Annotated in this window: 49 protein-coding genes and 1 tRNA gene (2 of these 50 only partly in view); 12 read left to right on the top strand and 38 right to left on the bottom strand. The window is 72.1% G+C overall.

Going from position 1 to position 56,930, the window contains the following annotated elements:
* Positions 1-166, top strand: the final stretch of a protein-coding gene (gene panB, locus CEQ11_RS08810) for a 3-methyl-2-oxobutanoate hydroxymethyltransferase (RefSeq protein WP_088478365.1). It extends 731 nt beyond the left edge of the window; 166 of the gene's 897 nt are visible here — the last part of the coding sequence; its start codon lies beyond the left edge, outside the window; the stop codon is at positions 164-166.
* A 64-nt stretch (positions 167-230) separates the two neighbouring features.
* Here the strand turns inward: panB and CEQ11_RS08815 are convergent, their stop codons facing one another.
* A complete protein-coding gene (locus tag CEQ11_RS08815) occupies positions 231-440 on the bottom strand; it encodes a hypothetical protein (protein WP_067188654.1) in 210 nt (69 codons plus the stop codon).
* Between the two features lie 35 nt (positions 441-475).
* On the opposite strand from CEQ11_RS08815, the gene map reads away from it, so the two are divergent.
* From map to CEQ11_RS08830, 3 genes are all read left to right on the top strand, one after another.
* On the top strand, positions 476-1,417 hold the full coding sequence (gene map, locus CEQ11_RS08820) for a type I methionyl aminopeptidase (protein ID WP_088478366.1): 942 nt from the start codon (positions 476-478) through the stop codon (positions 1,415-1,417).
* Positions 1,418-1,485: 68 nt separating this feature from the next.
* Positions 1,486-2,295: a polyphosphate--glucose phosphotransferase gene (gene ppgK, locus CEQ11_RS08825; protein ID WP_087134059.1), complete on the top strand. Its 810-nt coding sequence runs from the start codon at positions 1,486-1,488 to the stop codon at positions 2,293-2,295.
* Between the two features lie 18 nt (positions 2,296-2,313).
* Positions 2,314-3,567, top strand: coding sequence for an ATP-grasp fold amidoligase family protein (locus CEQ11_RS08830; RefSeq protein WP_088478367.1), 1,254 nt, complete (start codon positions 2,314-2,316; stop codon positions 3,565-3,567).
* A 180-nt stretch (positions 3,568-3,747) separates the two neighbouring features.
* Here CEQ11_RS08830 and nrdR read toward each other — a convergent pair whose 3' ends face one another.
* From nrdR to dinB, 23 genes are all read right to left on the bottom strand, one after another.
* Complete coding sequence (gene nrdR, locus CEQ11_RS08835; protein WP_067188660.1) at positions 3,748-4,239, bottom strand: transcriptional regulator NrdR; 492 nt, start codon at positions 4,237-4,239, stop codon at positions 3,748-3,750.
* 51 nt (positions 4,240-4,290) lie between these two features.
* Positions 4,291-7,887: a DNA polymerase III subunit alpha gene (gene dnaE / locus CEQ11_RS08840; RefSeq protein ID WP_088478368.1), complete on the bottom strand. Its 3,597-nt coding sequence runs from the start codon at positions 7,885-7,887 to the stop codon at positions 4,291-4,293.
* A 129-nt stretch (positions 7,888-8,016) separates the two neighbouring features.
* On the bottom strand, positions 8,017-8,976 hold the full coding sequence (locus tag CEQ11_RS08845; RefSeq protein ID WP_088478369.1) for an RluA family pseudouridine synthase: 960 nt from the start codon (positions 8,974-8,976) through the stop codon (positions 8,017-8,019).
* Positions 8,977-8,978: 2 nt separating this feature from the next.
* A complete protein-coding gene (gene lspA, locus CEQ11_RS08850; RefSeq protein WP_067188665.1) occupies positions 8,979-9,497 on the bottom strand; it encodes a signal peptidase II in 519 nt (172 codons plus the stop codon).
* 235 nt (positions 9,498-9,732) lie between these two features.
* Positions 9,733-10,020: a YggT family protein gene (locus CEQ11_RS08855; protein WP_067188667.1), complete on the bottom strand. Its 288-nt coding sequence runs from the start codon at positions 10,018-10,020 to the stop codon at positions 9,733-9,735.
* 9 nt (positions 10,021-10,029) lie between these two features.
* Positions 10,030-10,665, bottom strand: a complete 636-nt coding sequence (locus CEQ11_RS08860; protein ID WP_088478370.1) for a cell division protein SepF — start codon at positions 10,663-10,665, stop codon at positions 10,030-10,032.
* Between the two features lie 132 nt (positions 10,666-10,797).
* Positions 10,798-11,592 (bottom strand): YggS family pyridoxal phosphate-dependent enzyme, encoded by a 795-nt coding sequence (locus CEQ11_RS08865; protein WP_088478371.1) that lies wholly within the window; start codon positions 11,590-11,592, stop codon positions 10,798-10,800.
* Positions 11,589-12,392 (bottom strand): polyphenol oxidase family protein, encoded by an 804-nt coding sequence (locus CEQ11_RS08870; protein WP_088478372.1) that lies wholly within the window; start codon positions 12,390-12,392, stop codon positions 11,589-11,591. The genes CEQ11_RS08865 and CEQ11_RS08870 overlap by 4 nt, the downstream gene beginning before the upstream one ends.
* An 8-nt stretch (positions 12,393-12,400) precedes the next feature.
* Positions 12,401-13,708 (bottom strand): cell division protein FtsZ, encoded by a 1,308-nt coding sequence (ftsZ, locus tag CEQ11_RS08875; protein ID WP_088478373.1) that lies wholly within the window; start codon positions 13,706-13,708, stop codon positions 12,401-12,403.
* Between the two features lie 374 nt (positions 13,709-14,082).
* Positions 14,083-14,817 carry a cell division protein FtsQ/DivIB gene (locus CEQ11_RS08880; protein ID WP_135103264.1) on the bottom strand — a complete coding sequence of 245 codons (735 nt, stop codon included), beginning with the start codon at positions 14,815-14,817 and terminating at the stop codon, positions 14,083-14,085.
* 68 nt (positions 14,818-14,885) lie between these two features.
* Positions 14,886-16,352, bottom strand: coding sequence for a UDP-N-acetylmuramate--L-alanine ligase (gene murC, locus CEQ11_RS08885; RefSeq protein WP_088478374.1), 1,467 nt, complete (start codon positions 16,350-16,352; stop codon positions 14,886-14,888).
* Positions 16,349-17,497, bottom strand: coding sequence for an undecaprenyldiphospho-muramoylpentapeptide beta-N-acetylglucosaminyltransferase (murG, locus tag CEQ11_RS08890; protein ID WP_088478375.1), 1,149 nt, complete (start codon positions 17,495-17,497; stop codon positions 16,349-16,351). Before murG ends, murC begins: the two co-directional genes overlap by 4 nt.
* Before the next feature lie 2 nt (positions 17,498-17,499).
* Positions 17,500-18,765 carry an FtsW/RodA/SpoVE family cell cycle protein gene (locus CEQ11_RS08895; RefSeq protein ID WP_227718821.1) on the bottom strand — a complete coding sequence of 422 codons (1,266 nt, stop codon included), beginning with the start codon at positions 18,763-18,765 and terminating at the stop codon, positions 17,500-17,502.
* Positions 18,766-18,816: 51 nt separating this feature from the next.
* Positions 18,817-20,397: a UDP-N-acetylmuramoyl-L-alanine--D-glutamate ligase gene (gene murD / locus CEQ11_RS08900; RefSeq protein ID WP_088478376.1), complete on the bottom strand. Its 1,581-nt coding sequence runs from the start codon at positions 20,395-20,397 to the stop codon at positions 18,817-18,819.
* Positions 20,394-21,521 (bottom strand): phospho-N-acetylmuramoyl-pentapeptide-transferase, encoded by a 1,128-nt coding sequence (gene mraY, locus CEQ11_RS08905; RefSeq protein ID WP_067188683.1) that lies wholly within the window; start codon positions 21,519-21,521, stop codon positions 20,394-20,396. Before mraY ends, murD begins: the two co-directional genes overlap by 4 nt.
* A complete protein-coding gene (gene murF / locus CEQ11_RS08910; protein ID WP_070639225.1) occupies positions 21,518-23,035 on the bottom strand; it encodes a UDP-N-acetylmuramoyl-tripeptide--D-alanyl-D-alanine ligase in 1,518 nt (505 codons plus the stop codon). The genes mraY and murF overlap by 4 nt, the downstream gene beginning before the upstream one ends.
* Before the next feature lie 12 nt (positions 23,036-23,047).
* Complete coding sequence (locus tag CEQ11_RS08915) at positions 23,048-24,769, bottom strand: Mur ligase family protein (RefSeq protein WP_088478377.1); 1,722 nt, start codon at positions 24,767-24,769, stop codon at positions 23,048-23,050.
* Positions 24,770-24,830: 61 nt separating this feature from the next.
* Complete coding sequence (locus CEQ11_RS08920; RefSeq protein ID WP_088478378.1) at positions 24,831-26,633, bottom strand: penicillin-binding protein 2; 1,803 nt, start codon at positions 26,631-26,633, stop codon at positions 24,831-24,833.
* Entirely contained in the window at positions 26,633-27,307 is a 675-nt protein-coding gene (locus CEQ11_RS08925) for a hypothetical protein (protein WP_127913482.1), read from the bottom strand. The genes CEQ11_RS08920 and CEQ11_RS08925 overlap by 1 nt, the downstream gene beginning before the upstream one ends.
* Positions 27,308-27,327: 20 nt before the next feature.
* The gene (gene rsmH / locus CEQ11_RS08930; RefSeq protein WP_227718822.1) at positions 27,328-28,338 is read right to left on the bottom strand and encodes a 16S rRNA (cytosine(1402)-N(4))-methyltransferase RsmH; all 1,011 of its coding nucleotides are present in this window, start codon (positions 28,336-28,338) and stop codon (positions 27,328-27,330) included.
* A 246-nt stretch (positions 28,339-28,584) separates the two neighbouring features.
* Entirely contained in the window at positions 28,585-29,016 is a 432-nt protein-coding gene (mraZ, locus tag CEQ11_RS08935; RefSeq protein ID WP_067188692.1) for a division/cell wall cluster transcriptional repressor MraZ, read from the bottom strand.
* A gap of 432 nt (positions 29,017-29,448) precedes the next feature.
* Entirely contained in the window at positions 29,449-29,838 is a 390-nt protein-coding gene (locus CEQ11_RS08940; RefSeq protein WP_067188694.1) for a DUF3040 domain-containing protein, read from the bottom strand.
* A 222-nt stretch (positions 29,839-30,060) separates the two neighbouring features.
* Positions 30,061-31,302: a DNA polymerase IV gene (dinB, locus tag CEQ11_RS08945; protein WP_088478380.1), complete on the bottom strand. Its 1,242-nt coding sequence runs from the start codon at positions 31,300-31,302 to the stop codon at positions 30,061-30,063.
* 43 nt (positions 31,303-31,345) lie between these two features.
* On the opposite strand from dinB, the gene CEQ11_RS08950 reads away from it, so the two are divergent.
* Complete coding sequence (locus CEQ11_RS08950) at positions 31,346-32,452, top strand: polyprenyl synthetase family protein (protein WP_088478381.1); 1,107 nt, start codon at positions 31,346-31,348, stop codon at positions 32,450-32,452.
* A 158-nt stretch (positions 32,453-32,610) separates the two neighbouring features.
* Here CEQ11_RS08950 and CEQ11_RS08955 read toward each other — a convergent pair whose 3' ends face one another.
* Complete coding sequence (locus tag CEQ11_RS08955; protein ID WP_088478382.1) at positions 32,611-32,994, bottom strand: Rv2175c family DNA-binding protein; 384 nt, start codon at positions 32,992-32,994, stop codon at positions 32,611-32,613.
* A gap of 330 nt (positions 32,995-33,324) precedes the next feature.
* Between CEQ11_RS08955 and CEQ11_RS08960 the strand changes: the two genes are divergently transcribed.
* Together CEQ11_RS08960 and CEQ11_RS08965 are read left to right on the top strand one after the other, a co-directional pair.
* Positions 33,325-34,647, top strand: a complete 1,323-nt coding sequence (locus CEQ11_RS08960) for a LysM peptidoglycan-binding domain-containing protein (RefSeq protein ID WP_088478383.1) — start codon at positions 33,325-33,327, stop codon at positions 34,645-34,647.
* Between the two features lie 46 nt (positions 34,648-34,693).
* The gene (locus tag CEQ11_RS08965; RefSeq protein ID WP_088478384.1) at positions 34,694-36,712 is read left to right on the top strand and encodes a PASTA domain-containing protein; all 2,019 of its coding nucleotides are present in this window, start codon (positions 34,694-34,696) and stop codon (positions 36,710-36,712) included.
* Between the two features lie 66 nt (positions 36,713-36,778).
* Here CEQ11_RS08965 and CEQ11_RS08970 read toward each other — a convergent pair whose 3' ends face one another.
* Together CEQ11_RS08970 and CEQ11_RS08975 are read right to left on the bottom strand one after the other, a co-directional pair.
* On the bottom strand, positions 36,779-38,182 hold the full coding sequence (locus tag CEQ11_RS08970) for a class II 3-deoxy-7-phosphoheptulonate synthase (protein ID WP_088478385.1): 1,404 nt from the start codon (positions 38,180-38,182) through the stop codon (positions 36,779-36,781).
* Between the two features lie 204 nt (positions 38,183-38,386).
* Complete coding sequence (locus tag CEQ11_RS08975) at positions 38,387-39,097, bottom strand: 1-acyl-sn-glycerol-3-phosphate acyltransferase (RefSeq protein WP_088478386.1); 711 nt, start codon at positions 39,095-39,097, stop codon at positions 38,387-38,389.
* Between the two features lie 74 nt (positions 39,098-39,171).
* Between CEQ11_RS08975 and CEQ11_RS08980 the strand changes: the two genes are divergently transcribed.
* The 3 genes from CEQ11_RS08980 to CEQ11_RS08990 all read left to right on the top strand — a co-directional run bounded on the left by CEQ11_RS08980 (position 39,172) and on the right by CEQ11_RS08990 (position 42,491).
* On the top strand, positions 39,172-39,987 hold the full coding sequence (locus CEQ11_RS08980; RefSeq protein WP_088478994.1) for a carboxylesterase: 816 nt from the start codon (positions 39,172-39,174) through the stop codon (positions 39,985-39,987).
* Positions 39,984-40,487 (top strand): hypothetical protein, encoded by a 504-nt coding sequence (locus CEQ11_RS08985; RefSeq protein WP_127913483.1) that lies wholly within the window; start codon positions 39,984-39,986, stop codon positions 40,485-40,487. The genes CEQ11_RS08980 and CEQ11_RS08985 overlap by 4 nt, the downstream gene beginning before the upstream one ends.
* A gap of 162 nt (positions 40,488-40,649) precedes the next feature.
* Entirely contained in the window at positions 40,650-42,491 is a 1,842-nt protein-coding gene (locus tag CEQ11_RS08990; RefSeq protein ID WP_088478388.1) for a long-chain fatty acid--CoA ligase, read from the top strand.
* Positions 42,492-42,666: 175 nt separating this feature from the next.
* Here CEQ11_RS08990 and CEQ11_RS08995 read toward each other — a convergent pair whose 3' ends face one another.
* From CEQ11_RS08995 to CEQ11_RS09030, 8 genes are all read right to left on the bottom strand, one after another.
* Entirely contained in the window at positions 42,667-44,199 is a 1,533-nt protein-coding gene (locus tag CEQ11_RS08995) for a mycothione reductase (RefSeq protein ID WP_088478995.1), read from the bottom strand.
* Between the two features lie 91 nt (positions 44,200-44,290).
* Positions 44,291-47,818: a pyruvate carboxylase gene (locus CEQ11_RS09000; RefSeq protein WP_088478389.1), complete on the bottom strand. Its 3,528-nt coding sequence runs from the start codon at positions 47,816-47,818 to the stop codon at positions 44,291-44,293.
* 133 nt (positions 47,819-47,951) lie between these two features.
* The gene (locus tag CEQ11_RS09005; RefSeq protein WP_304442137.1) at positions 47,952-48,533 is read right to left on the bottom strand and encodes a MerR family transcriptional regulator; all 582 of its coding nucleotides are present in this window, start codon (positions 48,531-48,533) and stop codon (positions 47,952-47,954) included.
* A gap of 265 nt (positions 48,534-48,798) precedes the next feature.
* Entirely contained in the window at positions 48,799-49,278 is a 480-nt protein-coding gene (locus CEQ11_RS09010) for a bifunctional nuclease family protein (protein WP_088478391.1), read from the bottom strand.
* Entirely contained in the window at positions 49,278-50,033 is a 756-nt protein-coding gene (locus CEQ11_RS09015; RefSeq protein ID WP_088478392.1) for a MerR family transcriptional regulator, read from the bottom strand. The genes CEQ11_RS09010 and CEQ11_RS09015 overlap by 1 nt, the downstream gene beginning before the upstream one ends.
* 13 nt (positions 50,034-50,046) lie before the next feature.
* Positions 50,047-50,490, bottom strand: coding sequence for an FHA domain-containing protein (locus CEQ11_RS09020; RefSeq protein WP_088478393.1), 444 nt, complete (start codon positions 50,488-50,490; stop codon positions 50,047-50,049).
* A gap of 86 nt (positions 50,491-50,576) precedes the next feature.
* Complete coding sequence (gene gcvH / locus CEQ11_RS09025) at positions 50,577-50,963, bottom strand: glycine cleavage system protein GcvH (protein ID WP_088478394.1); 387 nt, start codon at positions 50,961-50,963, stop codon at positions 50,577-50,579.
* A gap of 239 nt (positions 50,964-51,202) precedes the next feature.
* Positions 51,203-52,711 (bottom strand): peptide MFS transporter, encoded by a 1,509-nt coding sequence (locus CEQ11_RS09030; RefSeq protein ID WP_088478395.1) that lies wholly within the window; start codon positions 52,709-52,711, stop codon positions 51,203-51,205.
* A 124-nt stretch (positions 52,712-52,835) separates the two neighbouring features.
* Between CEQ11_RS09030 and CEQ11_RS09035 the strand changes: the two genes are divergently transcribed.
* Complete coding sequence (locus tag CEQ11_RS09035) at positions 52,836-53,357, top strand: adenine phosphoribosyltransferase (protein ID WP_088478396.1); 522 nt, start codon at positions 52,836-52,838, stop codon at positions 53,355-53,357.
* A gap of 163 nt (positions 53,358-53,520) precedes the next feature.
* Here CEQ11_RS09035 and CEQ11_RS09040 read toward each other — a convergent pair whose 3' ends face one another.
* Positions 53,521-54,963 carry a M28 family peptidase gene (locus tag CEQ11_RS09040; protein ID WP_088478397.1) on the bottom strand — a complete coding sequence of 481 codons (1,443 nt, stop codon included), beginning with the start codon at positions 54,961-54,963 and terminating at the stop codon, positions 53,521-53,523.
* A gap of 271 nt (positions 54,964-55,234) precedes the next feature.
* Between CEQ11_RS09040 and CEQ11_RS09045 the strand changes: the two genes are divergently transcribed.
* Positions 55,235-56,404, top strand: coding sequence for an IS1249 family transposase (locus tag CEQ11_RS09045; RefSeq protein ID WP_082740172.1), 1,170 nt, complete (start codon positions 55,235-55,237; stop codon positions 56,402-56,404).
* Positions 56,405-56,549: 145 nt separating this feature from the next.
* Here the strand turns inward: CEQ11_RS09045 and CEQ11_RS09050 are convergent.
* Both CEQ11_RS09050 and CEQ11_RS09055 read right to left on the bottom strand, forming a co-directional pair.
* A tRNA-Pro gene (locus tag CEQ11_RS09050) sits at positions 56,550-56,623 on the bottom strand.
* A gap of 89 nt (positions 56,624-56,712) precedes the next feature.
* On the bottom strand, positions 56,713-56,930 hold the 3' end of the coding sequence (locus CEQ11_RS09055; RefSeq protein WP_088478398.1) for a hypothetical protein. It continues 277 nt past the right edge of the window; 218 of the gene's 495 nt are visible here — the last part of the coding sequence; its start codon lies beyond the right edge, outside the window — the gene reads right to left on this strand; its stop codon occupies positions 56,713-56,715.

Raw genomic sequence — 56,930 nt, forward strand, 5'->3', positions numbered from 1 at the left:
GGTCCTCGTCTGGCAGGACATGCTCGGCCTCTCCGACGGCAGGAAGCCCCGCTTCGTGAAGCAGTACGCGGACCTGCACTCCGTGATCACCGACGCCGTGGCCGCCTACCGCCGGGACGTGATCACCGGCGCCTTCCCGGCCCCGGAACACCAGTTCGAGTCCTGACGGCCTCCCGCTGCCGCGCGCCCGTCGCCGCCGGCGGCCGGGAGCGAGACGGCGGGGCCCGAGGTCAGTCGGCGTCGTTGCCGGGACGGTTGTCCCACTTGCTGTCCTCGTCGTCCGCGGCGTCCGCGGCCTCGTTGTTGGCCGCGACCTTCGCCATCGCCCCCTCGGCCTCCTCGCGGGAGCCGTAGGGGCCCAGCAGCTGCGACCAGTCCGACTGGGCGCCCTGCTCGACCTGGCCGGTGCGGGTGTTGTACCAGAACTCTTTCTCGCTCATGGGGGCGAGCGTAGCCCCCGAGTAGGCTGGACACCATGCCCGAATCGCGTCCTGCAGCACCGTCCAGCCACAACGGCCCCCGTCCGGAGGGCCCGCCCGCGCCCCAGGAGGGCTCGCGTGCCCCGATCGGCACCCTGACCCCGGGCGTCCTCTCCCCCGCGCCGCCCGTGCCCGCCTCGATCCCGCGCCCCGAGTACGTGGGCAAGAAGACCGCGGACGAGGGCAACGCCTCGGACGTCTACGACGCCGCCGGCATCGCCCGGATCCGCGAGGCCGGCCGCCTCGCTGCCGAGGCCATGGAGCACACCGCCGCCCACATCCGTCCCGGCGTCACCACGGATGAGCTCGACCGGATCGCCCACCAGTACCTCGTCGAGCGCGGCGCCTACCCGTCCTGCCTCGGCTACCGCGAGTTCCCGCGCTCGATCTGCACCTCCCTGAACGAGGTCATCTGCCACGGCATCCCGGACTCGACCGTCCTCGAGGACGGGGACATCCTCAACCTGGACATCACCGCCTACTACGACGGCGTCCACGGGGACCACAACCGCACCTTCCTGGTCGGCGACGTGGACGAGGAGTCCCGCCTGCTCGTCGAGCGCACCCACGAGGCCATGATGCGGGGCATCCGTGCCGTCAAGCCCGGCCGCCAGGTCAACATCATCGGCCGCGCCATCGAGTCCTACGCCAAGCGCTTCGGCTACGGCGTGGTCCGCGACTTCATCGGCCACGGCGTCGGCGTGGAGTTCCACTCCGGCCTCGTGATCCCCCACTACGACACGGCCCCGCTGCACGACACCCTGCTCGTTCCCGGCATGGTCTTCACCATCGAGCCGATGATCACCCTCGGCACCCACGAGTGGGACATGTGGGACGACGGCTGGACCGTGGTCACCCGGGACCGGAAGCGCACGGCTCAGTTCGAGCACACGATCGTGGTCACCGAGGACGGCGCGGAGATCCTCACCGCCGTCTGACACGTGTGAGTCGCGCCACGGGCGCCGGTGCGCGGACAGCCCTCGGGCCTGTCCGTAGACTGGCGCCCGTGAGCACTTCGAGCACCTCCAAGTACCCCACGGCCGTCGGCATCGATGTGGGCGGCACCGGCATCAAGGGCGGTCAGGTCCGCCTCGGCACCGGCAAGAAGGCCGGCACTCTGCGCGGCGACCGCTTCCGCATCCCGACCCCGCAGCCCGCCGTCCCGGACTCCGTCGCCCAGACCCTCGCGGCGATCGCCGAGGAGCTCGACGCCCGCCCGAAGGCCGCCCCGGCCGACGCGACCCTGGGCGTCTGCTTCCCCTCGATCGTCCGCGACGGCGTCTGCCTGTCCGCGAACAACATCGACACCTCCTGGATCGGCACCGACATCGCCGGTCTCTTCTCCGAGACCCTCAAGCGTCCGGTGCGTGTGCTCAACGACGCCGACGCCGCCGGCCTCGCCGAGGCCCGCTACGGCGCCGGCCGCGGTGCCCAGGGGCTGGTCATGGTCATCACCCTCGGCACCGGCATCGGCGGCGCCATGATCCACGACGGCCGCCTCGTCCCGAACTTCGAGGTCGGCACCATGGAGCTGGACGGCGTCATGGCCGAGCAGCGCGCCTCCGCCAAGGCCCGCGAACGTGAGAACCTGTCCTGGCCCGAGTACGCCGAGCGGCTGCAGCGCTTCTTCGGCCACCTCGAGCGGATCTTCTCCCCCGACCTGTTCATCGTCGGAGGCGGCATCTCCAAGCGCCCGGACGACTACCTGCCGCTGCTGCGGCTGAACGCCCCCATCGTCCCCGCCCAGCTGGTGAACAACGCGGGCATCGTCGGCGCCGCCCTGGCCGCTCACGACGACCCGGCCGACGCGAACTGACGTCACAGGAGAGTCGACATGACACCCCGTCCCCGCACGGCCCTGTCCCGGCTCCTGCGCCGAACCGTGCCGACGCCCGTGACGTCGGCGCTCCGGCGCTACCGGGGCACGTCCGCTGCGAACGCCCCGGCCTCCGCCGTCCCTGACTCCGGCCCGTCGGCCGACGAACGTCTGCGCCGTTCCGAGGCCCGCACGAAGGAGCTGCTGGAACTGCTGACCGATGCACAGGCCCGTGCCGCGCAGCACGAGGGCACGCTGACGGCGGCACAGGCGCAGCTGGCCGACGCCGTCGCGGAGCGCGACGCGGCCCGCAAGGAGGTGAGGCGACTGCGCAACCACGTGGCGATCTGGCAGAGGCGCATCAAGTCCCCTTCGTTCCTGCGCCACCACCACGCCTGGGTCGACCTCGGCAAGCACTACCGTCAGGATCCCAGCCCTGCGAAGGAGCGCATCGGCGAGCTCAACCGCAAGCTGTGGGTCCATGCCTACGCGGCCAGCCACGGCGTCGCCCTGCCCACGATCTATGCACTGGCCGAGCGTCCCGAGGACGTCGACCTGTCTCGACTGCCGGACGAATTCGTCGTGAAGTCCGACGGCGGCACGGCCAGCAAGGCGGTCCTGCCGCTGCGCCGAGTGGGCGAGGACCGCTACGAGTGGATCAGCCACGACCCGCCCCGTACGCTCTCCACGACCGAGGTCGTCGAGCACTTCCAGGCCGCACGTGCCGCCGGTGCCTCCTACGGCCCCGTCTTCGCCGAGCAGCTGCTCCGTCCGCTGCACGGCGAGGGCCTGCCCGACGACGTGAAGATCTACGTCGCCTACGGAAAGGTCCTGCACGTCCTCCTGCGCCGACCGCAGATCATCGACGGCCGCCCGGTCACCACCACACGCTATGTGGACGACAAGGGCGTCAGCCTCGGCAAGGTGGCGCTGTGGGGCCAGCACTCCGAGGACATCCCGGTCCCCGAGCAGCTCGACCATATGCTGGCCGTCGCCGTGCGGCTCTCCCTGTCCCTGCCGATGCCGCTGTGCCGCGTCGACATGTACGAGACGCCCGACGGACCGGTGCTCGGCGAGATCACCCGGACTCCCGGCGCACCGCACTTCTACCGTGAAGACCACGACCTGTTCCTCGGCAACGAATGGACCAAGGCGGAGGCGCGCCTGTTCGAGGACATGCACCAGGGGCGCTCGGGTCGTCCCCTGTGGGGACCGCACGCGGACCTGTCGATGATCGACGACATCCCCGGGTTCGACGCACCACAGGTCTGACCCGACCCCCAGACGAGGCGAGGTCCCGACGGACGGCGAGCGGCCGTCGTCGGGACCTCGTTGCCTCTGCACGCCCGGGGCCCGACGACCCCGGAATGCACCGAGGGCGGTTCCGGCTTCCCCTCCGGAACCGCCCTCGGCAGACTCGTGGTCCCGGCACTGCCGGAACCGGGCACCACTCTACCGGGTGAACAGCCGTGGTTGTAAAGCCGGAGAACGACGTTCGTCCCCCATCTCCCGCAGGTCCGCGATCGCGGTCTCGAAGTCCTGCAGCGACTCGAAGTCCTGGTAGACGGACGCGAACCGCAGATACGCCACCTTGTCCAGCCGGCGCAGCGGGTCCAGGATCGCCAGGCCGACGTCATGCGCGTCCACCTCCGCATGGCCGGTGGCGCGGATCGACTCCTCGACCTCCTGTGCCAGCATCGCCAGGTCGTCCGCGCTCACGGGGCGACCCTGGCAGGCCTTGCGCACGCCGTTGATCACCTTGGAGCGGTCGAAGGGCTCGGCCACGCCGGAGCGCTTCACCACGGTCAGCGACGTGGTCTCCATGGTGGTGAACCGCTTGCCGCAGTCCTGGCACTGGCGGCGCCGGCGGATCGCCGAGCCGTCGTCCAACGAGCGCGAGTCCACCACACGGGAGGCCTCATGCCGGCAGTACGGACAGTGCACGTCTGCTCCTTCCGATCACGCGGGGGCGTCTGTGGTGAGCGTACCGCGCGCTCAGCCCAGGCAGTGGGAGCCGAGCAGCACCTTGAGGTCGCCGAACAGCGCCGGATTCGGGTTCACCCGGAACTGCGGGCCCAGCTGGTAGACCTCCGTGGACCGCTGGCCGGACAAGTGCAGGCGCACCTCGGTGGAGCCGTCGTGGTTGCGGAGGGTGTCCGCGAGCTGGCCCATCAGGTCCTCCGTGGCACGGAACGCCGGGATGGTGATGGTCACCGGCCCGCCGTCCGTGTCCTTCAGCTCCGGGATGGTCAGCTCCTGGGCGGAGAGGACCACGGAGCCGTCGTCGCGGCGCTGCACGCGGCCCTTGACCGCCACCACCAGGTCCTCCGCCAGCATCATCGCGATCGGGGCGTAGACCTGGCCGAAGAACATCACGTCCATCGAGCCGCCGAGGTCCTCGATCTCGCACCGGGCATAGGCGTTGCCGGAGGACTTCGCGATGCGCCGCTCGAGCGTCGTGATCAGGCCCGCGATCGTCACGGACTGGCCGTCGGCCGGACCGTCGTCGTCCAGCACGCGGGTGATCTGCGTGTCCGCGAACTGGTTGAGGACGCCGTCCAGCCCCTGCAGCGGATGGTCCGAGACGTAGAGGCCGAGCATCTCGCGTTCGAAGGTGAGCTTGTCCTTCTTCGGCCACTCCGGCAGGTCCGGGACCACCACGGAGTCGGACTTCTCCTCCTCCGTGTCCTGCCCGCCGCCGAGCGCGAAGATGTCGAACGTGAACTCGCCGTGGTCCTCCTTGCGCTTCTGCTGCACGGTGGCGTCCACGGCCTCTTCGTGGACGGCGAGCAGCGCGCGGCGGGCGTAGCCGAGGGAGTCGAAGGCGCCGGCCTTGATCATGGACTCGATGGTCCGCTTGTTGCAGACCACCAGCGGCACCTTCGCCAGGAAGTCGCCGAAGGACGTGTAGTTGCCCTTCTCCTCACGGCTCTGGACCATGCCGCGCACGACGTTCGCACCGACGTTGCGGACCGCGCCCATGCCGAAGCGGATGTCGTTGCCGACCGGGGTGAAGTTCTGGAAGGACTCGTTGACGTCCGGCGGCAGCACCGTGATGCCCATGTGGCGGCACTCGTTGAGGTACATCGCCAGCTTGTCCTTGTCATCCCCCACCGAGGTGAGCAGCGCGGCCATGTACTCCGCCGGATAGTGGGCCTTCAGGTACGCGGTCCAGTAGGACACCAGCCCGTACGCGGCCGAATGCGCCTTGTTGAACGCGTAGTCCGAGAACGGCAGCAGGATGTCCCACAGCGCCTTGACGGCGGCCTCCGAGAAGCCGCGGTCGATCATGCCGCCGTGGAAGGCCTCGTACTGCTTGTCCAGCTCGGCCTTCTTCTTCTTGCCCATCGCACGGCGGAGGATGTCCGCCTGTCCGAGCGAGTAGCCGGCGACCTTCTGCGCGATCGCCATGACCTGCTCCTGGTAGACGATCAGGCCGTAGGTCGTGTCCAGGATGTCCTTGAGCGGCTCCTCCAGCTCCGGGTGGATCGGGGTGATCTCCTGGAGCCCGTTCTTGCGCAGCGCGTAGTTGGTGTGAGAATTCGCTCCCATCGGGCCCGGACGGTACAGCGCGATGGTCGCCGAGATGTCCTCGAAGTTGTCCGGCCGCATCATCTTCAGCAGCGAGCGCATGGGCCCGCCGTCGAGCTGGAACACGCCGAGGGTGTCGCCGCGGGCGAGCAGCTCGTAGGACGCCCGGTCGTCCACGTCGAGGGTCTCCAGGTCCAGGTCCACGCCCTGGTTGGCCTTCACGTTCTCGATCGCGTCCGAGATGATCGTGAGGTTGCGCAGGCCCAGGAAGTCCATCTTGATCAGTCCGAGCCCCTCCGCGGTGGGGTAGTCGAACTGGGTGATGACCTGGCCGTCCTGCAGCCGGCGCATGATCGGGATGACGTCGATCACCGGGTGCGAGGACATGATGACGCCCGCGGCGTGCACGCCCCACTGCCGCTTCAGGCCCTCCAGGCCCTTCGCCGTCTCGAAGACCTCCTTGGCCACCGGGTCCGTGGCGATCAGCTCGCGGAAGTCACCGGCCTCCGCGTAGCGCTTGGCCTCCGGGTCCTCGATGTCCTTCAGCGGGATGTCCTTGGCCATCACCGCCGGCGGCAGCGCCTTGGTGAGGGCCTCGCCCATGGAGAACGGCTGGTCCATCACGCGGGCGGAGTCCTTGAGCGCCTGCTTCGTCTTGATGGTGCCGTAGGTGACGATCATGGTGACGCGCTCGTCCCCGTACTTGCGGGTGACGTAGTCGATCACCTCGGAGCGGCGGCGATCGTCGAAGTCGACGTCGAAGTCCGGCATGGACACACGGTCCGGGTTGAGGAAGCGCTCGAAGATCAGGCCGTGCTTGAGCGGGTCCAGGTCCGTGATGCGCAGCGCGTACGCGACCATCGAGCCCGCGCCGGAGCCGCGGCCGGGGCCCACGCGGATGCCGTGGTCCTTGGCCCAGTTGATGAAGTCCGCCACCACCAGGAAGTAGCCGGGGAAGCCCATCGAGATGATGACGTCCAGCTCGTAGTCCGCCTGCTTGCGGACGTGGTCCGGCACGCCGTCCGGGTAGCGGTAGTCGAGGCCGGCGGCGACCTCCTTGATCAGCCAGCTGGTCTCGTCCTCCCCGTCCGGGGTGGGGAACAGCGGCATGTAGTTCGCGTCCGTGTCGAAGGAGACCTCGCACCGCTCGGCGATCACCAGGGTGTTGTCGCAGGCCTCCGGAAGCTCCTTGAACAGGTCCCGCATCTGCCGCGGGGACTTCAGGTAGTACTCGGTGCCGGAGAACGCGAAGCGGGAGCCGCCCTGGTCATAGGTCGGCTCGTTGAGCTTGGAGCCGGACTGGATGGCCAGCAGCGCCTCATGGGCCTTCGAATCGTGCTCGTGGGTGTAGTGCAGGTCGTTCGTGGCCACGAACGGAAGGTCCAGCTCCTTGGCGAGCCGGCGCAGGTCCGTCATGACGCGGCGCTCGATGTCGAGGCCGTGGTGCATGACCTCGCAGTAGAAGTTGTCCTTGCCGAAGATGTCCCGGAAGTCCGAGGCTGCCTGCAGCGCCTCACGGTACTGCCCCAGGCGCAGGCGGGTCTGCACCTCGCCCGAGGGGCAGCCGGTGGTGGCGATGATGCCCTTGGAGTACTGGCTGAGCAGCTCCCGGTCGATGCGCGGCCACTTCGCGTACACGGAGTCCAGCGAGGCGATCGAGCCCATCTTGAACAGGTTGTGCATGCCCGTGTTGTCCTCGGACAGCAGGGTCATGTGCGTGTACGCGCCGCCGCCGGAGACGTCGTCCCCGCGCTGGTGGGGCTCGCCCCAGCGGGTCTTCTCCTTGTCCGTGCGGTGCTGGTTCCCCGGTGTCAGGTAGGCCTCGAGGCCGATGATCGGCTTCACACCGGCCTGCTTGGCCTTGTTCCAGAAGTCGAAGGCGCCGAAGTGGTACCCGTGGTCCGTGATCGCCAGTGAGTCCATGCCCAGGCGGTTGGCCTCGGCGAAGAGCTCGTCGAGCTTCGCGGCGCCGTCCAGCATCGAGTACTCGGTGTGGGTGTGCAGGTGGACGAAGCCACCGTCCTTCGTGGCCTCTGCGGCGGTCTCGGCGGTCGCGGACATCGGTGCGCACTTCCTCCTGGGCACGGGGCGCACCGGAGGGGACCGGGGCGCCGGGGTGGTTCGGCCGACGGGTCGGACGGTGTCCGGGCGACGGCGGGGGCTGGGCGGCGAGGCTCCAGCCTACTGCGCTCAGGCCTCCCCGCGCAGGGCGGCCAGGGCGTGGTCGAGGTCGTCCGGGTACGGCGAGACGATCGTCACGGACTCCCCCGTGACCGGATGCGGCAGCTCGAGCCGATGGGCGTGCAGCCACTGCCGCGTCAGCCCCAGCTCGGCGGCGAGCTTCGGGTTCGCCCCGTAGGTCAGGTCGCCCACGCACGGATGGCGCAGCGCGGAGAAGTGCACGCGGATCTGGTGGGTGCGTCCGGTCTCCAGGTGCACCTGGACGAGGGTGGCCGGACCGAACGCCTCGAGCGTCTCGTAGTGGGTCACCGAGGCCCGGCCGCCGTCGATCACGGTGAACTTCCACTCGTGGCCGGGGTGCCGGCCGATCGGCGCGTCGATCGTCCCGGACAGCGGCTCCGGCAGGCCCTGCACGACGGCGTGGTACACCTTGGTCGGCACCCGGTCGCGGAACTGGTCCTTGAGCGCCGTGTACGCCTGCTCCGTCTTCGCCACCACCATCACGCCGGTGGTGCCGACGTCGAGCCGGTGCACGATGCCCTGGCGTTCCGGGGCTCCCGAGGTCGAGATCCGGTAACCCAGCGCGGCCAGGCCGCCGACCACCGTGGGCCCGACCCAGCCGGGCGAGGGGTGGGCGGCCACGCCCGTGGGCTTGTCCACCGCCACCATGTGCTCGTCCTCGAACAGGATGCGCATCTCGTCCACGGGTTCGATCCTCACTTCCAGCGGGTCGCCGTCGTCCGGCACGTCCACCACGAGCCGTTCCCCCGGCACGGCCTTCGCGGACTTGCTCAGGGTGCGGTCGCGTCGGCCGTTGCGGGTCTCGGCGCGGACCAGCCCGCGGGAGAACCAGTCGGCCAGCTGTGAGCGGGAGACCCCGAAGGCCTCCGAGAGCACGACGTCGGCCCGTCGCCCCGCGTGCTCGTCCGTCACCTCGAGCGTCTCCGTGCGTCCGGGGTGCATGCCCATGCTCAGCTCCGCCGCCCGTCGTCGTGGGCACCGTCCACCCGGCGGCCCAGGAAGACCAGGAGGCACACGGCGACCATGGCGCAGCAGATGAACGAGTCTGCGACGTTGAAGACGGCGAAGTTCGGCACCCAGATCATGTCCACCACGTGGCCCTGACCGAACGACGGCGGCCGGAACAGGCGGTCGGTGAGGTTCCCGAGGACTCCGCCGGCCAGGCCGCCGAGCGCCAGGGCCCAGGGCAGGGAGCGCACGCGCAGGATCAGCACCAGCGCGACCACGGCGACGACCGACTGGATCACGGTGAAGACCCAGGTCATGTCCTCGCCGATCGAGAAGGCGGCGCCCGGGTTCAGGATGTAGTGCCAGTGCAGCAGGCCCGGGATCACGTCGATGGTCTGGCCGAGCGTCATGGACTGCTCGACCCAGTACTTGGTGCCCTGGTCCAGCAGGTAGGCGACAACGAGCACCGCCGCCGCGAGGAGCGTGCGGCGGCGGGGGCGGACGACGGCCGTGGAGGTCACCGCTCAGCCTGCTCGACGGCGCAGCCCTGCGTGAGTGGGGTCCGACGGAACCGCTCGGTGACGAGGTCCTCCCTCAACAGCGACATCGGGGCACTCCTCCAGGGTCGGGGGCAGACCCCGGCGCTGGGGTCCGCAGGCGGCGGGCGTGGCGGTCCGGTGCGGTCCGCAGCCGCGGTCCGGAGGCCTCCGTCAGGCTATCACCGGGGCTGACACGGACGCCGCCGGAGACGGCGGGTCAGACCAGGGCGCGGACGAGAAGCTTCAGGATCACCACGGCGATGAACAGGACGAGGAACGCCAAGTCCAGCTGGACGCCGCCGAGGTTCAGCGGCGGCAGCTTCTGCCGGATCGCGCGCAGCGGGCGGTCGGTGACACCGTAGATCGCGCTCGCCACCACCAGCACGATCCCCGAGGGACGCCAGTGCGGGACGAACGACGTCACGACGTCGAAGACGATCCGGACGATCAGCACGGCCTGGAAGACCGTGAGCAGGATGTACAGGCAGGCGAGCAGCAGCGCCATCGCGAGCGATCAGTCCTCGGTGAACAGGGCGGCGTGCTCGCCGCCGTCCTGGTTCTCGTCCCCCATGACCTCGACGGTCGACGGGGTCAGCAGGAAGACCTTGTTGGTGATGCGGGAGATCGAGCCGTGCAGGCCGAAGACGAGGCCGGCGGAGAAGTCCACGAGGCGCTTGGCCTCGTTGTCCCCCAGCTCCGTCACGTTCATGATCACCGGCATGCCGGAGCGGAACGCCTCGCCGATCGACTTGGCGTCGTTGTAGGACCGCGGGTGCACGGTGGTCAGGGTTCGCACGGGGGCTCCTTCGCTGGCCGACGCGGCGGCACGCTTGATCGGGGTGACGGGGGCACGGTACTCCTGCTCGGAGCTCTCCGCGCGGGACGGGCGCGAGGTCTGGTCCGAGGCGGCCGGACGGGAGCCCTCGGCACGGGCGGGGCGCTGCTCGCGCTCGGCCGGGGCCGCAGCGGCGGAGGCCGGCTCTGCGGCGGCACGCTGCTCGTGCTCGGCCGGGCTGGAGGCCGCCGTGGCCGGACGGTCCTCGGCGGCGGCCGGCCGGCGCTCACGGGATTCCTGGCGCGGGATCTCGTCGTAGTCCTCACCGTCGGCCAGGCCGAGGTAGATCATCGTCTTCTTCAGGGCACCGGACATGCGTCAGTTCCTTCGGGGAGGGGCGGCTCGCAGCGGAGAGGGGCCGCGCCGCCGTGGCCATTCGGTCGGTGACGTCGAGGTCCGACACCCGGGATCCGGGGTCGGCGCGGTCGACGCGCTGTCACAGCAACGCTATCCCAGGTGCGCACGGCGTCCGAGGATGTCCGAGCCGATGCGCAGGTGTGTCGCCCCGGCGGCGACCGCCTCCTCGAGGTCGGCGGTCATGCCCATGGAGAGCCGGTCCGCCTCGGGGTGCCCGTCGCGCAGCCGTGCGGACAGGTCTGCCGCGCGTGCGAACGACTCCGCCGGGTCGATCCCGCGCGGGGCGACGCACATCAGGCCGCGCAGGCGCAGCCGCGGCGCGGCGGCGATGCGGGCCGCCAGCGCGGGGACGTCCTCGGGTGCCGCCCCGCCGCGGCCGCCGATGCCGTCGGTCGGACGGTCCTCGGGCTCACGCGGGTCCACGTCCACCTGGATGAGGCAGTCGAGGTCCTCGCGGGCAGGCACCTCGCCCGACGCCGCACGCTCGGCGCGCACCTGCATCGCCCGGGCGAGGGCGTCGACGAGGGACTCGCGGTCCACCGAGTGCACGGCAGCGGCGTAGCGGATGACGAGTTTGGCCTTGTTGGACTGGAGCTGACCGATGAAGTGCCAGGCCGGCGCGGTGACCGAGGCCTCCGCGCAGAGCCCGGCGGTCGCCTCGGCCTTGGGGCGGGCCTCCTGGTCCCGGTTCTCCCCCACGTCCGTGACGCCCAGGCGGGCGAGGGAGAGGACGTCCTCGGCCGGATGCGTCTTGGTCACCACGATCAGACGGGGCCGGTCCGTACGGCCTGCGGCGGCGCATGCCGCCTCGATCCGACCATGGACGTGCTCCAGGCCGGCCGCGATCTCTGCGGAGCGGTCGGCGGCGGGGTGCTGCTCGGTCACGGGGTCCTCCAGACGAGTCCGGCGAAACGGCCGCGCCCGGGGGCGCGACGATGGGAGAAGAGGCGTTCGTCCTCCACGGTGCACAGCTGCACGCGGTGCACGTCCACGCCGCGGGCGGCCAGCACGGCCTCAGCACCGGCGGGCAGGTCCAGGGAGGGCGTTCCCCAGGATGTGGTGGCGGAGGCCACCGGGAGCACCGTCGCGGACTCCGCCCGCATCTGCTCCGGCACCTCATAGCAGGCGCCGCAGACGCCCGGGCCGATCCAGGCGCGCACCGGCTCGCCCGCACCCGCGTCGGCCGGGCGCAGCGCCGCCAGCCGGTCGAGGGTGTTCTGCAGGACGCCGTCCAGAAGACCTCGCCGTCCTGCGTGGGCGACGGCCGTGGCCCCGGTGACGGGGTCGACGAACACCACGGGGAGGCAGTCGGCCACCATGATCGCCAGGGCCTGGGAGCCGCCGGCGGAGACGATGGCGTCGCCGACCCGGACGGGGCCGTCGCCCCAGCCTGCGCCGTCGGCGTCCACGACGTCGGCCGAGTGGATCTGGTCCACGAAGGCCGTCGACCCGGCGTCCACGCCCATCCGCTCTTCGAGTCGGGTGCGGGCCGCCGCGACGCCCTGGCGGGCCCGCTCGCGCTGGTGGCCGGAGCCGTCCGGAAGGACGTGGAAGGCCAGGTTGCCGGCCTGCACCGAGGTGAAGGCCACGTGGACCGCGCGTCCGTCGGCGTCGGTCACCTCATGGAACACGAACGGGTCGGAGGACGCGGCGGCGTCCCCCGACCCGGGCGAGTGGTCGAGCACGTGTCAGATCACTTCAGGAAGTCCGGCACGTCCAGGTCCGAGCCGCCGGAGCCGAGGTCCGGCTCCACGACGGTCGGCAGGTCCTCCTGCGCACGGCGCGGGGCCTGCTGCTGCGACTGCCGGCCGCCGTCCTGCTGACCGTGGGACGGGGCCTGGCCGCCGAACTGCGACGCACCCGCGACGCCGCCCTGCGAGCCCTGGTTCAGGGGCATGGTGCCCGGCACGGACGGGCGGGCCTGGTGCTCGGACTGCTGGCCGCCCTGGCCACCCTGCTGGCCTCCGGACTGCGCGGAGCCCTGCTGGCCGGCAGCGGACTGGCCCGGAACGGGCTGCTGACCGGAGCCGTAGGAGGTGGGGGCGGAGGTGACGTCCACCTTGTCGAAGCCCGCGGCGATGACGGTGACGCGCACCTCGTCGCCCAGGGCGTCGTCGATGACGGTGCCGAAGATGATCTTGGCCTCCGGGTGCGCGACCTCCTGGACGAGGCGGGCGGCCTCGTTGATCTCGAACAGGCCCAGGTCCGAACCGCCCTGGATGGAGAGCAGCACGCCGTGGGCACCGTCGATGGAGGCCTCCAGCAGCGGGGAGGCGATGGCCAGCTCGGCGGCCTTGACGGCGCGGTCCTCGCCCTGGGCGTGGCCGATGCCCATGAGCGCGGACCCGGCACCCTGCATCACGGACTTCACGTCGGCGAAGTCCAGGTTGATCAGGCCCGGGGTGGTGATCAGGTCGGTGATGCCCTGCACGCCGGACAGGAGCACCTGGTCGGCCTGGCGGAAGGCGTCCATGACGGAGACGTTGCGGTCCGAGATGGAGAGCAGGCGGTCGTTCGGGATGACGATGAGGGTGTCGACCTCGTCACGCAGGGCGTCGATGCCGTTCTCGGCGGAGTCGGCGCGGCGACGGCCCTCGAAGGTGAACGGGCGGGTGACGACGCCGATGGTCAGGGCGCCCAGGGAACGGGCGATGCGGGCCACGACCGGGGCGCCGCCGGTGCCGGTGCCGCCGCCCTCGCCGGCGGTCACGAAGACCATGTCCGCACCGCGGAGGACCTCCTCGATCTCCTCGGCGTGGTCCTCGGCGGCCTGACGGCCGACCTCGGGGTTCGCGCCGGCGCCGAGGCCGCGCGTGAGCTCGCGGCCCACGTCGAGCTTGACGTCGGCGTCCGACATCAGCAGAGCCTGCGCGTCAGTGTTGATCGCGATGAATTCGACGCCGCGCAGGCCGACCTCGATCATGCGGTTGACGGCGTTCACGCCGCCGCCGCCGATGCCGACGACCTTGATGACGGCCAGGTAGTTCTGGGGTGCAGCCACGGTGTTCAGTTCCCTTGTCTTCAGTCTCGATGTGAGCCGGTGCCGACGCGGGGCCATGGGCGACCGAGTCGGGCGGATGCCGCCGCGCCGCCCTCCCATCCCCGGACCCTCAACACGGGGTTGAAGGCTGCCCGGAGGCGCGGAGGAGAACGCGGCGACACCCAACGTTCAGGGCAACGGTAGCGTCACGGCGGACCGCCGCGCAAAGCGCCCAGGCCCGCATGGACGCTGATTTCTCGCCATAGATCTCAACCTTCACGCGATGCTTGAAGCACACGCGCTCTCCGCGCGACACCCGAGGGGCGCGATCTGGCCGCACCCATCGCCTTCACCTTCACCTTCGAGTTGAATGCTGTGAGGTTGCGGCGACCTCGTCACCGGGTGACCGGGCGGTCCGGGACGGAGACGTCGAGCTCCTCGACACCCGCCCGGGACTCCTCGCCCTGCCCGAGAAGCGATTCCACCACGGCGGCCTTGACTCGGGGCTGGTCCGTGCCACCCCACTGGACGGACGGGCCGTCCTCCAGGCGCAGCTCGACGGAGTCCGGACCGGCGGCGCGGACCTCCTCCACCCGCTCGCGCAGGGCGGACGGCAGCGCGTCGACGACGGCCGCCACGGCGGCACGGGTGCGCTCGTCGGCGTGCAGCACCCCCGGGGCGACCGGCACGGGCGTCTGGCCCTCGAACACCCGTGGATCGACACCCGACAGCACGGCCCCGTCGTCCATCAGCACACGGGCGGTGCCGTCGGAGACGTGGGCCGCCACCGGACGGCGCTCGTGCACGGTCACCTGGAGGCCCGTGGGCGGGGCTGCGATCATGTCCAACGACTCGACCCCGGGCAGGTCGCCGGCGAGGTCCTGGACGCGTCCTCGGCCGACCTGCGGCAGCGGAACGCCGTGAAGGGGCCGGAGACGCTCTTCGACGTCGGCGCGGTCCACGAGACGGGTGCCGTCGACCTCCACGCGGTCCACGGCCAGCACCGGCGAGAAGTAGAGCACCAGGGCGCCGGCCACCAGCGCGACCAGGGCGAACGCGGCCATCGTCCACCGCAGCCAGCGGCGGGGCCTGCGTGCAGGCTCCGGGAACGCGACGACGTTCTGGCCCACAGGCTGGGACGAGGAGTCCCGGCGCCGTGTCGCCGCGGTGTCGCCGCGGCGTCGCAGCCGTGGCATCCTCACTGCGCGGCCGTGGCGTCGTCCGACAGCGCGGCGACGATGGTCGGCCCCAGCGCAGTCACGTCTCCGGCGCCCATGGTGATCACGACGTCGCCCGGCTCGGCCCCCGCCACGAGGTCGGCGACAGCCCGCTCAGGGTCGGCGGCGACCGCACGGTCGGTCTCGTCCGGCGTGGTGAGGCGGGAGGAGATCAGGCTGGAGTCCACCCCCTCCATCGGCTCCTCGCGCGCGGCGTAGACCTCGAGCACACGCACGCGGTCGGCCGTCGAGAGCGCCTGGGCGAACTCTGCGGCGAAGTCATGGGTGCGGGAGAACAGGTGCGGCTGGAACAGCACGTGTACCCGGCCCGTGCCGGCCACCGCCCGACCGGCGGAGACGGCAGCCGCCACCTCGGTCGGATGGTGGGCGTAGTCGTCGAAGACGCGTACGCCACGGCCTGCGCCGCGGAATTCGAAGCGGCGCGCCGTGCCGCGGAAGGCCTCCAGGCCCGCGGCCGCGGCCTCCGGCTCCATGCCCGCCTGCACGGCGGCCAGGAGGACGGCCGCGGCGTTGAGCGCGTTGTGGGTGCCCGGCACCTGCAGGCGCACGGACACCGCAGTGCCGTCGGCGAGCTCGTAGCGCACGCGCTGGCCCACGCCCGACTCCCGTGCGTCCACGAGGGTCTCGGCGACGAGCAGGTCGGGACGGACGCCGTCGCGCTCGGCGGTGCCGTAGGTCACCACCCGGCAGCGGGCCTCGTCCCGGGCCCAGGCGGCCAGGGCGGCGGCGCCGTCGTCGTCGAGACAGGCCACCAGTGCACCGCCGTCCGCGGCGGCCGGGAGCTGTCCGGCGAAGGTGCGGAACACCTCATGGACGGCGTCCTCCGTGCCGTAGTGGTCCAGGTGGTCGGCCTCCACCGTGGTCACGATCGCGACGGTGGACGGGTAGTTCACCAGCGTGCCGTCGGATTCGTCGGCCTCGGCCACGAACCAGTCGCCCTCGCCGTGGGCGGCGTTCGTGCCGAGCCCTGCGACGGCGGCCCCCACCGCGAAGGTGGGCTTCCAGCCGGCCTCGGTGAAGGCCATGGCAGCCATGGACGAGGTGGTGGTCTTGCCATGGGTGCCGGCGACGGCCAGGACGCGGTGGCCGCGCATGGCCATGGCCAGGCCCTCCGACCGGTGCATCATGGGCAGCCCGCGGGCGGCCGCCGCGTCGTACTCGGGATTGCCCGGTCCGGCGATCGAGGAGGCGATGACGCAGACGACGTCGTCGCCGACGTTCTCCGGGGCGTAGCCGACCGTGATCCGGGCACCGCCCTGGGCCAGCTGGTGCATCACCGGCAGGTCTTTGGCGTCGGTGCCGGACACGGGCACGCCCTGGTCCTGGAGGATGCGGGCGACGCCGGAGACGCCGACTCCGCCGATGCCCAGGAAGTGGACGCGGCCCTCGGCCGGGAAGTCCTCGGGGTGTGCGGTGGCGGCGGTCATCGACGTGCTCCTTCGGCGGCGGCGGCCCGGGTCAGTCGGGCCATCTTCTGGTCGGCGTCCCGCACACCGTGGGCGGCGGAGGCGGCGGCCATGGCGGACAGGCGCTCGGGCGAGGTCGCCAGCGGGATGAGCTCGCGGCGGACCCACTCGGGGCTGAAGGCGTCGTCACGGACGAGCAGGGCTCCCCCGTCGGCGACGACCTGCTCGGCGTTGAGGGCCTGTTCGCCGTTGCCGATCGGCAGCGGGACGAAGACGGCGGGCAGCCCCACGGCGCAGACCTCGCAGACGGTGCCGGCACCGGACCGGGCGACGATGAGGTCGGCCACGGCATAGGCCTGCTCCATGCGGTCGAGGTACTCGCGCTGGTGGTAGCCGTCACGGACCACGCGCTGCCCGGCGGAGTCGGTGACCTCCTTGCCGCGTCCGGTCAGGTGCAGCACCTGCACACCGGCGCCCAGCAGGTCGTCCAGGGCGCCCTGGACGGTGCGGTTCACGGACAGCGCGCCGGAGCTGCCGCCGGTGACGACGACGGTGGTGCGCTCGGGGTCCAGGCCGAGCTCGAAGGCGGCTGCGCCCCGGGCCTCGGCCCGGTCCAGGGACGACACCTCCTGACGCATCGGCATTCCGACCCACTCGGAGCCCTTCAGCGGGGTCCCCTTGAGCGCCACGGCGACCCGGGCGGCGGAACGGGCGCCCCAGCGATTGGCCATTCCCGGCCGCGCGTTCGCCTCGTGCACCACCGTGGGGATGCCGAGGGACTTCGCCGCCCGGTACATGGGAGTCGACACATAGCCGCCCACGCCGACCACGACGTCGGCCTCCCGGCGGCGCAGGATGGCCTTCGCCTGGTCGATCGCGGCACGGAACCGGCCGGGGAACCGCAGCACGTCCATCGAGGGACGGCGCGGGAAGGGGACGCGCCCGATCGTGTCGAGCTCGAAGCCGGCGTCGGGGACCAGACGGGTCTCCATGCCGGACTCCGTGCCGACCATGGTGCAGACCGCCGGCACCGGGACGGTGCCGTCCGGGCCCGGCTGCGGCTCCTGGAGGGCGCGGGCGATCGACAGCATCGGGGAGATGTGCCCGGCGGTGCCGCCGCCGGCCAGGACCACGCGCAGAGGTCGTTCGGTGGAGGGGACGGTCATGATCAGGCCTCCTGGGTCTGGGGAGCGGGCGTCGGATCGATCGGTCTGAACGAGGCGGCGTGGGCCTGTTGGGCCGCCAGGTGTGCCAGGCGACGCTCATGGCGTGCGAAGGACAGCACGACGCCCACAGCCGTCATGGCCAGGGTCAGCGCGGAGCCGCCGTACGAGATGAACGGCAGCGGGACACCCACCACCGGCAGCAGGCCGGACACCATGCCGGCGTTGAGGAAGGTCTGGCCCACGAACCAGGTGATGATGCCCCACGTGGCCACGCGGATGAAGGTCGAGCGCGTCTGGGCGGCCACCCGGTACATGCCCAGGGCGAGGATCGCGAACAGGCCGATCACGAGCAGGGTGCCGAGCAGCCCGAGCTCCTCGCCGAGGATGGTGAAGATGAAGTCGTTCTCCGCCTCCGGGATGTAGCTCCACTTCTGGCGGGACTGGCCCAGGCCGACGCCCCACCAGCCGCCGGAGGCCAGCGCATAGAGGCCGTGGGCGGGCTGGAAGCAGGGGTCCGAGGGGTCATCGCACGCGGCCTCGACGCCGAGCCAGGCCTGGACGCGGAGCATGCGGTGGGAGGCGAACAGCGTCAGGCCGATCGTCAGGAGGGCGGCCAGCCCCGCGGTGACCATGAACACGATGCGGTGGGCCCCGCCGACCCAGAGCACGGCGGCGAGCACGAGCGCGACGATGATCGCGGTGCCCAGGTCCCTGCCCCACATGATCAGGCCGAGGACGAGCACGCCGCCGGGGAACACCACGGGCACGAGGGCATGCTTGATCTGGTTCACCAGGCGCCCCTTGCGCGCGATCACGGCGCCGCCCCACAGGGCGAGGGAGAGCTTCGCGAGCTCGGACGGCTGCGCCGTGAACGAGCCGATGCGCAGCCAGTTCGTGTTGCCGCCGACGTTCACGCCCAGCGGCGTGAACGCGACCAGGCCGAGCAGGACCACGGACACGGCCAGCGCAGGCCAGGCCATCCGCCGGATCCAGGGCACCGGGGTGAAGGTCGCGGCGGTCAGCATCACCATGCCCACGCACGCCCAGAGCGCCTGGCGCAGGAACAGGGAGTACGAGCCCCCGGAGCCGATCGCCTCGACCGAGGACGAGGACAGCACCATCACCAGGCCCAGCACGGTCAGCACCGCGGTGCTGCCCGCGATCATCAGGACCGTCATGTCGAGCATGCGACGGCCCTCGAGGGCGGCCCACATGCGGTCCAGCCCGCGCTTGACGGGGCTCAGGCCGCCGGAGGTCTTCGTCGGCATGGTGCTCCTTCAGCGGACGGGGACGGTGGGGTCAGGGGGAACGGCGGGCCTTCAGCCGGAGACGGGGCCGTCGTCGTCGACGTTCCAGCCGTGCTGCCGCATGACGGCGGTGACGGCCTCGATGAACGCCTCGCCGCGGTCCGCATAGGACCGGAACTGGTCCATGGAGGCGGCGGCCGGGGCCATGAGGACCACGTCGCCGGCCTCGGCCAGCTCGTCGGCACGCTGCACGGCGGCGGTCATGGCGGCGTGGCCGTCCTCGGTGCCCCGGCCGGACGGATCGGTGAGCGGGCTCTCGACCGGGACGTCCGGGGCGTGCTCGGCAAGGGCCGTGCGCAGCGCGGAGGAGTCGGCGCCGATCAGCAGGACGGCGCGGAGCCGGTGTCCGTGCGCCCTGACGAGCTCGTCGTAGGTGACGCCCTTCGGCAGGCCTCCGGCGATCCACACGATCGAGGAGAACGCCGCCAGGGAGGCGTCCGCGGCATGCGGGTTGGTCGCCTTGGAGTCGTTGATCCACATGACGTCCCGCGAGGTCGCCACCAGCTGGATGCGGTGCTCTCCGCGGTCGTAGCCGCGCAGGCCGTCCCGGACCGCAGTGGACGAGACGCCCACAGCACGGGTCAGCGCCGCGGCCGCGGCCGCGTTGGACACGGTGTGCTGCGGAGCCACGGCGCCCAGGTCCGAGCGCTCGGCGAGGGCCACGGCCTCATGGGCCCGGTTCTCGGTGAACGCGCGGTCCACGAGGATGCCGTCCACGAGGCCGACGGTGGACAGGCCCGGGGTGTCCGTGGAGAAGGACACCGCACGGCATCCCTCCTGCACGTCGGCCTGCTCCACGAGGCGGCGGGTGATCGGGGCCGCCTCGTTGAACACGCACGCGATGCGGGTGTTCTCGTACACGGAGCCCTTGTCCCGGACATACCCGCCCATGGAGCCGTGCCAGTCCACGTGGTCCTCGGCGATGTTCAGCACCGCCGAGGAGGCCGGCTCGATGTGGTGGGTCCAGTGCAGCTGGAAGCTGGAGAGCTCCAGCGCCAGGACGTCGAAGCCCTCCGGATCGCGGACGGCGTCCAGCACCGGGGTGCCGACGTTGCCGCAGGCGATCGCCCGGCGGCCGTCTGCGCGCAGGATGGCCTCGACCATGGTCACGGTGGTGGTCTTGCCGTTGGTGCCGGTCAGGCAGATCCAGTCGGCGACCTTGCGGCCCGCACGCTCACGGACCCGCCAGGCCAGCTCGATGTCCGACCAGATCGGCAGGCCCGCGGCGTGGGCCTGCATCAGCAGCGGCTGGTCCGGACGCCAGCCCGGGGAGGTCACGACGACGTCCGGCGGCTGTGCGTCGAAGCGCGGCAGTGCGGTGGTCGCCTCCTTCTCCAGCACCACGTCGCGCACACCCACGATCCTGAGGGTCTCGGCACGCCGGACGTTCTCCTCGGACGCGTTCCCGTCCACGACGAGCACGTCGGCACCGAGCTCCACCAGCGTGTCCGCCACGGAGAAGCCGGTGACGCCCAGGCCGGCGACAACCACGCGCAGCCCCTGCCACTGGGGGGCGTCCCAGGATGTGAGCGGGTCGGTGCGGGGAGTCGAGGCGATCGGCTCGAGGACGGGGGTCACCATGGCCTCGCTCATGGGGTCACCGCCGCGGTGCCGCCGCCGGCGAGGAGCCACTCGCCGTAGAACACGAACAGGCCGACGGTCACGCAGACCAGGCTGATGAGCCAGAAGCGGACCACGACGGTCACCTCGGCCCAGCCCTTGAGCTCGAAGTGGTGCTGCAGCGGGGCCATGAGGAACACCCGCTTGCCGCCGGAGAGCTTGAAGTAGCCCACCTGGATGATCACGGACAGGGTGATGGCGACCATGAGCCCGGCCAGGATGACCACGAGGATCTCGGTGCGGGTGAAGATGGCGAAGCCGGCGAGGGCCCCGCCGAGGGCCAGGGAGCCCGTGTCTCCCATGAAGATCTTCGCCGGGGAGGTGTTCCACCAGAGGAAGCCCAGCAGCGAGCCGGTGAGGATCGCGGCGAGCAGGGCCAGGTCCATGGGGTCGCGGACCTCGTAGCAGCCCGGGCCGGTGATGGTGCCGCAGGCCTGGCTCGCCTGGAAGATCGACATCAGGACGTAGGCGCCGGTGATCATGGCGGTGGCGCCGGTGGCCAGACCGTCCAGGCCGTCGGTGAGGTTCACGGCGTTGGTCGTGGCCGTGGTGATGAGGTTGGACCAGATCACGAACAGCACGTAGGCGAGCACGGGACCGGCGAAGGCCATCTCGAGCCACGGGATGTCACGGACGAAGGAGATGGCCGTCGAGGCCGGGGTCAGGCCGTCGCTGTTCGGGAAGTTCAGCGCCAGCACCGCGAAGACGGTGCCGATGAGGCCCTGCAGGACGATCTTCCCCATGGGGGTCAGGCCGAGGGACTGCTTCTTCGTGATCTTGGTGAAGTCGTCGACGAAGCCGACGAACGCCATGCCGACCGTGAGGAAGAGCAGCAGCACACCGGACGCCGTCGGCCCGGCGAGCTCGGAGTCGAGCATCGCCAGGATGGCGTGGGTCAGGAAGTAGACCACCACGAGCACGACCACGAAGACGAGGCCGCCCATGGTCGGGGTGCCGCGTTTGGTCTTGTGGCTCGTGGGGCCGTCGTCGCGGACGAACTGGCCGTACCCCTTCTTCACCAGGAACCGGATGAACAGGGGCGTGCCCGCGGCCGCGAAGACGAGGCCGAGGACACCGCCGATGAGCAGGCCGATCACGGACGCTCCTCCTTGGGGGTGGACGACGCGGAGTCCTCGGCGCCGACGGCGGCGAGACGCTCGCCGAGCTGGGCGAGCCGCGAGCCGTTGGAGGACTTCACCAGGACGATGTCTCCGGGGGCGAGAAGCTTCGAGAGAAGGTCGAAGGCCTCGTCGAGGTCGGCGGCGAAGTGCGCCTCCTCTCCCCAGCTGCCCTCATTGAGGGCGCCGATGTACAGGGGGCGGGCACCGGCTCCGACGACGAGCAGCTGTGCGATGTTCAGGCGCACGACGGTCTCGCCGACGAGCGTGTGCTCCCTGATGTGTTCGTCGCCGAGCTCCAGCATCTCGCCGAGCACCGCCCAGGTGCGGCGGCCGGTGGCGCGGCCGAGCTGAGCGAGGGTCTTCAGCGCGGCGCGCATGGACTCCGGATTCGCGTTGTAGGCGTCGTTGATGACGGTGACGCCGTCGGGACGCTCCGTACGCTCCATGCGGAACCGGCTGGTCGGGCCGAGACCGTCCAGCACGCCGGCGATGTCCGCCGGGCGGACGCCGGCCGCCGCGGCGGCACCGGCCGCGGCGACGACGTTGTGGGCGTGGTGGACGCCGATGAGCCCGGAGGTGACAGGCACGGTCGGAGCCTCGGTGTCGGCGCCGAGCTGCAGGTCGAACACCGGCCGACCCTCGACGTCGGTGGTCAGGTTCCTAGCGAGGGCCACGCCGGCGGCGCGGCCCGCGGCCACGTCCTCGGCGATCAGCGGCACGGTGTCCTCATCGGTGGAGAACCAGACGACCGGGGCCGTGGTGCGCTCGGCCATGGCGGCGACCTGGGAGTCGTCGCGGTTGAGCAGGACGACGCCCTCGGGGCCGATGGCCTCCACGAGCTCGCCCTTGGTCTTGGCGATGTTCGCCACGCCGCCGAAGCTGCCGGCGTGGGCGGTGCCGACCATGAGGACGACGCCGATGTCCGGCTTCACGATGTCGCAGAGGTACGCGATGTTGCCGACGTGGTCCGCGCCCATCTCCACCACGAGGTAGCGGGTGTCCAGGGATGCGCGGAACACGGTGAGCGGCACGCCGACCTCGCCGTTGAACGAGCCCTGCGGGGCCACGGTCGGCCCCTGCTCGGCGAGGATCGCCGCCAGCAGGTCCTTCGTGGTGGTCTTGCCGGCCGAGCCGGTGATGCCGATGACCGTGGTCTCGGAGTGCGCCCGCACGCGGGCCACCACGTCACGGGCGAGGGCGCCCATGGCCATCACCGCGTCCTCCACGAGGATCGACGGGTGCGCGGAGCCGTCCGGAGCCGTGGTGGCGCGCTCGGCCAGCACGGCGGAGGCGCCGGCGGACAGCGCGGCGTCGATGTAGTCGTGCCCGTCGGCGTGCTCGCCGGGCTTGGCCACGTACAGGACGCCGTCCTGACCAGCGACCTCACGGGAGTCCGGGGTCACAGCGGTCAGCACGGTCTCCGGGTCGAGCGACTCGGAGAGGGTGCCGCCGACGGCCGCGGCGATCTGGGAAGCGGTGAGAGCGATCATTTGGACTCGACTTTACCGCGCCGTGGATGACAGATCCGTGAGGCGGCCCTCGCGCCGGTCGACCAGGGCCGCGCGCAGCTCGACGCGGTCGTCCAGCTCCACGTCCACGCCCGCCACGTCCTGCACGGTCTCATGGCCGCGGCCCGCGAGCAGGATGCTGTCCTCGTCCGCGGCCAGGGCGGCGGCGAGCCGGATGGCCTCGGCGCGCGGCGCCGACTCGTGGACCTCGACGGTGCGGCCCTGCTCGGCCTGCTCCGCCGCCTCGGCCCGCACGCCCTCGAGGACCTGGGCGCGGATCCCGGCGGGGTCCTCGCCGTGCGGGTCGTCGTCCGAGACGATCACCACGTCCGCGTAGCGGGCCGCGATGCGTCCCATCAGCGGACGCTTGGTGGTGTCCCGCTCCCCGGTGGCGCCGAAGACGAGGATGGTGCGCCCGTCGCGGCCGGTGGCGGCACGGGCCTGCGTGAGCGACTCGAGGGCCTGGACCATGCCGTCCGGGTTGTGTGCGAAGTCGACCACGCCGTCCGGTTCACGGCCGACGACCTCCATGCGGCCGGGCACGGCGGCAGCGAAGGGTCCGGCGCCGGCCGGCACGTCCAGCACGTCCTGGAGCAGCTCGAAGGTCTCCTCGCCCAGGGCCTCGAGGACCATGAGGGCGGCCAGGGCCGCGTTGGCCGCGTTGAAGCGGCCCGGCAGCCCGACCGAGGCCTTGAGCACCCGCCCGGTGGCCGCCTCGGTGAGCTCGAATCGATGGCCGAGGCCGTCCGGGGTGAGGGCGGTGAGCTCCCAGTCCGGCACGACGTCCGGGTGGCGTGCGGCGAGGGCGCCCGGCACGGACGCCGCCGGTCCGAGGGCGAGGGTGGTGGTCGGTGCGCCCGAACGCTCCGCCATGGCGACGCCCCACTCGGGGCCCTCTCCCCCGTCGAGCACGATCACGGCGCGGCCGGTGCGTGCGGCGTCGAACAGGCCGAGCTTGGCCTCGAAGTACTCCTCCATGGAGCCGTGGAGGTCCAGGTGGTCCTGGGTCAGGTTGGTGAATCCGGCGACGGCGTAGCGCAGGCCGGCGATGCGCTCGAAGGACACCGCGTGGGAGGAGACCTCCATCACGGCGGTGTCCACGTCCTCCTGGCGCATCAGGGCCATCAGTGCGTGCAGCTGCGTGGACTCCGGCGTGGTGAGCGAGGAGGGCACGGTGCGCTCTGCCGCCCGTGTGAGGATCGTGCCGATGACGCCGGTCCGGCGGCCGATCGCCTCGAGCAGCGAGCAGGCCAAGAAGCTGGTGGTGGTCTTGCCGTTGGTGCCGGTCACGCCGATCAGCCGGGGTCCGGCGTCCAGTCCCTCGCCGTAGACGGCAGCGGCCGCCGCACCCGCCGCCGTGCGGGGGGTGCCGGTCTTCAGGACGGCGAGGTCGGCCAGGCCCTGCTTGGCGACGAGGGCCGCGCCCTCGGCGTCGGTGAGCACGCCGACCGCTCCCGCCGCGACGGCCTCGGTGGCGAAGGAGGCGCCGTGGACACGGGCACCGGGCAGGGCGACGTACAGGTCGCCCGGCTGCACCACACGGGAGTTCAGGCAGGCACCGGTGACCCGGCCGCGCGGTGCCGTCCCGGACTCGACCGCCTCGATGCCGGCGCCGTGGAGCACCTCCACCAGCGTGGACCAGGCGACCCCGTCAACCCGGTCCGGGCGGAAGGCGCGGTCCTGCTCTGCGGGGGTCAGGGTCGAGGACTCGGTCATGACGGGTGCTCCTGGTCTTTCGGTTCGGAGTGCGGGTTCGGGGGCTGCGGGCAGGCGGCCGTCACCAGGGGCGGTCCTGCGGGTCCTCGGTGAAGACCTTGTAGTCGTCGGGCTTGTCGCCGGTGGCCGGGACGTTGTACTTGCGCAGCAGGTGCTCCATCAGATCGGCGGACAGGGCGTCCAGGTGCGCTCCCTGGTAGTTCTCCGCGGGCCGGTGCATGGAGACGGAGACGACGAATCGCGGGTCGTCCAGCGGCGCCACCGAGGTGAAGCCGATGTTGTAGCCGTCGTAGCGGCCGGAGGGGCCGGCGGCCTGGGCGGTGGAGGACTTGCCGCCGACGCGGTACCCCTCGATTGCCGCGCGCTTGGAGGTGCCCCGGGTGACCACGGTCTCCATCATCCGGATCATCTCCGCGGCGGTCTGCTCGGACACGACCCGGTGCTTCTCGCGGTGGGGGTAGGCATGCTCGGCGCCGTCCGGGTCGACGATCGACTTGATGACCGAGGCGGGGACCATCTCTCCGCCGTTGGCGAGGGCCTGGTAGATCTGCGCGGTGTGGAGGGTCGTCTGCGTGTAGGCCTGGCCGAAGGTCGTGGTCGACCGCTGACGGTTGTCCCATTCCTCCGGCGGCACGAGGGTGCCCGCGGCCGCGGCGGGAAGGCCGATGTCGTTGGCCTCGCCGATGCCGAAGGACTTCATGTACTCGAAGCGCTCCTGCAGGGACATCTCCTCGGCCGCCTTGACGGTGCCGACGTTGTAGGAACGGGCGAAGATGCCGGCGAGGGTCATGTCGTACTCGGCGTGCGCGTTGGCGTCGTTGATCCTCTGCCCGTGGAACTCTTCGCTGCTGGGCACGGTGAACTCGCTGAGCGGGGTCAGGTCGGTGGCGTCGAGCGCGGCGGCCATGGTGACGGCCTTGCCGGTGGAGCCCGGCTCGACCGCCTGGGTCATGGCGGTGGGGCGCCAGAACAGCTGGTCGGTGGCGTTCGGGTCGGCGGGGTCGACGGTGGTGGAGTCGGCCATCGCCAGGATCTCGCCGGTCTTGGCGTCGAGGACCACGATGTTGGCCCATTCGGCGTCGTAGTCGGCGGCCTTAGCGGCGATGAGCTCCTGCGCGTACCACTGGATGTCCCGGTCGATCGTCAGCTCCACGTCCGAGCCGTCCACGGCGGGGGTCTCGTTGTACACGGCGTTGGGGATGCGCAGGCCGTTGGCGGCGACCTCGTACTCGCGGCGGCCGGCCTTGCCGGCCAGGGCCTCGTTCTGGCTCAGCTCGAGTCCCTCGCGGGCGGTGCCGTCCGCGGAGACGAACCCGAGGACGGAGCCGGCCACGGGGCCGTTCGGGTAGCTGCGGCGGTCGACGGGCTCGGCGATGAGTCCGGGCACGCGCAGGTCCATGGCGAGGTCGCGGACCTGGGGTGTGACCGAGCGCTTGACCACCGAGTACGGGCGCTCGCCCTTCATCCGGTCGTCCAGGTCGTCTTCGGAGACGCCGATCACGGTGGACAGCTGCGCGATGCGGTCGTCGATCGAGACCATCTCGTTCTGCTCCGTCTCGGAGTTCCACTCCTTGAAGTCCTTGACCAGCCGCTGGTCGACCACCAGATCGTAGCGGCGCACGCTGGTGGCGAGCACCTCGCCGTTGCGGTCCTTGATCGCACCGCGCTCCGGGGTCAGCACTTGGCTGCGGAGCCGCTCGTCGAGGGCGGCGGAGGCCTGGCCGGTCGGGTCGATGCCCTGCACGTAGAGCAGCCGCAGGGCGACGGCGGCGAGCAGGACGAGGCAGACGAGCAGGAGGGTGCGTGCGCGACGCTGCGCCCCCGTGCCCGCCTCGGCTCCGGTGGGGTCGGAGGTCGCGGACATCAGTCCCGGCCGGATTCCGCGTCGTCGGCGGAGCCGTCCTCGGCATCGGCCGCGTCCACGGCGTCCTCGGACGCCGCGCGCTCCTCGGCCTTGCGCTCGGCCGTCCGCTCCTCGGCCGCCTTCTTCTCCTCCGCGGGGTCCTTCAGCTCCGGCCCGGCGATGTGGCCCGGCGGGAGGGCGTCGCCCTCGAGGCTGTTCACGCCCAGAGGCTGGTCCAGGGAGGAGGGCGGGTTGACGTAGGACGCACCCCGCTCACCCTCCTCGGCCGCGGCGGCCTCGCCGGAGACGCGGCCGGTGGCGACGTCGACGGTGGCGCTGCCGGCCGGGTCGACCATGCCCAGCGCGTCGGCGCGGGCGGCCAGGTTCTGCGGAGCCTCGAGGTAGCCGACGCGCTGGGACAGCAGCTCGTTGGCCTCGGACAGCTCGGTCTGCTGGGCGCGCAGCTCCAACATCTGGTACTGACGGTTGGAGACGGTGATGTTGGCGACGAGGACGACGGCGAGGGCGACCATCAGGATGCCCAGGCAGAGCACGGTGATGCCGCGGCCGGTGCGGGGCAGCGGGGCGGGCACCACGGACAGCGGGGTGCGGACGCGCTCGGAGGCGCCTGCGACGTGCTCGAGGGCGCGCTCGGGACGGGGCTCGACGCTCCGTGCCTCTGCGGTTGCGGCCATGCGATGGTCCTCCAGTGCCGTCATCGGGTTCCTCGTGACTTCCTGATCTTCTCTGCTGCGCGCACCTTTACGGAGGAGGCGCGCGGGTTCTCAGCGATTTCCCCGGAAGTCGGCTTCTCCGTGCCGCGGGTCAGGATCTTCACCACGGGTTCGTGCTCCTCGAGCACCACCGGGAAGTTCGGCGGCGCCGTCGATGTCGCCCACTCCCCCAGGTGCCGCTTGGCGATGCGGTCCTCGAGCGAGTGGTAGCTCATGACGACGACGCGGCCGCCGACGTGCAGGCGGTCCAGCACGGCGGGCACGGCGGCCTCGAGTAGGTCGAGCTCGTCGTTGACCGCGATGCGCAGCGCCTGGAAGGTGCGCTTGGCAGGGTGGCCGCCCTTCGCGCCGGCCGCGGCGGGGACGGCCGAGCGGATGACGTCGACCAGCTCGCCGGTGGTGGTCAGGGCGCGCTCGGCACGGGCCCGGACGATCGCCCGTGCGATGGGGCCGGCGAACTTCTCCTCGCCGTAGCGGCGGATGAGGCTGCGCAGCTCGGACTCCTCGGCCTCCGCCACGAGGTCGGCGGCGGTGTACGCGGCGTCGGTGTCCATGCGCATGTCCAGCGGGGCGTCGTAGGAGTAGGCGAAGCCGCGCTCCCGTGCGTCCAGCTGATAGGAGGAGACGCCGAGGTCGTAGAGCGCGGCGTCCATGCGGTCCACGCCGGCGGCCGCGAGGGCCTCGGGGACCTGGTCGTAGGTGCCGTGGAAGGGGATGAGCCTGTCCGCGAGGCCCTCCAGCCGTTCGCCCGCCATCCGCAGGGCGTGCGGGTCACGGTCGATGCCCACCACCACGAGGTCCTCGAAACGGCGCAGCATCTGCTGGGTGTGCCCGCCCATCCCGAGGGTGCCGTCGACGGCGATCGGAGTGCGACCGGCGTCCCGGGCCGCCTGCACGGCGGGGGCGAGGAGGTCGATGACGCGGTCCCGCATGACGGGCAGGTGACGGTCCTCGGGGCGCAGCGGCGTCTCTCCGCTCTCGCTGTGCTGCATCGGGGTCCTCCTCCCCTGCTGTGGGTGGGCCGCGTCGGGGCGCCCCGGGCTCGGAGCAACGCCGTCGCGCTTCAGCGTGTCACGCCGGGGGCGGTTCCCCCGGAGACGACACGGATCCCTGGGCCTGATCCCCATCCGACCGCGTTCCGCCTGGCCCAGGGGAAGTCAGGTCAGGTGGCTCGCGTCGGCTGGAGGCCACGCTCAGGGATCCGTGGATGTTCTGTTGTGGACCCGCCCGCGGACGGGTCAGAAGATGCCCGGCAGGACGTCCTCGTCGGTGTCGGAGAAGGAGGTCTCCTGCTCCTGCAGGTACGCGTTCCAGGACTCGAGGTCCCAGATCTCCGCTCGTGTCCCCGCGCCGATCACCGCGACCTCCCTCTCCAGCCCGGCGTACTGCCGCAGCGGAGCGGGCACGGTGATGCGGCCCTGCTTGTCCGGCGTCTCGTCCGAGGCTCCGGACAGGAACACGCGGATGTAGTCGCGCGCCTGCTTCGAGGAGAGCGGAGCCGACCTCATCTGCTCGTGGACCCTTGCGAACTCACGCTCAGAGAAGACGTAGATGCATCGCTCCTGACCGCGGGTCAGGACCAGTCCGTCCGACAGCTCCTCACGGAACTTCGCCGGGAGGATCAGCCGGAACTTGTCGTCCAGACGCGGGGTGTAGGTCCCGAGGAACACGGGCACCCCCTGTCTCGCCGAGCTCCGCACCGGCCGATGCATCGCCTCTGCTCTCTTCTGGACTCCACTTTACCCCACTTCCCCCCACTCTCCAACCACCACATTCACGACGGCGCCCCGGCACTCGCCAGAATCCGCGGATTCATGCGGATGTCTCACAGTGGAGGACAGTGGAGGGGCCGGCCGCCCGCCCCCGCGACACCCCTCGCCTAAGGCCCGGTGGAGGGCAGGGCAGGCCCGGTGGAGGGGCTCGGGGAGGGGTGTGGAGGGACCGGGGGAGGGAAGTGGGGGCCTCGGCCGCCCACCCCGACGGCGGCCGCCTCCCTCAGGGCGCCCCCTCACCGTCCGAGGGCGCACATGACGAAGGCCCCGACCGCATCGCGGTCGGGGCCTTCGTGGAGTGGTGGGTGGCCGGCGGTGCCCTTCGGGGGCTCAGCGCCCCTGGCCTCGGCGTTCGTCCCACTGCTGTTCGAGGCGGGACATGAAGGCGCTCTCCTTCTTCTTCCCGCCGGCTGCCGCGCGGGCGCCGGCATCGGCACGGCCGGCCCCCGAGGAGTCGCCGGAGCCACGGCTGGAGAGCACGTAGACGCCGGCGCCCATGACGGCGACGCCCACGACGCCCACGATCACGTTCTGGAGGGAGACGCCGAGGAGCACGACCGCGAGGCCGGCGACGGCGATCGCGACACCGAGGACGACGCGCCGGACGGAGACGCCGCCGGGGCGGCTGTCCCTGAGGTGGGTGTCGAGCCGGGGGTCCTCCGTGCGCAGCTGGGCCTCGAGCTCGTCGAGCATGCGCTGCTCGCGCTCTGACAGCGGCATGGCCGCACCTCTGCTTTCTTCCGGTCCGTGCTTGCTTCCGGTGCGTCGGATCCGTCCCCGACCTGCGACGCCGTACAGGTCGTCTGACCCACCAGTCTAGTGACGGCGACGCCGCCGGGCCAGTGGGTGACGGCCGCGCACGGCAACCTCCCAGGAGACGGCCCGCCACCCCGGTCCGGGCATCGCCGCGGCACGCCGTTCAGCCGGCGTCGGAGCAGACCGTCACTGCCGGCGGTCGCGGCCGTCGGCCGCAGGGTCGACGTGGCCGAGCAGCGAGGCCGGGGCGGGCCCGTGGCCCGGAAAGCGACGGCGGACGGCGTCCACCGCACGCTCGGCCGCGCCCCAGTCGGCGGCCCGGCCGCCTGCCTCGTCGTCGAAGAGGCTCTGCTGCCGCGGCGCCTGCTCGTCCGTCAGCCGTTCGGCCCGCACCCCGACCAGACGCAGCGGATGGGGCCTGTCCGCGAGCAGCTCCCTGACGGCACGGCGCGCCGGAGCGAAGAGGTCGTGGCCGGAGTCCGTGGGGTCCGGCAGCCGGGCGGCCCGCGAACGGACCCGGGCCTCCGGGGACTTCACCCGGACGGTGACGCCGCCGGCGAGCACACCCTCGGCGCGCAGCCGTCCGGCGACGTGGTGGCAGAGCCGGAGCACGTGGCGGTCGATCTCCTCCGGGTCGGTCGGGTCGTCGTCGAACGTGTGATCCGCACCGATGCTCTGGTGCCCTGTCTCCTGGTGCACCGGACGGGGGTCGAGGCCTCGGGACAGGTCCTCGACGCGTGCCCCGACCTCGCCGAACCACTGGCGCAGGCGCCCCTCCGGCAGAGCGGCGGCGTCACCGATCGTGTCGATGCCGCGGGTGCGCAGCCGCTGGGCCAGCACGGGGCCGACGCCCCACAGGTGGTCGATGGGGCGGGGATGCAGGAACTCGAGGAGCCGCTCCCCGGGGACGACCACCAGGCCGTCGGGCTTGGCGGCCGTGGAGGCCATCTTGGCCACGAACTTCACGGGCGCCGCACCCACGGAGCAGGGCAGGCCGAGCTCGGCACGCACGCGTTCGCGGATCGCGGCACCGATCCGGGCCGGCGGGCCCAGGCGGCGCCGGGAGCCGGCCACGTCCAGGAACGCCTCGTCCACGCTGAGCTGCTCGCGCACCGGGGTGACCCGGTCGAGCAGGGCCATGACCTCGGCGGACACGGAACGGTAGACGCTCTGCCGCGGCTCCACCAGGCGCAGCTGGGGGCACAGGCGCAGCGCCTGCCCCACGGGCATCGCCGAGCGCACCCCGAACGCCCTGGCCTCATAGGAGGCGGAGAGGATGACCGAGCGCAGCGACCGGCCGGCCACCGCGGCGGGGATGCCCCGCAGGTCCGGCCGCTCGCGCAGCTCCACGGAGAGGAAGAACGCGTCCATGTCCACATGGAGGACGGTGGCGTCGTCCCCGGGGTCCACGGGCGCCGGCTGCTGCATGTCTTCGACCCTACCCACGGCACGGACGGCATAGGGTGGGCGCATGTCGCAGAACATCCCGCATGACCGCCTGGCCCCGGAGCAGTTCCGCGCCGCCGTGGCGGACCGTCTGACCGAGCTGCTGGGCTCCCACCGCGCCCGCGCCGAGCGGGTCCACCCGGAGGCGGCGGCGGTCGTGGACGCGATCTCCCGGCTGACCGCGGGCGGCAAGCGCCTGCGTGCCACCCTCTGCTGGCTCGGCTGGCGCGCGGCCGGAGGCGCTGCGGACGACCCGAGGATCATCACGGCGGGGGCGGCCTTCGAGCTGTTCCAGGCGGCGGCCCTGATCCACGATGACATCCTCGACCGCTCGGACACCCGCCGGGGCATGCCTGCGGTCCACCGCGCCTTCGAGGCCATGCACCGCTCGTCAGGATGGCGCCACGACCCGGAGCACTTCGGCGTCTCCGCAGCGATCCTCGCCGGAGACGTCTGCCTCTCCCTGTCCGACGCCGCCTTCCACGACGCGTTCGCAGGCTCGCCCCGGGCGGACCGCGCCCGCCAGGAGATGGAGACCATGCGCTTCGAGGTGATGCTCGGCCAGTACCTGGACGTCCTCGCCGAGATGGCCCCGCCGGCGGAGGACCCCGCCGTGGCCGCGCAGCGGGCGGAGACGGTGGTGGAGTACAAGTCCGCGCGCTACTCCGCCGTGCACCCGATGGCCCTCGGCGCCGTCCTGGCCGGCGGCGACGACGGCCTCGTCGCCTCCTTCGAGCCCGTCACCCTCCCCTTCGGACTCGCCTTCCAGTACCAGGACGACCTGCTGGGCGTCTTCGGCGACCCGGAGCTGACCGGCAAGCCTGCCGGCGACGACCTGCGCGAGGGCAAGCGGACCGTGCTGATCGCCCACGCGCTCGACCTGCTGGAGGCGGACACTGCGGCCGCCCTCGAGGACGAGCTGGGCCGGGCCGACCTGAGCGCGCAGCGCGTGGCCCACTGGCAGCAGGCCCTGCGCAAGTGCGGCGCCGAGAAGCGCGTCCGCGCCGAGATCGACGACCTGGTCGCCCAGGCCCAGGAGGCCGCCGGCCGCCTCGAGGGCTCGGGCGCCGAGCCGTCGGCGCTGGCGGACCTGCGCGGCCTGATGGACACGCTTCTGCATCGCACCGCCTGACCCGACGGGCAGGGTGGGTGACCCGATGGGTACGGAGGGTGACCTGACGGTCACGGGGGCGCCCGGGACACGGCCCGGTCCGCCGCGACCCGGGCGGACCGGGCCGTGTCAGGCGAGGGGACGTCGTCGGGAGGCCTCCGGCGAGCGCCGGGCCGGGCTCACCAGGCGAGGGCCTGGGCGCGGCGGCGGACCTCCGTCTTGCGGCCGTTGCGCAGGGCGTCGATCGGACGCCCCGGCAGGGACTCGTCCTCGGTGAAGAGCCAGCGCAGGGCCTCCTCGTCGGAGAAGCCGGCGTCGTTGAGGAGGACCAGCGTGCCGTGCACGGGCTCGACGACCCCGGTCGCGGAGAGGAACAGGGCCGGGACGCTGCGCACGGCCCGCTCACCGCGGCGGACGGCCACGAGCCTGCGGTCCTTCACGAGGTTGTGGACACGGGAGACGACGACGTCGAGGCGTTCGGCGACCTCGGGAAGGGTCAGCCACTGGCCCACGAGGGCGTCGAGGTCGGCGGGGATCTGATCGGAGGCGTCGCTGGTGGTCACGGCTCCACGATAGTTCCCCGGCGGACTGGTCGTTCCCTCACGGGTGCGGTCACGGTGACATCACGACCAGCACGGCCCGCGCCTTTCCCCACGTGACAACCTTGTCCTGCGTGCGACACGCCGCACTGACCTGCATCGCCCCGTACTCACAGCGCATTCATTGGCCCCAGCTGGCCCCCTCACCTTTCCCCGCACTAGGATCCCGAAGGTCACAGAACGATCTCGTCAATGCGACACGCCGCTGTTGACGAGATCGTTGTGTGATCACGTGGCGGGTGGCCGCCGCGGCTTGTCATCACCGTCGACGACTCCTCGTGAGGTACCCGTTCCATGTCCGCTTCTCAGCAGCAGACGGCCCCCGCGCCGCGCGCTTCCGGTCAGCGTCTCGTCCGCTCGGCCCTGACCACCTCCGTCCTCCCCCTGATGCTCCTCGGCACCGCTCCGGCGGCCCAGGCCGACGAGGCGTCCCGCCCGGCCGAGCAGCGGCCCTCAGGCTCCGGCTCCGGCTCCGACGCCACCGTCGCGCCCGCCACCAGCACCTACACCGTCCGGCGCGGCGACACGCTCTCCGAGATCGCCTGGGCCCACAGGGTGCCGCTCAAGGAGGTCTTCCGCCTCAACGGCATGGACTACAGCACGGTCATCTACGCCGGCCAGAAGATCACCCTGCCCACCGGCACCGCAGCGCCGACGTCCTCCGGCGAGCGCAAGGCTCCGACCTCCTCGAAGCGTTCCGACCAGACCGCCTCCACCTACACCGTCCGCCGCAACGACGGCTGGTGGATCATCGCCCAGCGCACCGGCAGCACCATGGCGGCGCTCCAGAAGGCCAACGGCATGTCCGCCACCACCACGCTCCATCCGGGCATGGTGCTGAAGGTCCCCGGTGCCGCCTCCTCCGCACCGGCGGAGCAGGCCGACCCCGCCCCGACGCGGTCCGCAGGCCGGTCCACTGCGCTCGAGCGCACCGGCTCGACCTCCGGGGAAGCCGTCCGGTACACCGTCGTCGCCGGCGACTCCCCGTGGCGGGTGGCCCAGAAGTTCGGCATCTCCGTGAAGAGGCTGCGCGACCTGAACGGCCTGACCGTGGACTCGCCGATGTACGTCGGCGACGTGCTGATCGTGGACGACGGCAGCCCGAAGTCCTCCGCCCCGGCCCCGTCGAACCGCCCGATCGGCAACACGTTCCTCCACTACACCTACCCGGAGCACGTGACCGCCTCGGCGAACGAGAACTACGCCCGCCTGCAGTCCGCGCCGGCCCCGTCGCCGGCCGAGACGCAGCAGCTGATCCGCGAGACCGCCCGCAGCATGGGCGTGGACCCGCGCCTGGCCCTGGCCCACGCGTACACCGAGTCCCGCTTCCAGCACCGCTCCGTCTCCCCCGCGAACGCCATCGGCACCATGCAGGTCATCCCGGTGGCCGGCGAGTTCGCGTCCCAGCTGGTGGGCCGGGAGCTGAACCTGCTGGATCCGCAGGACAACGTGACCGCGGGCGTCGCCATCATCCGCTACATGCAGCAGAACACTCCCACCCGTGACTTGGGCATCGGCGCCTACTACCAGGGGCACAGCGGCGTGATGCGCCACGGCCTGAAGCCCGACACCGCCGCCTACGTCGCCCGCGTGAAGGCAGCGATGGCCATGTTCTGATCTTCTCCGCCCGTGTCCTTTCCGGGGCGTGATCTACCCTGGTGGAATGACGTCCCCGCGCACGGACCCCCTGGTGGGAGCGACCCTCGACGGCCGCTACCTCATCCGCGCGCGCCTGGCCCGCGGCGGCATGTCCACCGTGTACCTGGCCGTGGACACGCGCCTGGACCGACAGGTCGCCGTCAAGGCGATGCTTCCGCACCTGGCGGAGGACCCCGCCCTCGTGGCGCGCTTCGAGGGCGAGGCCAAGACGGCCGCCCGGCTGGCGCATCCCCATGTGGTGGGGGTGCTGGACCAGGGACATGCGGACGGCCCGGACGGCGAGGTCGTCGCCTATCTGGTCATGGAGTACGTCCCCGGCTGCACGCTGCGTCGGATCGTCCGGGACGAGGCCCCGCTGACCTCCCGCCGCGCGCTGACCCTGCTCCTTCCGGTGCTGGACGGCCTCGCCGCCGCGCACGAGGCCGGGCTGATGCACCGGGACGTGAAGCCGGAGAACGTGCTCGTCGGAGAGGACGGCCGCATCCGCGTCGCCGACTTCGGCCTCTCCCGTGCCACCACGTCCCACACCTCGGGCGGCAAGGCCCTGGTGGGCACGGTCGCCTACCTCTCGCCCGAGCTCGTCTCCGGCGAGGAGGCGGACGCGCGTTCGGACGTCTATGCGGCCGGCATCATGCTCTTCGAGCTGCTCACGGGCCGTCAGCCGTACACCGCGGACAGCCCGGTGCAGGTGGCCTACGAGCACATCCGCAGCCGGGTGCCGGCGCCGACCGTCGTGGTGCCGGGGGTGCCGGACGCGGTGAGCGACCTGGTGCTGTGGTGCACCGAGCCCGCCCCTGCAGACCGCCCCGAGGACGCGGCCGAGGTGGCCGCCGAGGTGCGCCGCCTGCTCTCCTCCACCCCGGACTCCCTGCTGGACCGCGAGCCGCACTCGACGGCGGCCGAGGAGGAGAGCCTGGAGAACGCCGCCGTCGTCATCGAGCCGGGCGGGGCCGGGCACCAGCCCACCTCTGTGGTGCCGTATCCGTCCGTTCCCGACGACGGCCCCTCACCCGGCACGGGGGACGTCGCCTCCCCCGCGGGCCGGGGCCGGCACGACGACCACCGCACGGAGCCGCAGCCGGACCGTCGTGACGTCCCGGACCGCGCCTCGGACACCCCTGCGGCCGCACCCGGCCCGACCGCGTCCTCGGACCAGACCCGGGTGCTGGACCGTGGATCGGCGGGCCGCCTCTCGGCGGACCGGCCCTGCGGACCCCCGGCAGGCTCCGCCGCTCCAGGCCCCCGCCCGGTCTCGAAGCGTCAGCGCCGCCGCGCCGCCCAGCGCCCGACCCTGGACGTCGGGCAGGGCAACGGGCGCACCCTGGCCACCGGCATCGCGGTGACCCTGCTGCTCACCGGCATGGCCCTGCTGCTGGGCTGGACGCTCGGCGCCGGCAACGTCCCGTTCTCCGGGGCGTCCTCCACCGTCCCGGACCTCGGCGGCACGGACCGTGAGACCGCCGTGGCGCGCCTGCACGAGGCAGGTCTGCAGGTCGACGTCTCCAGCAGACACGACGAGGTCTACTCCGCCGGCGCCGTGGTGGCCTCCGCTCCGGCGGCCGGCACCGAGGTGCGCACCGGAGACCGGATCGAGCTCACCGTCTCCTCCGGCCCGGCTCCCGTGCTGGCCCCGGACCTCGTGGGCCGCGACGCCGCCGACGCCCGGCTGGCCGCCCAGGACGCCGGCCTGCTCGTCAAGGTCGAGCACACGCGCCACGACCCCGACGTCCCCGAAGGTCAGGTCATCGCCCAGGTGCCCGCGCCGGGCTCGACCACGAGCCGCAACGCTCTGGTGCGCCTGACCGTCTCCGAGGGACCCCGCCGAGTCGCGGTGCCGGACGTGTCCGGTCTGACCGTCCAACAAGCCCGGGACCGGGCCGCCGAGGCCGGCCTGCGGCTGGAGGTCGAGACCACCCCGGGCGGCGGCATCTTCGGTCTGCGCGAACCGCGCATCGCGGAGCAGCAGCCCCGCGGCGGCGCCCAACTCGATGAGGGCTCGATCTTCCGCGCCCGTGGTTTCTGAGAGCTGACGGGGCCGGATCCTCCGCGGTGGAGGGTCCGGCCCCGTCCTGCATGCAGCCCCGTGCCCTCAGGCGCGGCGTTCCGGGTGCGTCAGCGCCTCCGTGACCAGGAAGGCCATCTCGAGGGACTGCTCGTGGTTCAGCCGAGGGTCGCAGAGCGACTCGTAGTGCTCCTCGAAGGCGGACTCGTCCACGAGGTTGGCGCCGCCGAGGCACTCGGCCACGTCGTCTCCGGTGAGCTCGACGTGCATGCCGCCCGGGTGGGTGCCGAGCTCGCGGTGCACGTCGAAGAATCCGGCGACCTCGTCCATGACGTCCTCGAAGCGGCGCGTCTTGTAGCCGTTCTTCGCCGTGACGGTGTTGCCGTGCATCGGGTCGGTGACCCAGACCGGCTCCAGGCCCGCATCCTTCACCCCGGAGACGATGTCCGGCAGGACGTCGCGGATGACGCCGGCGCCCATGCGGGTGATGAAGGTCAGGCGGCCCGGCTCGCGCGTCGGGTCGATCTTCTCTGCCAGGGCCAGCACGTCGTCGACCTTCGTGGACGGGCCCAGCTTGACGCCGATCGGGTTGCGCACGCGGGACAGGAAGTCCACATGGGCCCCGTCCACCTGGCGGGTGCGCTCACCGATCCAGAGGAAGTGCGCAGAGGTGGCGTAGGGGTTCCCGGTACGCGAGTCCTCACGGGTGAGGGCGCGCTCGTAGTCGAGCAGCAGCGCCTCGTGGGCGGAGTAGAACTCGGTGCGGCGCATCGCCTCGAAGTCCACGCCGGCCGCCCCCATGAAGCGGACCGCGCGGTCGATCTCGGCGGCCATCTCCTCGTACTTCGCGTACGCCGGGTTGGCGAGGAAGCCCTGGTTCCAGGCGTGGACGCTGCGCAGGTCGGCGAAGCCTCCCTGGGTGAAGGCACGAACCAGGTTCAGGGTGGAGGCGGAGGTGTGGTACGCCTGCACCATGCGGCGGGCGTCGTGCCGACGGGCCTCTTCGGTGAACTCGTAGCCGTTGACGATCTCCCCGCGGAAGGACGGCAGGGTCACCCCGTCCCGGGTCTCGGTGTCCGAGGAGCGGGGCTTGGCGAACTGTCCGGCGATGCGGCCCATCTTCACCACGGGCACCGACGCGCCGTAGGTGAGCACGGCCGCCATCTGCAGGATCGTCTTCACCCGGGCGCTGATGCGGTTCGCGGTGGATCCGGCGAAGGTCTCGGCGCAGTCGCCTCCCTGCAGGACGAAGGCCTCGCCGCGGGCGGCTTCCGCCAGCCGGGTGCGCAGCACGTCCACCTCGCCGGCGAACACGAGCGGCGGCACCTGGCTCAGCTCGGCGACGGCGGCCTCATAGTCCTCCTGGTCCGCCCACTGCGGCGCCTGGCTGATGGGCAGGCTGCGCCAGTGGTCCAGGCCGGCAGCGGTGGCGGCACCCTCGGAGGTGGCGGTGCCGAAGGCCAGGATCTCGTCGCGGGAGTGTGCAGTCATGCACTCCACCCTAGGTGCGCGATCCTCGGCCGGGGGCGAGCACACGGCCGGTGGCCGACATGTGGACATGCACGTCTCACAGAGCGTCTCCTCACGGGAGCGGGCGGACGCCGCAGGCGCGACGGCAGACCGTAGCGGGCGGCCGTCGTCGTGGGACGTGCATGCGGCCCCCCGCCGGCGACAGGCTCGGCAGACGGAACGAGGTCAGGTGCGCGCAGCGCGCGGCGGGGCCTGGACGTGGCCGGACTTCACGTCCGCCGCGTAGACGTCCACGTACTCCTGGCCGGAGAGGCGGCGGATGGCCTCCATGATCTCGTCGGTCACCTGGCGCAGGACGGCGATCTCGTCCTTGCGGTGCTTCAGGTGGGAGAACGTGAGCGGCTCGCCGAAGATGACCCCCACGCGGCCCGGACGCGGGAGCGACTGGCCGATGGGCTGGACCTTGTCCGTGCCGATCATGGCGATCGGCACCACCGGCACGTTCGCGGCGAGCGCGAGCTTGGCCACGCCGATCTTGCCGCGGTGCAGGCGACCGTCGGGGCTTCGGGTGCCCTCCGGGTAGATGCCGAGCAGCTTGCCCTCCTGGAGGGCCTCCAGGCCCGCCTGCAGGGAGCGCAGGGAGGCGGCGCCACCGGAGCGGTCCATCGGCAACTGGTTGATCGCCACGAAGAACTTCCTGGTGATCCAGCCCTTCAGACCGGTGCCGGTGAAGTACTCCATCTTGGCGAGGAAGTGGACCTGGCGGTCCAGGCTCGCCGGCATGAACACGGAGTCCGAGACGGAGAGGTGGTTGCTGGCGAGGATCGCCCCGCCGGTCTCCGGCACATGGGCACGGCCCTTCACCCAGGGGTTGAACAGCGCCCTCGCCACGGGGCGGACCACGAACGTGCGGGCGGACCGGTAGAAGGTGGACATGCCTCTCCTGGGACGGCGGACGGACGGTGCTGTGGCTCCATCGTAGTCGGAGTCGCGGCGCTAGGGTGGTGTCCATGCCCCACACGCGACGCACCGTCCCTGTGCCGCCGACCGCGGCCGGGACCGCCCCGGTCGATCCTGTTCATCGCCCGCTCGACCTGCCGCCGGCACGGGGTGCCGGCGACCGCGCCGTCGTGATGGTGCACGGCTTCACCTCCGGCCCGCACTCGGTCAAGGACTGGGCCCATGCCCTGGCCGAACGCGGCAGCAGGGTGATCGTGCCGCTGCTGCCGGGACACGGCACCTGTTGGCAGGACCTCAACAGGGTCACCGCCGAGGACCTGCGCGGCGCCGTGCGCGCACACGTGGACCGAGCCCTCGCCGAGCACCGCCACGTGGTGGTGGCCGGCCTGTCCATGGGCGGGGCGCTCGCCCTGGACGCGGCGGCACACCGCCCGGTGGCGGGGGTGGCCGTGGTGAACCCGGCCCTGTCCTTCGGACAGCCGCTCGCCCATGCCGCTCCCCTGCTGCGCTGGATGGTCGCGTCCACGACCCCGGTGGCCGACGACGTCGCGGCCCCGGTCAGCGAGCACGCGTACGAGCGCACCCCGGTCGGCGGCGTCGCCGCGCTCGGCCGCATCCAGCGCGCCGCAGTCCGTGGGCTGCCCCGGATCACCGCAGACGTCGTCTCGTACTGGTCCCCGCAGGACCATGTGGTGCCGCCGTCCTCCCAGGACCGTCTGCGGGCCGGGCTGCGGGCCGCCGCCTTCGAGCAGGTGCGCCTGGAGCGCAGCTTCCACGTGGCCACCATGGACCGCGACCTGCCGCTGATCGTGGAGCACAGCGCCGCCTTCGTGGACAGCGTGTGCCGGACGGCGGCCCGCCGATGACGCCGGACCGCCTCCCGGACGGCCCCGAGGACCACGAGGGCCCCGAGGGCCGTCGTCCTTCGGACGACCAGGTGTGGGACGAGATCGTCGCCCGTCTCCGCCCGGACATGCCCGCGGCCCCGCCGGCCGAGGACGGGCCTCGGACCTCAGTCGAGGGCGGCCCTCCTGCGCCGCCGCACGAGCCTCCCGCGCCGGCTGCGCCGTGGCCGGTGCTGCACCCCGAGCCCGTCGAGGACGAGGAGCTGCCCGGCGACTTCGTGCCGCCGGAGCCGCCGCCGGTGCTCAGCGGGCGCCCCTCCCTCGTGCTCGCCGCAAGCGCCCTGCTGCTGCCGATCCTCGCCCTCCTGATCCTGGCGGTCCTGCCGGTGGTGTCCGTGCCCGGCTGGGCGCTGTTCGCCCTCGTCCTGGTCGCCTGCGGCGGCGGCGTGGGCCTGTTCCTGCAGCTGCCCCGACGCGGCGACGGCCGCGGCGACCGCCTCGACCGCGGGGCCCAGGTCTGACCGTCGGACACCTGCCCTCCCGGGCCCGGGCCCGACCATCACGCTGCCGCCTGGACAGATACGGGAAAATCCGAGACTGCGGGTATCGTAGACTTCAGTCATGTGATCCCCGCCACGGACTCGGCGGCGGATCTGGTCCCCTCACGTGTACCAGGAGCCTCTATGCAGCAGATCAGCACCCCGCCCGCACCGGCGCTGCCCGCCGAGTCCAACATCACGGACCTGCTCGAGCGCCAGGTGCGCGAGCGCAGCCACGGCATCCTCTTCTCCGTGCCGGTGAGCGATACCGCGTGGCGCGACGTCACCGCCAAGGAGTTCCGTGACCGCGCCGTCGAGCTGGCCAAGGGCCTCATCGCCTCCGGCATCGGCCAGGGCGACCGCGTCGGACTCATGGCCTCCACCCGCTACGAGTGGACCCTCGTCGACTTCGCCATCTGGTACGCCGGCGCCGTGACCGTGCCGATCTATGAGACCTCCTCGGCCTCCCAGGCCGCCTGGATCGTCGAGGACGCCGCGGTCAAGGCGGTCGTGGTGGAGAACGCCGACCGGCGCAAGACGGTCACCGACGCCGTGCATCGCGAGTCCCTCCCCGAGCTCAAGGGCCTGTGGATCATGGATCCGGACTCCGGCCTGCCGGGCACGGGCCTGGAGGAGCTGGCGGAGGCCGGCCGCGGCGTCTCGGACGAGGACGTCGAGTCCCGCCGCTCGCACGCCGTGCTCGAGGACCTGGCAACGATCATCTACACCTCCGGCACCACCGGGAAGCCGAAGGGCTGCCTGCTGACCCACGGCAACTTCGCCGAGCTGTGCCACCAGGCCCTCGAGAGCTCGCTGGGCTCCATCGTGAACGAGCGCGAGTCCACCGTGCTCTTCATCCCGCTGGCTCACGTCTTCGCCCGCTTCGTGTCCGTGCTGACGGTCGCGGCCGGCGCCCGCTGCGGCCACACCTCGGACCTGAAGAAGCTCACCGGAGCCCTCCAGTCCTTCAAGCCCACCTTCCTGCTCGCGGTGCCCCGCGTGTTCGAGAAGGTCTACAACGCCTCGCTGCGCAAGGCGCAGGACGGCGGAAAGGGAGACATCTTCGAGAAGGGCGCCGCCGTGGCGATCGCCTACTCCAAGGCCCTGGACGCCGGGAAGGTGCCGCTGGCCCTCAAGGCCAAGCGTGCGCTGTTCTCCAAGCTGCTGTACGGCAAGATCCGCGCGGCCATGGGCGGCGAGCTCCAGTACTCGGTCTCCGGCGGCGGCCCGCTGTCCTCGGATCTGGCGCACTTCTTCCGCGGCATCGGCCTGACGGTCCTCGAGGGCTACGGCCTCACCGAGACCACCGCGCCGATCACCGTGAACCTCCCCGGCGACCTCCGGATCGGCACCGTGGGCCTGCCCCTGGGCGGCAACGCGGTGAAGATCGCCGAGGACGGCGAGATCCTCGCCAAGGGCGTCTGCGTGATGACCGGCTACCACAACCGCGACGACGCCAACGCCGAGTCGTTCGACGAGGAGGGCTGGTTCCGCACCGGCGATCTCGGCTCGCTGGACGAGCAGGGCTACCTGAAGATCACCGGCCGCAAGAAGGAGATCCTCGTGACCGCCGGCGGCAAGAACGTCGCCCCCGCCCAGATGGAGGACCTCATCCGCTCGGACGCGCTGGTCTCCCAGGTCATGGTGGTCGGCGATGGCAGGCCGTTCGTCGCCGCGGTGGTCACCCTCGACGCGGACACCCTGCCCGGCTGGCTCTCCGCCCACGGCCTCGACTCCGGCATGTCCGTGGCGGAGGCGGCCCAGCACGAGAAGGTCCGTGCCCACATCGGCCAGCTCGTGGAGCACGCCAACCAGGCCGTCTCCCGCGCCGAGTCCATCCGCGAGTTCCGCGTGCTCGACCGCGACTTCACCCTCGAGGACGGCCACATGACCCCGTCCCTGAAGATGCGCCGCGGTGCGATCATGAAGGACTTCCAGGCCGAGATCGACGGGATCTACGGCGACGCCGCCCCGCAGCAGGGCTGACGCCGCAGGCGCGTGGGCCCCGGACCGTCCGGTCCGGGGCCCACGTGCGCGTACGGGACCCCGACGACGGCTCCGTCGCCGCCGCCGGTCGGCTCACCGGCACGGCGCCTCGCCGCGGACGACGGCCCCGAGGCGGGGCCGGGAGCGTCGACGGGCCCAGAGAGAGTCGACGTGCTCAGAGCAGCCCGGAGTCCGGGACCTCGAGCCCGAGCAGGGCGTTCTCCACGACCTCGGACAGCGCCGGGTGGATCCAGTACTGGCCGCGGGCCATGGTGTGGGCGTCGAGGCCGAAGGACATGGCCTGCACCAGCGGCTGGATGAGGTTCGCCGCGTCATGGCCCACCAGGTGTGCGCCGACGATCCGCCCGGTGCGGCGGTCGGCGATCAGCTTGCACAGGCCGGTCTCGTCGTTCATGGCCCAGCCGTAGGCGACGTCGCCGAACTCCTGCTCCTTCACGGTGATGTTCTCCGGCCCCAGCTCGGCGGCGGCCTGCTCCTCGGTGAGGCCGGCCGTGGCCACCTGGGGGCGGGAGAACACCGCGAAGGGCACCGGGTCCAGCCGGTTCTCCCGCAGGTCCTCCGGGTGCACCAGGTTGTGGGCCACCACGCGGGCCTCGTGGTTCGCGACGTGCTTGAGCTGCCAGGCGTTCGCGGCGTCCCCCAGGCCCCACAGGCCGGGCACGGGCTCGCCGCCGGAGAGCAGCCGCTGGTGGGCGTCCACGGCCAGGGTGCCGCGGTCGGTCACGTCGAGTCCTGCCGCTGCGACGTCGAGGGTGTCCACGTTCGGGGTGCGGCCGGTGGCCATCAGGACCACGTCGGCCTCCAGCTCCAGGACCTCGTCGGCGCCCGACGCCTCCTCGGTCCGGCTCCCCTCCCCCGCGGCGGCGGGCGAGGACGCACGGGAGAAGCGCACGATGACCGGGCCGTCGTCGTGCCCGGGGAGGATCTCCACCGGCTGCCAGCCGGTGCGCAGGTCCCACGTGCGGGAGGCGGCCTGAGTGAAGCGGGCGGAGATCGCCGCGTCGTGGGAGCTGAGCAGCCGCTCGCCGCGGATCACCTCCACCACCTCGGAGCCGAGGCCGTCGAACACGGCGGCGAACTCGACGGCGATGAACCCGCCGCCGATGACGACCACGCGACGCGGCAGCTCGGGCAGGCGCATCACGGTGTCCGAGGTGTGCACCGCCGGCAGGTCCACGCCCGGGATGTCCAGCAGGGTCGGGCGGGAGCCGGCGGCCACCACGATCTGGTCCGCGGTGAGCACCCGGCCGGAGTCGGTGGTGAGCTCCTTGGGTCCGGTGAAGCGGACGCGCTCCTGGACCACGGTGGTGTGCTCGAGCTCGTCGCGGCGGTAGCGCAGCCCGCCCTCGCTGATGGCGTCGATGCGGCCGAAGATGCGGTCCCGCAGCGCGGGGAAGTCCACGGCCTCGCGGCGCAGGTCCACGTCCACGCGGGCGGCCTCGCGCTCGGCTCCGGCGAGGGAGGCCGGATAGGCGTACATCTTCGTGGGGATGCAGCCCACGTTGAGGCAGGTGCCGCCGAAGGTGCCGGCGTCCACGACGGCCACCCGGCGCCCCTCCCAGGCCTCGGTGATCAGGGAGTTGCCGGAGCCGGACCCGATGATCACCAGGTCGAAGTGCTCGGCGGGGGCGGTCTCGGCGTTCTGGCCCGGCGCGGCGGCCAGGGTCTCGGCGGTGGTGTCGGACATGCCAGACAGCATAGGCCGCAGACGCCGCGGGGCGGACACCGAGACCTCGGTGTCCGCCCCGCGGACGGTGCGCCCCTGGGGGCGGAGGGGGTCAGCCCTCGTCGATGACGACGATCAGGTCGCCGCCGTTGACCGGGGTGACGCCGTCGAGGACGACGCGCTTGACGGTGCCGCCGACCGGCGTGGTGATCCCGGCCTCCATCTTCATCGCCTCGATGGTGGCCACCGGGTCGCCGGCCTCCACGGTGTCGCCCTCGGCCACCTGGACCGTCACGGAGCCGGCGAACGGCGCCGGGATCTGACCGGGCACGGAGGAGTCGGCCTTCTCGGCGGTGCGCACGGAGGACTCCACCGAGCGGTCGCGGACCATCACCTGGCGCATCTGGCCGTTGAGGGTGAGCATGACGGTGCGCATGCCCTTCTCGTCCGGCTCGGAGACGGACTGCAGGACCGCCAGGAGGCGGACGCCGCGGCCCAGCGAGATGACGTGCTCGCGACCCGGCACGAGGCCGAACAGGAAGTCGCGGGTGTGCAGCGTCGAGGTGTCGCCGAACTCGTCGCGGTGGGCCTCGTACTCCTGGGTCGGGGCCGGGAAGAGCAGGCGGTTCAGGGCCTCGCGGCGCTGCTGGCCGGACTCGGCCAGCACGGCGCGGTCCTCGTCCGTGATGTCGGTCATCCCGGTGCCCTCGCGGCGGCCCTGGAGGGCCTTGGTGCGGAACGGCTCCGGCCAGCCTCCGGGCGGGTCGCCCAGCTCGCCGCGCAGGAATCCGACGACGGAGTCCGGGATGTCGAAGTCGTTCGGACGCTCCGCGAACTCCTTCGGGTCCACGTCGCGGCCGACGAGCTGCAGGGCGAGGTCGCCTACGACCTTGGAGGACGGGGTCACCTTCACGAGGTGGCCCAGCATGTCGTCCGCGGTGGCGTACATGGACTCGATCTGCTCGAAGCGCTCGCCCAGGCCGAGGGCGATCGCCTGCGTGCGCAGGTTGGACAGCTGTCCGCCCGGGATCTCGTGCTGATACACGCGGCCGGTCGGAGCCTTGAGGCCGGCCTCGAACGGGGCGTAGATCGAGCGCACGGACTCCCAGTAGGGCTCCATCGCCGCGGCAGCGTCCAGGGTGAGGCCGGTGTCGCGCTCGGTGTGCTCCAGCGCGGCCACGAGGGCGGACATCGGCACCTGGCTGGTGGTGCCCGCCATGGAGGCGGTCGCCACGTCCACCGCGTCCACACCGGCCTCGGCGGCGGCGAGGAGGGTCGCCAGCTGGCCGCCGGCGGTGTCGTGGGTGTGCAGGTGCACCGGCAGGTCGAACTCGGAGCGCAGCGCGGTGACCAGCTCGCGGGCGGCGGCCGGGCGCAGCAGGCCGGCCATGTCCTTGATGGCGAGGATGTGCGCACCGGCGTCGACCATCTGACGGGCCAGGCCCATGTAGTAGTCGAGGGTGTACAGCTTCTCGTCCGGGTCGGACATGTTGCCGGTGTAGCAGAGGGCGGCCTCGGCCACGGCGGTGCCGGTGGCGCGGACGGCCTCGATCGCCGGGGTGATCTGCGAGACGTCGTTCAGCGCGTCGAAGATGCGGAAGATGTCCACGCCGGCCTCGGCGGCCTCGGCCACGAAGGCGTCCGTCACCTCGGTCGGGTACGGGGTGTAGCCGACCGTGTTGCGGCCGCGCAGGAGCATCTGGATCGGGATGTTCGGCAGCTCGGCGCGGAGCAGCTCGAGGCGCTTCCACGGGTCCTCGGCGAGGAAGCGGAGGGCCACGTCGTAGGTGGCTCCGCCCCAGGCCTCGACCGAGAGCAGGCCGGGCAGGGTGTGTGCGACGGCCGGCGCGGCCGCCAGCAGGTCACGGGTGCGGACGCGGGTGGCCAGCAGGGACTGGTGAGCGTCGCGGAACGTGGTGTCCGTGACGGCCAGCGCCGTCTGCTCGCGCAGGGCCCGGGCGAAGCCCTCCGGGCCCTTCTCCTGGAGCACCTGGCGCCAGCCGGAGGCCGGGACGGCGTCCGGGGCGCGGGACGGTCCGTCGAACGGCGAGCGGTCCGGCTCCTGGGACTTGTCGCCCGGGTGGGCGGGCAGGCGGTCGCGCGGGTCGATGCCGTCGATGCGGTCGCCGTGCGGCTTGTTGACCGTCACGTCGGACAGGTACTGCAGCACCTTGGTGCCGCGGTCCTGGGAGCGGTTGACCTGGGCCAGCTCCGGGTGGGCGTCGATGAAGTCGGTGGCCACGTCGCCGGAGAGGAACTGCGGATCGTCCAGCACGTTCATGAGGAACGGGATGTTGGTGGCCACGCCGCGGATGCGGAACTCCGCCAGCGCACGGCGGGCGCGGTGCACGGCGGTGAGGTAGTCGCGGCCGCGGCAGGTGAGCTTCACCAGCATGGAGTCGAAGTGCGGGGACACCTCGGCGCCGGCGTAGATGGTGCCGCCGTCCAGGCGCACGCCCGAGCCGCCCGCGGAGCGGTAGGCGGTGATGGTGCCGGTGTCCGGGCGGAAGCCGTTGGCCGGGTCCTCGGTGGTGATGCGGCACTGCATGGCGAAGCCGCGCAGGCGCAGGGAGTCCTGGGTGATGCCGAGCTCCGGGAGGGTGGCGCCGGAGGCGATGCGCAGCTGGGCGCCCACCAGGTCCACGTCGGTGACCTCCTCGGTCACGGTGTGCTCCACCTGGATACGCGGGTTCATCTCGATGAACACGTGCTGGCCAGCACGCTCGCCGGCGGTGTCCACGAGGAACTCCACGGTGCCGGCGTTGACGTAGCCCATCTCCTTAGCGAAGGCCACGGCGTCCCGGTAGAGGGCCTGGCGGATCTCCTCGTCCAGGTGCGGGGCCGGGGCCATCTCCACGACCTTCTGGTGGCGGCGCTGCAGGGAGCAGTCGCGCTCGAAGAGGTGGACCACGTTGCCGGCGCCGTCGGCGAGGATCTGCACCTCGATGTGGCGCGGACGGAGCACGGCCTGCTCCAGGAAGACGGTGGGGTCGCCGAACGCGGTGTCGGCCTCGCGCATGGCGGCCTCGAGGGAGCCCTTGAGGTCCTCGCGCCGCTCCACGCGGCGCATGCCGCGGCCGCCGCCGCCGGCGACGGCCTTGACGAAGATCGGGAACCCGATCTCGTCGGCCTGCTCCAGCAGCCAGTCCACGTCCGCGGACGGGTCGGAGGAGGCCAGGGTCGGGATGCCGGCGCGCTTCGCCGCGCGCAGGGCCTCGACCTTGTTGCCGGTCAGCTCGAGCACGTCGGCCGGCGGGCCCACGAAGGTGATGCCGTTCTCGGCGGCGGCGCGGGCCAGGCCCGCGTTCTCGGACAGGAAGCCGTAGCCCGGGTAGATGGCCTCGGCGCCGGCGTCCTTGGCCACGCGGATGATCTCGTCCACGTCCAGGTAGGCGCGGACCGGGTGGCCCTCCTCGCCGATGCGGTAGGACTCGTCGGCCTTCTGGCGGTGGATCGAGTTGCGGTCCTCATAGGGGAACACGGCCACGGTCTTCGCGCCCTGCTCGTAGCAGGCGCGGAAGGCGCGGACGGCGATCTCGCCGCGGTTGGCGACGAGGACCTTCGAGAAGACGGGTGCGGTGTCGGCAGGGGCGGCGGCCGCGTCGTTGCGGCCGGCGGTGTTCTCGGCTGAGTCGCTCATGCTGGAAGTGTGCCACACCACGTGGACGTCCTATGCCGTGTTCCGCGCGATCGGCTCTGACATGCGACTGCCCCACGTCACATTCGTGCTGTGACGTGGGGCAGGAGGGCCGGCAGGGTCCGGCCGGGCAGGGTCAGGAGGCGCTCTGCTGGCGGCGGGCGCGGCGGCGTGCGGACAGCTCGTCGCCCGGGAACTGCTCGGCCTGCGGCAGGTGCTCGCTGGGCAGCTCGGCGAGGGTGCCCTCGACCTCCCGCCAGACGCGGCCGACGGCGATGCCGAAGACGCCCTGGCCGCCCTGGACCAGGTCGATCACCTCGTCCGCGGAGGTGCACTCGTAGACGGAGGCGCCGTCGCTCATCAGGGTGATCTGGGCGAGGTCCTCCACGCCGCGCTCGCGCAGGTGTCCGACGGCGGTGCGGATCTGCTGCAGGGAGACGCCGGTGTCCAGCAGACGCTTGACGACCTTGAGCACGAGGATGTCGCGGAAGGAGTAGAGGCGCTGGGAGCCGGAGCCGGCGGCCGTGCGCACGGTGGGCACGACCAGGTCGGTGCGCGCCCAGTAGTCGAGCTGCCGGTAGGTGATGCCGGCGGCCTTGCACGCGGTCGGGCCGCGGTAGCCGGCCTCTTCGTCCAGCTGCGGCATGTCGTCCGTGAAGAGGATGCCTTGGTGGGAGCCGACCGGGGTGGGCCGACCAGAACCTGCATGGGGTGTCACGAGTGAGCCCTCCTGGTCTCGGTTCCGCCTCTGGGGGGAAGTGGGTGCCGGAGTCGTCGGTCCCGTCCCTCCGGTGACCGTGGAGGGGCAGGGATGGCGACGCCGGCGGCGCGGAACCCTTCTCCATGAAGGTACGGTCCCGGGCGCCCCCGGTCAAAGACCTGCCGTCCGTGTGGTCCGGCGTGTCGCACCCGGCGCGGAGGGCGGGGGCACGACGACGGCCGCTCACCCGCCTGCCCGGGCCCGCCCGCGCGCGGGACGCGCCTCAGGCGAAGTCCTCCGGGTCGACGTCGTCCAGGAAGCGCCGGAAGGACTCGAGGTCGTCCACGTGGGGCTCCTCCACGGGCACCCCGAGCTCCTCGACGACGGCGGGCGGGGCGAGGACCGGCGCCTCGGCACGGAGGGCGACCGCCACCGCGTCCGAGGGCCGAGCGTCGAGGACGGTGCCGTCGTCCAGCACCAGCTCGCCGAGCACGGCCTCGCCCTCGGTGCCGGTGAGGCGGGCGCAGGAGACGGTGCCGCCGAGGGCCTGCACGGCCGCCAGGAGCAGGTCGTGGGTGAGCGGACGGGGAGGCCTCACGTCGTCGAGGACGAGCGCCACCGCGGTGGCCTCGGCGGCGCCGACCCAGACGGGCACCACGCGGTCCCCGGACGGGGTGAGCAGCAGCAGGGCGTGGTTCTGCGCGGGCAGGTCCACGCGCACGCCCAGCACGGTGAGGGGCACGTCGTCGCCGGCCCCGCTCATCAGCGCGGCTCCCGCGCGAGGGCGTCGATGCCGTCCGCGACCAGGGCGGAGTGCAGGGACAGCATCGCCTCGCCGAGCCGCCGGGCGGTCTCGGCGGCCCGCGTCCGGGAGTCCTCGTCCCGACGTGTCGCCAGCGGGGCCACGGCCTGCTGGACGATCCCCAGCTCACGGTCGGCCGCCGCGCGGACGGAGCGCAGGTGCCGTGGCTCGAGTCCGTGCTCGGCGAGCGCGGCCACCGCGGCGACGACGTCTCCGGCGTGCTCGGGGTAGCGGCCCTCGGCGTCCGGGGCCGGGAGCAGGGCGTAGCGCTCGAGCTCGGCCAGCTCCGCCGGGGTCAGCCCGTGGGCGGTGCCGAGCTCCTCGGCGGTGAGCCGGCGGACGACCGGGGCGGCCCCGGGCGACCCGCCCCGCGAGGCGGTGAGGGTGTGTCCGCCGGGCAGCGGCTCGGGACGCTCGCCCCGGTCCAGGGCGTCGAGGTGCTCGCGGATGACCTTCAGGGGCAGGAACTGGTCCCGCTGCACGGTGAGGACGAAGCGGAGGCGGTCGACGTCGTCCGCCGTGAACTTGCGGTACCCGGCGGGGGTGCGGGTGGGGTGGACGAGGCCGCGCTCCTCGAGGAAGCGCAGCTTGGAGGCGGCCACCCGCGGGAACTCGTCCTGCAGCTCCGCCAGCACCTCGCCGATCGTGAGGGTGGACGACGACGCCCCCGAGTCCTCTCGGGGGCGTCGTGGCGTGCGCGGGGCGTCTGCCTGCACGGCGTCCGTGGCCTCAGGCGCGGCCCGGGGCCGTGTAGTAGGTCATCCGGAACTTGCCGATCTGGACCTGCATGCCGTTGCGCAGCTGCACCTGGTCCACCCGGTCCTGGTTCACGAACGTGCCGTTCAGCGAGTTGCTGTCCACGAGCTCGTAGCCCCGCTCGGTGCGCCGGAACTGCGCATGGCGGCGGGACACGGTGACGTCGTCCAGGAAGATGTCCGCATCCGGGTGGCGGCCGACCAGCACGAGGTCCTCGTCCAGCAGGAAGCGTGCACCGTGGTCCGGGCCCTCGTGCGCGACCAGGAGGGCCGAGTCCGCGGGCAGCGCGGCGATCGCCTCGCGCTCCTCGCCGGAGAGGCTGTGGTCGGTGACCGGGGCCAGGTCCGGGAGGCTGATGCTCGTGGTGTGGGCATCGGGCTCACGGCCGGCGCCGGCCGGAGAGTGGTGCTCCTGCATGGTGTGTCTCGACTCCTGGAGAAGGGGCCCCGACTCGCTCGGGGCGGTGCGGCCGCGACCGCGGCGGGTGGCGATGACGCCGGAGGTCAGCCGACCTGGTCGGTGTAGCCGGCGGCGTCCATGAGGGCGTCCAGCTGGGCGGCCTCGGACGGCTCCACCTCGAACAGCCAGCCGCCCTCGTAGGGGGCGGTGTTGACCAGGCCCGGCTCGCCGTCCAGGTCCTCATTGACGGCGGTGACCCGGCCCGAGACCGGCGCGAAGATGTCCGAGACCGACTTGGTGGACTCGATCTCGCCGACGGCGGAGCCGGACTCCACCTCGGTGCCGACCTCCGGGAGGTCGACGTACACGACGTCGCCCAGGGCGTCCTGCGCGAAGTCGGTGATGCCGATGCGGACGGTGCCGGCATCGGAGGCCTCGGCGACCCACTCGTGCTCGGCGGAGTACTTCAGGCCCTCGGGAATGGCGCTCATGGTGGTGTCTCCTGTGTCAGTCGACGGACGGCGTTGTCACTGCACAGCGTATCGGAAACGTGACGCATCCGACTCCTCGGGCTCCCCCGTCCCTCCTCCCCCGCGCCGCGAGGCCCGCCCAGGCCCCCGGCGGCCGTCGGGCGGCGGCCCTCCCCCGGACGCACGACGCCCCCGGTGCGGGGCGCACCGGGGGCGGGCGGCCGTCGTCGGGAAGGACGGGCGGAGGGGGTCCGAGCCGGTCAGTCGATGCCGCGCATGGCGCGGTGCACCGGCTTGGCGATCACCAGCATCAGCACGCCGACGCCCACGGTGACGGCGCCGATGACGCCGAAGTAGCCCACCTCGTTGTCCGCGGAGTAGGAGCCGGACAGGGAACCGGCGGCGGCGGTGCCCAGGGCCACGGACAGGTTGTACAGCGCCACCATGAGCACCGGGAAGGCCGCCGGGGCGACCTTCGTGGACAGGGACAGGCCCACCGGGGAGACCAGCAGCTCGCCGACCGTGGCGACGAACAGGATCAGGGTCAGCCACAGCAGCGGCACGGCGGCCACCGAGGCCATCGGGATGAACAGCAGGAACGCGATGCCGATCGCGATCAGGCCCAGGCCGAACTTGGCCGGGGTGACCGGCTGGCGGCGTCCCAGCCTCGTCCAGAGCGCGGCGAAGACTGGGGCGAACAGGATGATGAAGACCGGGTTGATCGAGTTGACCCACTCCATCGGGATGTCCCAGCCGAACACGCTGCGGTCCAGGCGCTGCTCCGAGTAGAGCGCGATCACCGTGAACTGCTGCTGGAACAGGGCGAAGAACACGGCGGAGCCGATGAACAGCGGGATGAACGCCTTCACGCGCGAGCGCTCCTCGGCGGTGACCTTCTCCGAGCGCAGCAGCACCGCGAAGATCGCCACGGCGGCCACGGCCGCCACGACCACCACGGCGTCGGCCAGGTTGCCGACGTTCACCACGCCGGTGAGGAAGAGGACGGCCACCGCGGCCAGGCCGGCCACGGCCACGAGGGCGGTGCGGCCGTACTGGGAGCGCGGCAGGCGGTCCGGGACGGCGTGGACCTCGCGCGGCAGGGAGCGGCGGGCGACCGCGTACTGCACCAGGCCGATCGCCATGCCGACCGCGGCGAGGCCGAAGCCCAGGTGGAAGCCCCAGGCCTCGCGGGCCGCGCCGGTGACGAGCGGGCCGATGAGGGCGCCGACGTTGACGCCCATGTAGAAGAGGGAGAAGCCGGCGTCGCGGCGCGGGTCCTGGCGCGAGTAGAGGGCGCCGACCAGGTTGGCGGCGTTCGCCTTCAGGCCGCCGGAGCCGACGGCCACGAGGACCAGGCCCAGCGCCAGGCCCGCGAAGCCCGACACGAGGGCCAGGGCGATGTGGCCGAGCATGATCAGCACGGCGGAGTAGAACATGGTCCGCTCGGAGCCGAGCAGACGGTCGGCGACCCAGCCGCCGAGGATGCAGAACACATACACGAGTCCGCCGTAGGCGCCGACGATGCCGGTGGCCACCGCCTCGTCCATGCCGAGGCCGCCGCGGCCGAGCTCCCAGCTCATGTAGTACACGAGCATGACCTGCATGCCGTAGAAGGAGAAGCGCTCCCACATCTCCACGGAGAAGAGGCTGGCGAGCTGACGTGGCTGGCCGAAGAAGGTCCTGCCCTCGCCGGCGGTGGGGGCGGGGGCGTCGTTCGGTGTCTGGGGCGGCGTCGGGGAGGACGCCGCGGAGTGGTTCTGAGTCTTCACCGGCGGAACTGTCCTCCTGGGGGACGGGGCTCGCCAAGGAGGGGGTCCGGAGTGTCGCAGATCCGGCGGTGAGACTGCTCACAGTGCCTCCGGGACGGGCACGCCCTGCGCGTACGGTGTACGGGTGCCCCAGTACCGAGACCTCGCCCACGCCCGCAGCCTGATCGCCCCCGTGCCGGACTTCCCGGCCGAGGGGGTCGTGTTCCAGGACGTCATGCCGCTGCTCACCGACCCGGTGGCGCTGCGCTCGTGCGTGAAGGAGATGCTGGCCCCGTTCGTCGGGAAGTTCGACGTGGTGGCCGGCCTCGAGGCCCGCGGCTTCCTGCTCGCCGGTGCGGCCGCGATGGCCTCCGACTCGGGGATGCTCCCGATCCGCAAGGCGGGCAAGCTGCCGCGTCCCGCCGCCGCGGCGACGTACGACCTCGAGTACGGCCAGGCCTCCGTGGAGGTCCAGGCCGACGTGGAGCCGGGCACGCGGGTGCTCGTGCTGGACGACGTGCTCGCCACCGGGGGCACCCTCACGGCCGCGCACGAGGTGCTCCGGTCGATCGGCTGCCAGGTGGCCGGCAGCGCCGTCCTGCTGGAGATCCCCTCCCTCGGCGGCCGCTCCCGGGTGCCGGACGTCCACGCCGTGTTCGCCGGCTGAGTGCGGGGCGGGTCGCCTCCGAGCTCCCACCCCCACCTCTTCCTCCACTACTTCTTCACGACGACGGCGCCCCGCCTCCTTGAGGCGGGGCGCCGTCGCGCTGTGGGCAGGCGGTGCTGCGGGTCTGGAGCCCTACCCATGGCCGGTGCCGCGGGGGCCCGGGTCAGGCGGTGGCCAGCGCGTAGGCGGCGCAGCCCTGGATCTCCATGGAGACCGTCAGGCGGTCCACGGAGATGTTGCGGGCGACCGTGTCGTCCGAGGAGTGGTACTCCGGCTCGAGGATGAAGCCGTCCCGGTGCAGCCAGCCGAAGTTGCCGGAGTCCACGCCGACCTCGGAGAAGGAGGCATGGTCCGAGCGGCCCATCTCGAAGACCTCGCCCATGCTGGTGCGGTAGCCGAGGCGGTCGCCGGCGGCGAGGACCGCGCGGTTCACCGGATTCGAGCGGCCGTGGAGGTCCAGCAGCCAGTACTTCTCGGACGGCTCCCAGCTGGTGGCGACCATGTCGTTGTTGAAGACGCCGCGCAGGCGGTCGCGCTCGGCCTGCTCCAGGCCCTGCGCGTGCAGGCGGGAGCCGACGAGGCCCACCTCCTCGGAGCCCCAGAAGCCGAACGACAGGTCCGTGTGGGTGGGTGCCTTCGCCATGACGCGGGCGAGCTCGAGGCAGACGGCGGTGCCGGAGCCGTTGTCGTTGGCGCCGCGCGAGCCGATGACCGAGTCATAGTGGGCGCCCAGCATGACCCGCTCGCGGGCGGCGTGCCGGGGTCCCTTGCGGCCGGCGCGGGTGCCGACGACGTTGGCGCTGCGGGGGCTGCGGTGGGCGACGGTGGCGAGGGTGATGGCGGCGCCGTCCCCGAGGCCGAGCAGCTGGTGCTTCTGCACCTGGCCGGCACCGACCACCGGGATGTCCACCCGCGCGACCGTGAGCTGCGGGGTGAACGCGGAGGCCTGGGACGGCGGGGTCGAGTCGCGACGTGTGCCGATCACGGCGACGGCCCCGCGCTCGGCGGCGGCGACGGCCCACGGGGTGACGTCCTCGGAGCGGACGTCGATCACGCGCATCACGATGCGGCCGGACAGGTCCGCGGGCAGGTCTGCGGGGGTGCCGGAGTCGACCACGAGGAGGCGGCCGGTGACGCTCACGTCCTGGACGGCCTGCGGGGCGGAGCCCACGCCCCAGCCGAAGCGGGTGTCCAAGCCGGCGCCGGAGAGGGTGCCGAGGGTGCGGTCCGGCACGTCGAAGCGCTCGACGAGGACGTCGTAGCCGGCGCGGTCCAGCTGGTCCGCGATGTAGTCGGCGGCCTTCGCCTCGGCCGGGGTGCCGGTGTAGCGCTGGCCGACGACCTCGGTGAGGTAGGTGAGGTCGTCCACCGCGCGGGCCGGGCGGAGCTGGTTGATGGTCTGGCGGTCCTGGCCCGTCAGGCGCGGGGCGCGGACGGCACCGGGGCGCTGCGCGTCCACGCCCCAGGCCGGCATCGCGAAGGCGGTGGTGGCGGCACCGACGGCGCCGGCCCCCGCGAGGGCGAGGAACGAGCGCCGGGACAGGCCGTGGGCGGGTGTGGGGACGGACAGGGAGGTCTCCTCAAGTGGGGTACGAGTGACCCCCATCACACCCGAGGCACGGGGTCGGGCGCACGGGCCGCCACGGCCTCGGGCACCGACCGCGGGCGCCGACCGCGACGTTCCGGGAGCCGAACCCGAGGCTCACCGGACCGACGGTTTCGCTGCAGACCGCCCCCATGGGGTGCGACCCAGGGCAGAATCGTCGGTCCTGCGGAGTGCTCGCGGGTTATAGGCAGAAAAGTGTGTACACGATCGGCCTCTAGCCCAGTGATCATGCGAGCAACAGGGGGCTGAACATGCTCTGAGAGCATGTTCAGTGCCCCTTCCACGCAACCGACCGCACTGTGGTGTATGCGCCCAACCCCTGGTCAAGAACGGCAAGACCAGCGCCGGAACGACCCGCTACCGATGCCGCTGTTGCGGGGCCTCTGCCACCAGAGCCCGCGGCGAGATCACCGCAGCCGCGCAGCTGAGACTGTTCATCACCTGGCTGCTGAGCCCGGCAGGACAACACCGACTGCCGATGCCAGCACGCACCTTCCGAGCCCGCACCGCCTGGTGCTGGCGCGTGCCGCCTCCTCGCCCGACCCCTGACGGAGTGGTCCACCCGGTGCTGATGCTCGATGGCACCTACTTCCAGGGCTGGTGCGTGCTGATCGCCTACGACGGGACACACGTGATCGACTGGCAGTGGTGCGACAAGGAGTCCAAAGCAGCCTGGAGCGCTCTGCTGGACCGCATCCCCGCCCCGGGCATGGTCGTGATCGACGGCGGCACCGGGGCCGCCGCAGCGATTGCCGCCTCCTGGCCAGACACCCGAGTGCAGCGCTGCTACTTCCACATCTTCCAGGTCATCCGCCGGCACCTGACACTGACCCCACGCCTTCAACCCGGCCGGGAACTGCTGGCCCTGACCAAGGCTCTGATGAAGGTGCAGGACCTCGACGCGGCCGCGGCCTGGCTGGGCGAGTACGCCTCCTGGGACGCCCGCTGGGAACAGTTCCTGAAAGAACGCACCCACGCCGGCACCGGCGCAGCCCGACCAACAGGAATCCATGCCGGTGCCCGCTGGTGGTACACCCACCGCAGGCTGCGCCGAGCACGGGCGATGCTGCGCAGACTGATCAACCGCAACGAGCTGTTCACCTGGCTCGAACCGGCACTGCAAGAGCTGCAGAACGCAACGCTGCCGAGGACGACCTCACCACTGGAAGGAGGCCCGAACGCGGCGATCAAGGCCCTGCTGCGCGCCCACCGAGGCATGCGCACGGCCCACGCAGTGATCGCGGTGGACTGGCTGCTGAACTCGCTCACTGCCCACCCGATCGACCCGTGGAGCCTGGTCACCGATGAGTACAAGACCACCACTGGCCCACGACAGGCACCCATCGAGGAGCCACTGGGGCCAGCGCTCTACGACACCGGGTTCAGCTGGGAAGACGGCAACGGGATCCAGCACGGTTGGGGCGGCAGGCACAGGCCCTGACACGCCCGGGCCATACACACTTTTCTGCCTATAACCCGTGCTCGCGCAGCCCGCACAGGCAGGCACGTGCGTCAGGGTCATGAACGCAGAAAAGCCATGAGCCGGGGCATCGCGTGGAAACGATGACCCGGCTCATGGCGAAGGGTCGGGCATGCGGGATTTGAACCCACGACCTCTTGACCCCCAGTCAAGCGCGCTACCAAGCTGCGCCAATGCCCGAGGCTCGCACCGGATTCCTCCGGAACGGCACTGGATCACCCTACAGCATGAGGGCGGACTTCCAGGAATCAGGAGCCGCCACGCCCGCCTCAGAAGGTGTAGGTCCGGTCCCCGACCCTGAACTCCAGCGTCTTGAGCTCGTCCAGACGCTGCTTCGCCTGCTCGGCCTGCTCGCGCAGGGTCTCCTCCAGGACGGCGGGGTCGGCGCGGAGGGACTCCTCGCCGTAGGTGACCTCCAGGGCGCCCTCGTCCTGCTGCACGGACACGTCCTGCAGGCCCTCGGCGCCCGGCATGTTCCGGAACATGT

The sequence above is a fragment of the Micrococcus sp. FDAARGOS_333 genome (assembly GCF_002206575.2).
Taxonomy (GTDB): domain Bacteria; phylum Actinomycetota; class Actinomycetes; order Actinomycetales; family Micrococcaceae; genus Micrococcus; species Micrococcus lylae.

What these genes read in the sequence shown, in the direction of transcription:
- murC (WP_088478374.1), bottom strand. Translation starts at nt 16,352, where the DNA reads ATGACCGCCGCCACCGCACACCCCGAGGACTTCCCGGCCGAGGGCCGC.
- murD (WP_088478376.1), bottom strand. Translation starts at nt 20,397, where the DNA reads ATGAGCGAGGCCATGGTGACCCCCGTCCTCGAGCCGATCGCCTCGACT.
- CEQ11_RS08970 (WP_088478385.1), bottom strand. Translation starts at nt 38,182, where the DNA reads ATGACTGCACACTCCCGCGACGAGATCCTGGCCTTCGGCACCGCCACC.
- CEQ11_RS09020 (WP_088478393.1), bottom strand. Translation starts at nt 50,490, where the DNA reads ATGCAGGAGCACCACTCTCCGGCCGGCGCCGGCCGTGAGCCCGATGCC.
- CEQ11_RS08980 (WP_088478994.1), top strand. Translation starts at nt 39,172, where the DNA reads ATGCCCCACACGCGACGCACCGTCCCTGTGCCGCCGACCGCGGCCGGG.
- rsmH (WP_227718822.1), bottom strand. Translation starts at nt 28,338, where the DNA reads ATGCAGCACAGCGAGAGCGGAGAGACGCCGCTGCGCCCCGAGGACCGT.
- CEQ11_RS08845 (WP_088478369.1), bottom strand. Translation starts at nt 8,976, where the DNA reads ATGGGCATGCACCCCGGACGCACGGAGACGCTCGAGGTGACGGACGAG.
- CEQ11_RS08895 (WP_227718821.1), bottom strand. Translation starts at nt 18,765, where the DNA reads ATGCCGACGAAGACCTCCGGCGGCCTGAGCCCCGTCAAGCGCGGGCTG.
- CEQ11_RS08950 (WP_088478381.1), top strand. Translation starts at nt 31,346, where the DNA reads ATGTCGCAGAACATCCCGCATGACCGCCTGGCCCCGGAGCAGTTCCGC.
- CEQ11_RS08975 (WP_088478386.1), bottom strand. Translation starts at nt 39,097, where the DNA reads ATGTCCACCTTCTACCGGTCCGCCCGCACGTTCGTGGTCCGCCCCGTG.
- CEQ11_RS08815 (WP_067188654.1), bottom strand. Translation starts at nt 440, where the DNA reads ATGAGCGAGAAAGAGTTCTGGTACAACACCCGCACCGGCCAGGTCGAG.
- CEQ11_RS08915 (WP_088478377.1), bottom strand. Translation starts at nt 24,769, where the DNA reads ATGACCGAGTCCTCGACCCTGACCCCCGCAGAGCAGGACCGCGCCTTC.
- dnaE (WP_088478368.1), bottom strand. Translation starts at nt 7,887, where the DNA reads ATGTCCGCGACCGCCGAGACCGCCGCAGAGGCCACGAAGGACGGTGGC.
- murF (WP_070639225.1), bottom strand. Translation starts at nt 23,035, where the DNA reads ATGATCGCTCTCACCGCTTCCCAGATCGCCGCGGCCGTCGGCGGCACC.
- map (WP_088478366.1), top strand. Translation starts at nt 476, where the DNA reads ATGCCCGAATCGCGTCCTGCAGCACCGTCCAGCCACAACGGCCCCCGT.
- dinB (WP_088478380.1), bottom strand. Translation starts at nt 31,302, where the DNA reads ATGCAGCAGCCGGCGCCCGTGGACCCCGGGGACGACGCCACCGTCCTC.
- CEQ11_RS08995 (WP_088478995.1), bottom strand. Translation starts at nt 44,199, where the DNA reads ATGTCCGACACCACCGCCGAGACCCTGGCCGCCGCGCCGGGCCAGAAC.
- murG (WP_088478375.1), bottom strand. Translation starts at nt 17,497, where the DNA reads ATGACCGTCCCCTCCACCGAACGACCTCTGCGCGTGGTCCTGGCCGGC.
- CEQ11_RS08860 (WP_088478370.1), bottom strand. Translation starts at nt 10,665, where the DNA reads ATGTCCGGTGCCCTGAAGAAGACGATGATCTACCTCGGCCTGGCCGAC.
- gcvH (WP_088478394.1), bottom strand. Translation starts at nt 50,963, where the DNA reads ATGAGCGCCATTCCCGAGGGCCTGAAGTACTCCGCCGAGCACGAGTGG.
- CEQ11_RS08985 (WP_127913483.1), top strand. Translation starts at nt 39,984, where the DNA reads ATGACGCCGGACCGCCTCCCGGACGGCCCCGAGGACCACGAGGGCCCC.
- CEQ11_RS08925 (WP_127913482.1), bottom strand. Translation starts at nt 27,307, where the DNA reads ATGGCCGCAACCGCAGAGGCACGGAGCGTCGAGCCCCGTCCCGAGCGC.
- CEQ11_RS08960 (WP_088478383.1), top strand. Translation starts at nt 33,325, where the DNA reads ATGTCCGCTTCTCAGCAGCAGACGGCCCCCGCGCCGCGCGCTTCCGGT.
- CEQ11_RS08965 (WP_088478384.1), top strand. Translation starts at nt 34,694, where the DNA reads ATGACGTCCCCGCGCACGGACCCCCTGGTGGGAGCGACCCTCGACGGC.
- CEQ11_RS09000 (WP_088478389.1), bottom strand. Translation starts at nt 47,818, where the DNA reads ATGAGCGACTCAGCCGAGAACACCGCCGGCCGCAACGACGCGGCCGCC.
- CEQ11_RS09040 (WP_088478397.1), bottom strand. Translation starts at nt 54,963, where the DNA reads ATGGGGGTCACTCGTACCCCACTTGAGGAGACCTCCCTGTCCGTCCCC.
- CEQ11_RS08940 (WP_067188694.1), bottom strand. Translation starts at nt 29,838, where the DNA reads ATGCCGCTGTCAGAGCGCGAGCAGCGCATGCTCGACGAGCTCGAGGCC.
- CEQ11_RS09010 (WP_088478391.1), bottom strand. Translation starts at nt 49,278, where the DNA reads ATGAGCGGGGCCGGCGACGACGTGCCCCTCACCGTGCTGGGCGTGCGC.
- CEQ11_RS08855 (WP_067188667.1), bottom strand. Translation starts at nt 10,020, where the DNA reads ATGGCGCTGCTGCTCGCCTGCCTGTACATCCTGCTCACGGTCTTCCAG.
- CEQ11_RS08990 (WP_088478388.1), top strand. Translation starts at nt 40,650, where the DNA reads ATGCAGCAGATCAGCACCCCGCCCGCACCGGCGCTGCCCGCCGAGTCC.
- CEQ11_RS08830 (WP_088478367.1), top strand. Translation starts at nt 2,314, where the DNA reads ATGACACCCCGTCCCCGCACGGCCCTGTCCCGGCTCCTGCGCCGAACC.
- CEQ11_RS08920 (WP_088478378.1), bottom strand. Translation starts at nt 26,633, where the DNA reads ATGTCCGCGACCTCCGACCCCACCGGAGCCGAGGCGGGCACGGGGGCG.